General features: G+C 70.0%; 52 protein-coding genes (1 of these 52 running past the window's edge). 34 read left to right on the top strand and 18 right to left on the bottom strand.

The window, feature by feature from the left end; translation table 11 throughout:
• Positions 1–41 precede the first annotated feature (41 nt).
• Positions 42–440 carry a metalloregulator ArsR/SmtB family transcription factor gene (locus AB0L71_RS11535; RefSeq protein WP_365240918.1) on the bottom strand — a complete coding sequence of 133 codons (399 nt, stop codon included), beginning with the start codon at positions 438–440 and terminating at the stop codon, positions 42–44.
• 290 nt (positions 441–730) lie between these two features.
• Between AB0L71_RS11535 and AB0L71_RS11530 the strand changes: the two genes are divergently transcribed.
• The 21 genes from AB0L71_RS11530 to AB0L71_RS11430 all read left to right on the top strand — a co-directional run bounded on the left by AB0L71_RS11530 (position 731) and on the right by AB0L71_RS11430 (position 22,771).
• Complete coding sequence (locus AB0L71_RS11530; protein WP_365240915.1) at positions 731–1,861, top strand: acyl-CoA dehydrogenase family protein; 1,131 nt, start codon at positions 731–733, stop codon at positions 1,859–1,861.
• Positions 1,862–1,937: 76 nt separating this feature from the next.
• Positions 1,938–3,182 carry an acyl-CoA dehydrogenase family protein gene (locus tag AB0L71_RS11525; protein WP_365240912.1) on the top strand — a complete coding sequence of 415 codons (1,245 nt, stop codon included), beginning with the start codon at positions 1,938–1,940 and terminating at the stop codon, positions 3,180–3,182.
• Positions 3,183–3,247: 65 nt separating this feature from the next.
• Positions 3,248–4,759: a fatty acid--CoA ligase family protein gene (locus AB0L71_RS11520; RefSeq protein ID WP_365240909.1), complete on the top strand. Its 1,512-nt coding sequence runs from the start codon at positions 3,248–3,250 to the stop codon at positions 4,757–4,759.
• Positions 4,760–4,859: 100 nt separating this feature from the next.
• Positions 4,860–5,630: an SDR family NAD(P)-dependent oxidoreductase gene (locus tag AB0L71_RS11515; protein ID WP_365240907.1), complete on the top strand. Its 771-nt coding sequence runs from the start codon at positions 4,860–4,862 to the stop codon at positions 5,628–5,630.
• A gap of 70 nt (positions 5,631–5,700) precedes the next feature.
• Positions 5,701–6,930: a CoA transferase gene (locus tag AB0L71_RS11510; RefSeq protein WP_365240904.1), complete on the top strand. Its 1,230-nt coding sequence runs from the start codon at positions 5,701–5,703 to the stop codon at positions 6,928–6,930.
• Positions 6,927–7,763 (top strand): NAD(P)-dependent oxidoreductase, encoded by an 837-nt coding sequence (locus AB0L71_RS11505; RefSeq protein WP_365240901.1) that lies wholly within the window; start codon positions 6,927–6,929, stop codon positions 7,761–7,763. Before AB0L71_RS11510 ends, AB0L71_RS11505 begins: the two co-directional genes overlap by 4 nt.
• Before the next feature lie 5 nt (positions 7,764–7,768).
• Entirely contained in the window at positions 7,769–8,620 is an 852-nt protein-coding gene (locus AB0L71_RS11500; protein ID WP_365240899.1) for an NAD(P)-dependent oxidoreductase, read from the top strand.
• Between the two features lie 10 nt (positions 8,621–8,630).
• Positions 8,631–10,094, top strand: a complete 1,464-nt coding sequence (locus tag AB0L71_RS11495; RefSeq protein WP_365240896.1) for an aldehyde dehydrogenase family protein — start codon at positions 8,631–8,633, stop codon at positions 10,092–10,094.
• Between the two features lie 101 nt (positions 10,095–10,195).
• Positions 10,196–10,393 carry a ferredoxin gene (locus tag AB0L71_RS11490; RefSeq protein WP_365240893.1) on the top strand — a complete coding sequence of 66 codons (198 nt, stop codon included), beginning with the start codon at positions 10,196–10,198 and terminating at the stop codon, positions 10,391–10,393.
• A gap of 36 nt (positions 10,394–10,429) precedes the next feature.
• Entirely contained in the window at positions 10,430–11,806 is a 1,377-nt protein-coding gene (locus AB0L71_RS11485) for a cytochrome P450 (protein WP_365240891.1), read from the top strand.
• A 69-nt stretch (positions 11,807–11,875) separates the two neighbouring features.
• Entirely contained in the window at positions 11,876–12,202 is a 327-nt protein-coding gene (gene fdxA / locus AB0L71_RS11480) for a ferredoxin (RefSeq protein WP_365240889.1), read from the top strand.
• On the top strand, positions 12,202–13,887 hold the full coding sequence (locus AB0L71_RS11475) for an OB-fold domain-containing protein (RefSeq protein WP_365240886.1): 1,686 nt from the start codon (positions 12,202–12,204) through the stop codon (positions 13,885–13,887). The genes fdxA and AB0L71_RS11475 overlap by 1 nt, the downstream gene beginning before the upstream one ends.
• 17 nt (positions 13,888–13,904) lie before the next feature.
• Positions 13,905–15,356 (top strand): NAD-dependent succinate-semialdehyde dehydrogenase, encoded by a 1,452-nt coding sequence (locus AB0L71_RS11470; RefSeq protein ID WP_365240883.1) that lies wholly within the window; start codon positions 13,905–13,907, stop codon positions 15,354–15,356.
• Between the two features lie 67 nt (positions 15,357–15,423).
• A complete protein-coding gene (locus AB0L71_RS11465) occupies positions 15,424–15,726 on the top strand; it encodes a hypothetical protein (protein WP_365240880.1) in 303 nt (100 codons plus the stop codon).
• Between the two features lie 41 nt (positions 15,727–15,767).
• Positions 15,768–16,328 carry a DoxX family protein gene (locus AB0L71_RS11460; protein ID WP_365240877.1) on the top strand — a complete coding sequence of 187 codons (561 nt, stop codon included), beginning with the start codon at positions 15,768–15,770 and terminating at the stop codon, positions 16,326–16,328.
• A complete protein-coding gene (locus AB0L71_RS11455) occupies positions 16,325–17,578 on the top strand; it encodes an FAD-dependent oxidoreductase (RefSeq protein WP_365240875.1) in 1,254 nt (417 codons plus the stop codon). The genes AB0L71_RS11460 and AB0L71_RS11455 overlap by 4 nt, the downstream gene beginning before the upstream one ends.
• The gene (locus AB0L71_RS11450; RefSeq protein WP_365240873.1) at positions 17,575–19,467 is read left to right on the top strand and encodes a 2-oxoacid:acceptor oxidoreductase subunit alpha; all 1,893 of its coding nucleotides are present in this window, start codon (positions 17,575–17,577) and stop codon (positions 19,465–19,467) included. Before AB0L71_RS11455 ends, AB0L71_RS11450 begins: the two co-directional genes overlap by 4 nt.
• Complete coding sequence (locus tag AB0L71_RS11445; protein ID WP_365240870.1) at positions 19,460–20,548, top strand: 2-oxoacid:ferredoxin oxidoreductase subunit beta; 1,089 nt, start codon at positions 19,460–19,462, stop codon at positions 20,546–20,548. The genes AB0L71_RS11450 and AB0L71_RS11445 overlap by 8 nt, the downstream gene beginning before the upstream one ends.
• 108 nt (positions 20,549–20,656) lie before the next feature.
• Positions 20,657–21,418, top strand: coding sequence for a glucose 1-dehydrogenase (locus AB0L71_RS11440; protein ID WP_365240867.1), 762 nt, complete (start codon positions 20,657–20,659; stop codon positions 21,416–21,418).
• 203 nt (positions 21,419–21,621) lie between these two features.
• Positions 21,622–22,077, top strand: a complete 456-nt coding sequence (locus AB0L71_RS11435) for a lamin tail domain-containing protein (RefSeq protein ID WP_365240865.1) — start codon at positions 21,622–21,624, stop codon at positions 22,075–22,077.
• Between the two features lie 265 nt (positions 22,078–22,342).
• On the top strand, positions 22,343–22,771 hold the full coding sequence (locus tag AB0L71_RS11430) for a VOC family protein (protein WP_365240863.1): 429 nt from the start codon (positions 22,343–22,345) through the stop codon (positions 22,769–22,771).
• 67 nt (positions 22,772–22,838) lie between these two features.
• Here the strand turns inward: AB0L71_RS11430 and AB0L71_RS11425 are convergent, their stop codons facing one another.
• Positions 22,839–23,876: an NAD-dependent epimerase/dehydratase family protein gene (locus AB0L71_RS11425; RefSeq protein WP_365240861.1), complete on the bottom strand. Its 1,038-nt coding sequence runs from the start codon at positions 23,874–23,876 to the stop codon at positions 22,839–22,841.
• A gap of 543 nt (positions 23,877–24,419) precedes the next feature.
• Here AB0L71_RS11425 and AB0L71_RS11420 point away from each other — a divergent pair.
• Complete coding sequence (locus AB0L71_RS11420; RefSeq protein ID WP_365240981.1) at positions 24,420–26,030, top strand: ubiquinol-cytochrome c reductase cytochrome b subunit; 1,611 nt, start codon at positions 24,420–24,422, stop codon at positions 26,028–26,030.
• 86 nt (positions 26,031–26,116) lie between these two features.
• Here the strand turns inward: AB0L71_RS11420 and AB0L71_RS11415 are convergent, their stop codons facing one another.
• The gene (locus AB0L71_RS11415) at positions 26,117–26,506 is read right to left on the bottom strand and encodes a cytochrome c oxidase subunit 4 (RefSeq protein WP_365240856.1); all 390 of its coding nucleotides are present in this window, start codon (positions 26,504–26,506) and stop codon (positions 26,117–26,119) included.
• The gene (ctaD, locus tag AB0L71_RS11410; RefSeq protein ID WP_365240854.1) at positions 26,503–28,224 is read right to left on the bottom strand and encodes a cytochrome c oxidase subunit I; all 1,722 of its coding nucleotides are present in this window, start codon (positions 28,222–28,224) and stop codon (positions 26,503–26,505) included. The genes AB0L71_RS11415 and ctaD (AB0L71_RS11410) overlap by 4 nt, the downstream gene beginning before the upstream one ends.
• Before the next feature lie 330 nt (positions 28,225–28,554).
• Between ctaD (AB0L71_RS11410) and AB0L71_RS11405 the strand changes: the two genes are divergently transcribed.
• Positions 28,555–29,799 carry an MFS transporter gene (locus tag AB0L71_RS11405; protein ID WP_365240851.1) on the top strand — a complete coding sequence of 415 codons (1,245 nt, stop codon included), beginning with the start codon at positions 28,555–28,557 and terminating at the stop codon, positions 29,797–29,799.
• A gap of 309 nt (positions 29,800–30,108) precedes the next feature.
• On the opposite strand, the gene AB0L71_RS11400 is transcribed toward AB0L71_RS11405, so the two are convergent.
• Complete coding sequence (locus AB0L71_RS11400) at positions 30,109–30,576, bottom strand: transglycosylase SLT domain-containing protein (protein ID WP_365240849.1); 468 nt, start codon at positions 30,574–30,576, stop codon at positions 30,109–30,111.
• A 685-nt stretch (positions 30,577–31,261) separates the two neighbouring features.
• Entirely contained in the window at positions 31,262–32,896 is a 1,635-nt protein-coding gene (gene abc-f, locus AB0L71_RS11395) for a ribosomal protection-like ABC-F family protein (RefSeq protein WP_365240846.1), read from the bottom strand.
• A 1,053-nt stretch (positions 32,897–33,949) separates the two neighbouring features.
• Here abc-f and AB0L71_RS11390 point away from each other — a divergent pair.
• A complete protein-coding gene (locus tag AB0L71_RS11390; protein WP_365240844.1) occupies positions 33,950–34,123 on the top strand; it encodes a hypothetical protein in 174 nt (57 codons plus the stop codon).
• Positions 34,124–34,319: 196 nt separating this feature from the next.
• Here AB0L71_RS11390 and AB0L71_RS11385 read toward each other — a convergent pair whose 3' ends face one another.
• Positions 34,320–34,844, bottom strand: a complete 525-nt coding sequence (locus AB0L71_RS11385; RefSeq protein WP_365240842.1) for a hypothetical protein — start codon at positions 34,842–34,844, stop codon at positions 34,320–34,322.
• 210 nt (positions 34,845–35,054) lie between these two features.
• Between AB0L71_RS11385 and AB0L71_RS11380 the strand changes: the two genes are divergently transcribed.
• From AB0L71_RS11380 to AB0L71_RS11370, 3 genes are all read left to right on the top strand, one after another.
• The gene (locus AB0L71_RS11380) at positions 35,055–35,699 is read left to right on the top strand and encodes a TetR/AcrR family transcriptional regulator (protein WP_365240840.1); all 645 of its coding nucleotides are present in this window, start codon (positions 35,055–35,057) and stop codon (positions 35,697–35,699) included.
• Entirely contained in the window at positions 35,696–37,381 is a 1,686-nt protein-coding gene (locus AB0L71_RS11375; RefSeq protein ID WP_365240837.1) for an acyl-CoA dehydrogenase family protein, read from the top strand. The genes AB0L71_RS11380 and AB0L71_RS11375 overlap by 4 nt, the downstream gene beginning before the upstream one ends.
• 448 nt (positions 37,382–37,829) lie before the next feature.
• The gene (locus tag AB0L71_RS11370) at positions 37,830–38,681 is read left to right on the top strand and encodes a hypothetical protein (protein ID WP_365240835.1); all 852 of its coding nucleotides are present in this window, start codon (positions 37,830–37,832) and stop codon (positions 38,679–38,681) included.
• Between the two features lie 160 nt (positions 38,682–38,841).
• Here the strand turns inward: AB0L71_RS11370 and AB0L71_RS11365 are convergent, their stop codons facing one another.
• Positions 38,842–39,348, bottom strand: a complete 507-nt coding sequence (locus AB0L71_RS11365; protein WP_365240832.1) for a pyridoxamine 5'-phosphate oxidase family protein — start codon at positions 39,346–39,348, stop codon at positions 38,842–38,844.
• Positions 39,349–39,589: 241 nt separating this feature from the next.
• Here AB0L71_RS11365 and AB0L71_RS11360 point away from each other — a divergent pair, with 241 nt between their 5' ends.
• Together AB0L71_RS11360 and AB0L71_RS11355 are read left to right on the top strand one after the other, a co-directional pair.
• Positions 39,590–40,069 (top strand): hypothetical protein, encoded by a 480-nt coding sequence (locus tag AB0L71_RS11360; protein ID WP_365240829.1) that lies wholly within the window; start codon positions 39,590–39,592, stop codon positions 40,067–40,069.
• Positions 40,066–40,710: a vitamin K epoxide reductase family protein gene (locus tag AB0L71_RS11355; RefSeq protein ID WP_365240827.1), complete on the top strand. Its 645-nt coding sequence runs from the start codon at positions 40,066–40,068 to the stop codon at positions 40,708–40,710. The genes AB0L71_RS11360 and AB0L71_RS11355 overlap by 4 nt, the downstream gene beginning before the upstream one ends.
• Here the strand turns inward: AB0L71_RS11355 and AB0L71_RS11350 are convergent.
• Entirely contained in the window at positions 40,655–41,968 is a 1,314-nt protein-coding gene (locus AB0L71_RS11350; RefSeq protein WP_365240825.1) for a globin domain-containing protein, read from the bottom strand. The genes AB0L71_RS11355 and AB0L71_RS11350 overlap by 56 nt on opposite strands.
• A gap of 242 nt (positions 41,969–42,210) precedes the next feature.
• Here AB0L71_RS11350 and AB0L71_RS11345 point away from each other — a divergent pair, with 242 nt between their 5' ends.
• Positions 42,211–42,957, top strand: a complete 747-nt coding sequence (locus tag AB0L71_RS11345) for a response regulator transcription factor (RefSeq protein ID WP_365240978.1) — start codon at positions 42,211–42,213, stop codon at positions 42,955–42,957.
• A gap of 24 nt (positions 42,958–42,981) precedes the next feature.
• Here AB0L71_RS11345 and AB0L71_RS11340 read toward each other — a convergent pair whose 3' ends face one another.
• Positions 42,982–44,685 (bottom strand): GAF domain-containing sensor histidine kinase, encoded by a 1,704-nt coding sequence (locus AB0L71_RS11340; protein ID WP_365240975.1) that lies wholly within the window; start codon positions 44,683–44,685, stop codon positions 42,982–42,984.
• A 611-nt stretch (positions 44,686–45,296) separates the two neighbouring features.
• On the opposite strand from AB0L71_RS11340, the gene ctaD (AB0L71_RS11335) reads away from it, so the two are divergent.
• Positions 45,297–46,943 carry a cytochrome c oxidase subunit I gene (gene ctaD, locus AB0L71_RS11335; RefSeq protein WP_365240972.1) on the top strand — a complete coding sequence of 549 codons (1,647 nt, stop codon included), beginning with the start codon at positions 45,297–45,299 and terminating at the stop codon, positions 46,941–46,943.
• A gap of 50 nt (positions 46,944–46,993) precedes the next feature.
• Positions 46,994–47,353, top strand: a complete 360-nt coding sequence (locus tag AB0L71_RS11330; protein ID WP_365240822.1) for a hypothetical protein — start codon at positions 46,994–46,996, stop codon at positions 47,351–47,353.
• A gap of 87 nt (positions 47,354–47,440) precedes the next feature.
• On the opposite strand, the gene AB0L71_RS11325 is transcribed toward AB0L71_RS11330, so the two are convergent.
• The 3 genes from AB0L71_RS11325 to AB0L71_RS11315 all read right to left on the bottom strand — a co-directional run bounded on the left by AB0L71_RS11325 (position 47,441) and on the right by AB0L71_RS11315 (position 49,876).
• Positions 47,441–48,061, bottom strand: a complete 621-nt coding sequence (locus tag AB0L71_RS11325; protein ID WP_365240820.1) for an L-threonylcarbamoyladenylate synthase — start codon at positions 48,059–48,061, stop codon at positions 47,441–47,443.
• A 146-nt stretch (positions 48,062–48,207) separates the two neighbouring features.
• Positions 48,208–48,663 (bottom strand): VOC family protein, encoded by a 456-nt coding sequence (locus AB0L71_RS11320; RefSeq protein ID WP_365240817.1) that lies wholly within the window; start codon positions 48,661–48,663, stop codon positions 48,208–48,210.
• Between the two features lie 166 nt (positions 48,664–48,829).
• Positions 48,830–49,876, bottom strand: a complete 1,047-nt coding sequence (locus AB0L71_RS11315; RefSeq protein WP_365240814.1) for an AI-2E family transporter — start codon at positions 49,874–49,876, stop codon at positions 48,830–48,832.
• 407 nt (positions 49,877–50,283) lie between these two features.
• On the opposite strand from AB0L71_RS11315, the gene AB0L71_RS11310 reads away from it, so the two are divergent.
• Complete coding sequence (locus AB0L71_RS11310) at positions 50,284–51,888, top strand: N,N-dimethylformamidase beta subunit family domain-containing protein (protein ID WP_365240970.1); 1,605 nt, start codon at positions 50,284–50,286, stop codon at positions 51,886–51,888.
• 33 nt (positions 51,889–51,921) lie between these two features.
• Here AB0L71_RS11310 and AB0L71_RS11305 read toward each other — a convergent pair whose 3' ends face one another.
• Entirely contained in the window at positions 51,922–53,298 is a 1,377-nt protein-coding gene (locus tag AB0L71_RS11305; RefSeq protein WP_365240811.1) for an ATP-binding protein, read from the bottom strand.
• Position 53,299: 1 nt separating this feature from the next.
• Positions 53,300–53,977 carry a response regulator transcription factor gene (locus AB0L71_RS11300; RefSeq protein ID WP_365240809.1) on the bottom strand — a complete coding sequence of 226 codons (678 nt, stop codon included), beginning with the start codon at positions 53,975–53,977 and terminating at the stop codon, positions 53,300–53,302.
• A gap of 198 nt (positions 53,978–54,175) precedes the next feature.
• Between AB0L71_RS11300 and AB0L71_RS11295 the strand changes: the two genes are divergently transcribed.
• On the top strand, positions 54,176–54,370 hold the full coding sequence (locus AB0L71_RS11295) for a hypothetical protein (RefSeq protein ID WP_365240807.1): 195 nt from the start codon (positions 54,176–54,178) through the stop codon (positions 54,368–54,370).
• 109 nt (positions 54,371–54,479) lie between these two features.
• On the opposite strand, the gene AB0L71_RS11290 is transcribed toward AB0L71_RS11295, so the two are convergent.
• The 3 genes in view from AB0L71_RS11290 to AB0L71_RS11280 are tightly spaced (at most 7 nt apart) and all read right to left on the bottom strand, a layout consistent with a single transcriptional unit that may run on beyond the window.
• Positions 54,480–55,100, bottom strand: coding sequence for a 4'-phosphopantetheinyl transferase superfamily protein (locus tag AB0L71_RS11290; protein WP_365240805.1), 621 nt, complete (start codon positions 55,098–55,100; stop codon positions 54,480–54,482).
• Positions 55,097–55,780 (bottom strand): BPL-N domain-containing protein, encoded by a 684-nt coding sequence (locus tag AB0L71_RS11285; RefSeq protein ID WP_365240803.1) that lies wholly within the window; start codon positions 55,778–55,780, stop codon positions 55,097–55,099. The genes AB0L71_RS11290 and AB0L71_RS11285 overlap by 4 nt, the downstream gene beginning before the upstream one ends.
• 7 nt (positions 55,781–55,787) lie before the next feature.
• Positions 55,788–56,244: the 3' end of a Pls/PosA family non-ribosomal peptide synthetase gene (locus AB0L71_RS11280; protein ID WP_365240801.1), read on the bottom strand. It continues 3,587 nt past the right edge of the window; 457 of the gene's 4,044 nt are visible here — the last part of the coding sequence; its start codon lies off the right edge, out of view — the gene reads right to left on this strand; it ends in the stop codon at positions 55,788–55,790.

The following is a 56,244-nucleotide window of genomic DNA, read 5'->3' as shown; positions in this document are numbered from 1 at the left end:
TCTGGATCGGGACGGTCGGAGTCACGGCAGCGTACCGTCCGCTACCAGGTCATCAGCATGGCGCCGGTGTCCGTCTCGCCCGAGGCGACGGCCCGCGACTGCGCCGCCGGGACCTCTCTGACCACGGACGGGCCGCTCTCGTCGGCGACACGGGGGCCCGGGGTGAGGTTCCACAGGACATCGGCCATCTCGTGCAGCACGTCGCGGCGCAGCACGTAGTAGTACTTGCGGCCGCGCTTGCGCGTCTCGATCAGGCCGGCCTGGGCCAGGAGCTTGGTGTGATAGGAGATGGTCGGCTTCGAGACCGGCACCGTCTCCTCCAACAGGCTGCAGGCGTACTCGCCCTCCTCGGCGGCCAGTTCCTGGACGATCTTCCACCGCATCGGGTCGGACAGTGCTTTGAAGACCTCTGTGGGGTCGACAGCTTCGTGCGTCGTCACGTTTCTCCGCCCATCCTCGTCGTCCGCGTTCGACGATTGTGCATCGATGATATCGAGAGCTGCTCCGTGTGCCCCCTCCACAGGGGATCTCGTCACCGGCTCGGCCGGAATCCCGTGCAAGCCACCCCAGCGGACGTGACCTGCGCGTATCGGAAGCCTGTCGACGCTGGTCGGGAGAGCCTGCGTCGACACGCTTCGATGATTCCTTTCAATGATAGTTCGATACATTGACAAGTGTCCGACGCCGGTGTTCAGTGGGGACATCCCAGGCCGACGTGAGGAGACGTCCCGTGGAGCTCGCGCTGTCGCCGGACCAGAGGCTGTTCCAGGCATCCGCCCGAGGACACCTGGAGAAGGAGTACTCCCTCGACCGTGTCCGTGACATGCGGGACGGCGAGGCCCGCTGGAGCAAGGGATGGTGGCGCAAGGGGGCCGAACTCGGCTGGGCCGCCGCCCTCGTCCCGGAGGAACTGGGCGGCGGCAGCGTCTCCGGTGAGGGGGTGCGCGACCTGAGCCTGCTCGCCGAGGAACTCGCCGCCGGCGTCGCCCCCGGGCCCCTGCTCCCGGTCAACGTCGTCCTCGCCGGGCTGGTCGCCGCCGCCGGACAGGGTCCCGACCACTCGGCGGTCATCGAGGAACTGGCCTCGGGGCAGACCGTGGCCACCTGGGCCGTCTACGAGCCCGGCGCCGCATGGGCACCGCTCGCTCCCACCGTCACCGCGACACCCGTCGAGGGCGGCTACCTGGTCGACGGTGTCAAGGACCGGGTGCAGGAAGCCGACCAGGCCGAACTCCTGCTGGTCACCGTCGCCTTGCCCGACGGGACCGGCCAACTGCTGGTGCCCGCCTCGGCGCCGGGGGTGTCCGTCGAGCCCCAGTGGTCCCTCGACCTGTCCCGGTCCTACGGCCGGGTCGGTTTCGAACAGGTCCGGATCGGTGCCGATGCGGTCGTCGGCACCCCGGGAGCCTGCGACGACGTGGTGGAACGACAGCTGCAGATCGCGGTCGTCGTCCAGTGCGCGGAACTCTGCGCCGTACTGGACCGCGCCTTCGAACTCACCACCCAGTGGGCCTTCGACCGCTTCTCGTTCGGCCGCCCCCTCGCCTCGTACCAGGCACTCAAGCACCGGTTCGCCGACATGCGGACGTGGCTCGAGGCGTGTCACGCCACGACGCAGGCGGCAGCGGCGGCCGTTCAGGAAGAGTCCTCTGAGGCCCCGCGGCTGATCAGCGTGGCGAAGTCCTTCGTGGGCGACCGGGCGCTGGTGATCCTTCAGGACTGCGTGCAGCTGCACGGAGGCATCGGGGTGACCTGGGAGCACGACCTGCACCTCTTCCTGCGGCGCGCCACCCTCCAGCAGGCCCACTACGGAACCCCGCGGGACCACCGCGTGCGCCTCGCCCAACTCGCCTCCGGCTGAGCTCCGCAGACCCCGCCGGCCCACCACTCCCGCAGACGCCGCCGATCCCCGCCGAGCCGCGAAGGACTGATCCGCGATGACCGAGAAGCCGACCGAGAGCGTCGAGGCCTTCCGCGCGAGGGCCCGCGCCTGGCTCGCCGACACCATGCCCCTGCGTGACGACGCACGGCCGCCGGGGTTCACCGAGGACGACACCGCCGAATGGGAACGCGCCCGGGAACTGCAGAAACTGCTGTACGCCGGGGGGTTCGCCGGCATCCGGTTCCCCACCGAGTACGGCGGCCTCGGTCTGAGCCAGGCGCACCAGAAGGCGTTCGACGAGGAGAGCGCCGCCTACGAGCTGCCGCTCCTGCTCAACCTCCCCTCCTTCGCGATCTGCGCGGCCACCCTGCTCGACACCGGCTCCGAGGAGCAGAAGCGCGAGCGCGTCGGAGCCGCGATCCGCGGCGAGGAGATCATGTGCCAGCTCCTGTCCGAGCCCAGCGGCGGCTCCGATCTGGCCGGCCTGATCACCCGCGCGGAGAGGTCGGGCGACGACTGGATCCTCAACGGCGCCAAGACCTGGAGCACATCGGCGTACGCGGCGGACTGGGGCCTGTGCCTCGCCCGCACCGACTGGGACGTGCCCAAGCACCAGGGCCTGACCATGTTCCTCGTCCCGCTCAAGGGCACCGAGGGGCTGACGGTGAACCGCATCCGCATGGTCAACGGCTCACGGGAGTTCTGCGAGGAGTTCTTCGACGACGTCAGGCTGCCGGCCTCCTCCGTGGTGGGCGCCGTGAACGACGGCTGGACCGTGGCGTCACGCCAGCTGTTCCACGAACGCAACGCCATGGGCGGAGCCTCGCCCTACGTCAGCGGTCGGGGAACCATGCGCGTCACACCGCACCCCACGCCGTTGGACATCGCGCTCTCCCGGGACCGCGCCGATGACCCCCTGGTGCAGGAACTCCTCGGCGAGTACCTCGCATTGCGGACCGTGCACGAGCAGACCGTCGGCCGGGTCTCCCGTGCCATCGGCACCGGAGCGCTGCCCCCCGCGTCCTCCTCCCTGCTGCGCCTGCTGTACGCGGAGGTACAGCACCTCGGCGCCGACAACGCGCTGCGCATCGCCGGCGCGTCCATCGGCGTCGGCAGCGGTCCGCAGCCGGGCATCGACGGACGGGCCGGCGTCGGCTTCCTGATGCGTCAGGGCGCGAGCCTCGGTGGCGGCAGCACCGAGATCGCCCGGAATGTGATCAGCGAGCGGGTGCTCGGCATGCCGCGCGAGGCCGCCGCCGACCGCGACATCCCCTTCCGGCAGGTCAAGCGCGGAAACTGACCCCCGCAGCCCGCCTCCGCGACGCGTCACCCGACCCTCATGACGACACTTGTGCTGGAGAAGCGATGAACCTCGCGATGGTCCTCGACATGGCGGTCGCCGGCATGCCGGACCGCGTCCTCATCGGCGACCGCGAGAGCGGTCTGACCGCCGCCGCGCTGCGCATCCGGGCGCTCGCCGGAGCGGAGCGCATCCGCGCCACCGGAGCACGTCGGCTCATCTACCTCGCCCCCAACGGTCCCGCCTTCCCGGCCGCCCTGTTCGCCGCCACCTACGCCGACGTGCCGTTCCTGCCGCTCAACTACCGCCTCGGTGAGGACCAGTTGCTTGAGGTGATGGACCGTCAGGACATGCCGCTCGTCGTCACCGACACCCCCGAAAGGCTCGGACCGACGCCCACCGCCGGCGTCCTCGGCATCGACGAGTTCCTCGAACTTCCGGCCGCCGCTGGGCAGTCGGACGCCGCGGAGTCCGTGGACCCGGATTCCCCGGCCGTTCTGCTGATGACGAGCGGCACCACGGCGGCACCCAAGAGCGCCGTACTGCGTCACCGCAACCTCACCGCCTACCTGTTCGGCTCGGTCGAGTTCGGCTCGGTGCCCGACACGGACGCGACCCTCGTCAGCGTCCCGCCGTACCACATCGCCGCCGTGGCCAACGCGCTGTCCAACCTCTACAGCGGACGCCGGGTCGCCTACCTCGACGCCTTCACCCCGGGCGGCTGGCTGGACCTGGTGGAGCGCCAGCAGGTCACCCACGCCATGGTGGTCCCGACCATGCTGGCCCGGATCGTCGCCGAGCTGCGAGCCCGCGGTACCGACGGGCCCGCCTGCCTCACGTCCCTCTCCTACGGAGGCGCGAAGATCGCCCCCGAGGTCATCGAGGAGGCACTGAGGCTGTTCCCGGGCACCGGCTTCGTCAACGCCTACGGGCTTACCGAGACCGCTTCGTCGATCAGTGTGCTCGGCCCCGACGATCACCGGGAGGCACTGGACAGCGAGGACCCGCTGGTCCGGGCGCGGCTCGGCTCGGTGGGCCGGGCCCTGCCCTCGGTGGAGATCGAGGTACGCGACGAGGAGGGCCGGGTGTGTCCGCCGGGCGCCGTGGGAGACATCGTCGTCAGGGGCCCCCAGGTGGCGGGGGAGTACCTGGAGGCCGGCAGCGTGCTGAGGGCGGACGGCTGGTTCCCCACCCGGGACCGCGGCTATCTCGACGAGGAGGGCTACCTCTTCGTCCGCGGCCGGGCCGACGACACGATCATCCGGGGCGGCGAGAACATCGCGCCTGCCGAGATCGAGGACGTCCTCAACGGTCACCCCGCGGTCCGGGAGAGCGTGGTGGCCGGCGTGCCCGACACCGAGTGGGGCCAGCGCATCGGCGCTTTCGTCCTGCTGCACCCGGGCGCCCGGGTCGAGGCCGGTGAACTGCGGGCCTGGGTGCGGGAGCGGCTGCGCGGCTCCAAGACCCCCGACCACGTCGTGTTCGTGGAGGAGTTCCCCGCCACGGCGACCGGCAAGATCCTCCGCCGCGACCTCGTCTCCCTGATCCACCGGGACGAGACGGTCCCGGCCCCATGACCAACAGCTCCTACGGCTCCAAGGTTCGACAGGTTCACCCGGCACAGCTCTACGGATCCCGGCCGACTGGCGCGCTCATTCGACGGAGAAGGAGGACGACATGAATCTCGACGGTGTCGCGGCGGTGGTGGTCGGAGGTGCCGGCGGCTTCGGGGAAGCGACCGTGCGCCGCCTGGTCGGCGCCGGGGCGTCGGTGCTGATCGCCGACCTGGCCGATGACAGGGGGAAGGCCCTCGAATCCGACCTGGGAACCGCTCGCGTGCGCTACCTGACCACCGACGTCACCCGTGAGGACTCGGTGGCGGCGGCGGTCGCGGCGGCACGCGAACTCGGCACCCTGCGCGTCGCGGTGGTCGTCCACGGCGGACCCGCCGCCGCGCGCCGGATCGTCAATCGCAAGGGCGAGTTCTATCCGCTGGAGACCTTCCGGCGCACCACCGACATCTTCCTCGGCGGCACCTACAACGTCCTCGCCCAGACGGCCGCCGCGATGAGCGCCAACGAACCGCTGGACTCCGGACAGCGCGGTGTGGTGATCGTGACGGCCTCCATCGCCGGCTTCGAGGCCCAGGTGGGACAGACCGACTACGCGGCCGCCAAGGGGGGCGTGATCAGCCTGACCCTCGCCGCGGCCCGGGACCTGGCCCCCACCGGAGTACGGGTGATGGGCATCGCCCCCGGCACCTTCCTCACCCCGGCGTTCCGGATGACCGAGGAGGAGGCACAGGCCCGCTTCGGCGACCACGTCCCCAACCCCCGGCGGATGGGCCGGCCCGAGGAGTACGCCCGGCTGGCCCAGCACATCGCCGAGAACGACTACCTGAACGGCGAAGTCATCCGCATCGACGGCGCGCTCCGCTTCAACGTCTGATCCGCGGCGGGGCGTTCTCCGGTCCGCCCCTCCGATCCCCGCAGTGTCCAGGAAGGTGAGGTCTCCTCCAGTGAACAGACCCATGGAGGGCGTCCGCGTCCTCGAAGTCGCCCAGTTCACCTATGTGCCGTCCGCCGGTGCCGTCCTTGCGGACTGGGGCGCCGACGTGATCAAGATCGAGCACGCGGAGAAGGGCGACGCGCAGCGCGGCATCGTCAAGGTGTACAGCCAGAACGTCGGTGAGCCGGACGCGACCTTCTCCCCGATGATGGACGGCCCCAACCGCGGCAAGCGCAGTGTCGGACTGGCCCTGGAGAAGCCGGAGTCGGTGCGGGTCCTGCACGAACTGATCCGCACCAGCGACGTCTTCCTCACCAACTTCCTGCCGAGCGCCCGGGCCAAGCTGGGCATCGACGTCGACGATGTCCGAGCCGTGAACCCGGACATCGTCTACGCCCTCGGGACGGGTTTCGCGCACAGCGGTCCGGAGGCCGACAAGGGCGGCTACGACAGCACCGCCTTCTGGGCCCGCGGCGGCAGCGCCGACGCCTGCACACCGCCCGGCGCGCGGTTCCTCACCAACCAGCCCGTCGGCGCGTACGGCGACAACATCGGCGGCATGACCATCGCCGGCGGTATCGCCGCGGCCCTCTTCGCCCGGATGCGGACCGGCGTCGCCCCCACCGTGGACGTCTCCCTGACCGGCGTGGGCGCGTGGGCCACCCAGATGAACGTGAACCTGGCGCTGATGCACGGCGGCCCGCTGCCCAAGTTCGATCCGGTGACCGCCCGCGCCAGCAATCCGCTGACCGGCATCTACCGGACCGCCGACGACCGCTGGCTCTCCCTGTCGATGCTGCAACCAGGCCGCTACTGGCCCGAGTTCTGTGAGCGGATCGGCCGGCCCGAGCTGGCCGAGGACGAGCGCTTCGACTCCGCGCAGAAACTGCTCGACCACGCCGCCGAGGCCGCCGAGATCGTCTCCGCTGCCCTCGCCGCCCGCACCAAGGACGAGTGGGTCGACGCCTTCGACGGCATGGAGGGCCAGTGGGCGGTGGTCCAGAACACCTACGAACTGGGGCACGACAGGTCGCTGCGGGCCATCGGGCAGATCACCGACGTCGTGGACGCCGAGGGCCGCACGCGTCAACTCGTCGGCAGCCCGGTGCAGTTCGACCGGGAACCGGCGCAGCTCACCCGCGGACCGCTCTTCGCCGAGCACACCGACGAAGTCCTGCGGGAACTCGGCATGGGCGACGAGGAACTGCTGCAGCTGAAGATCGCGGGGGCGGTGACATGAGCGGGGCGGACACTATGCGTGTCGGCTTCATCGGCCTCGGCAGCCAGGGCGCCCCGATGGCCCGGCGGATCGTCGAGGCGGGATTCCCCACCACGCTCTGGGCACGGCGGCCCGAGACGACCGCCCCCTTCGGCGACACCCCGGCCGCCCTCGCGAGTTCCCCTGCCGAGCTGGGCGCGGTCACCGACGTGGCCTGTGTCTGCGTCGTGGACGACAAGGGCGTCGAGGAGGTCGTCGCCGGAACCGGAGGACTGCTGGAGGGCATGCGGGCCGGCGGCGTCGTCGTCGTGCACAGCACCGTCCACCCCGAGACCTGCCGCCGACTGGCCGAACAGGCCTCCGCCGGCGGGATCGCCCTCCTCGACGCCCCGGTCAGCGGGGGAGGGCCGGCCGCCGAGGAGAAGCGGCTGCTGGTGATGGCCGGCGGCGACCAGGTGGCGTTCGAGCGGGTCCGGCCGGTCTTCGAGACGTACGGCAGCCCCGTGGTGCACCTGGGTCCGGTCGGTTCCGGTCAGCGGGCCAAGCTCCTCAACAACCTGGTGCTCGCCGCGAACATGGGGGTCGCCGACAGCGCCTACGCACTCGCCCGCGGCCTCGGCGTCGATCCCGCGCAGCTCGCCCTGGTCCTGGCGCACGGCTCCGGCACCAGCTTCGCTGCGGGCTTGCTGGGGCGGGCGGGCTGTGCGGTGGCGCCCCTCGCCGAGCACACCGGACAGCTCCTGCGCAAGGACGCCCGTCTGGTGGCCGACCTGGCCGCCACCGCCGGCCTGAAGCCCGGCACCGTACTGGCCGCCGCCGACGCGGCGCTGACCGCCATGGGACACCCGAGGTGAGCGCCGTGGCGGCGGCACCCGGCCGGGCCCGCCTGGGATTCGTCGGAGCCGGCCGGATGGGGCGGCCCATGGTGCGGCGGCTGCTGGCGGCCGGCCATCCGGTGACGGTCCTGGAACGGACCCCCGGCGCCTGCCGCGACCTCGCCGCGCAGGGTGCCGCCGTCACCGCCGACGTGCCGGGCACGGCCGACGCGGACATCGTCCTCGTCTGCGTCCGCACGGACGCCCAGGTACGGGACGTCTGCCTCGACGAAGGGCTGACCGACGCCCTGCGGCCCGGCACGGTCCTGATCGTGCACACCACCTGCGACCCCCGCACCGTGGACGCGCTGGGGGAACGGGTCCGGGCGCGCGGGGCGGACGTGGTCGACGCCGGCGTCAGCGGTGGTCCGCACGACATCGCGGCGGGCCGGCTCACCCTCTACGTGGGGGGTGCCGACGACATGGTGGCGCGGGTGAAGCCCGTGTTGCAGGCCTACGGCGACCCGGTGCTGCACCTGGGACCGAGCGGCACCGGCCAGCGCGTCAAGCTCCTGAACAACGCGGTGTTCGCCGCACACCTCGGCATCCTCGCCCACACCGTCGCCCTCGCGACCGAACTCGGCATCCCCGAACCCGACGTACTGAGGGGCCTGACCCACGGCAGCGGCTCCAGCCGCGCGCTCGACTCGGTCGCCGCGCTCGGCTCCGTCGGCCGGTTCGCCGCGTCGGTCGGAGAGTTCCTCGGCAAGGACCTCGCCGTGGTCCGGGACGTCACCTCGCGCCTCGGCCTGGAACTCGGCCCCCTCACCTCGGCCCACGACATCCTCGCCGAGCTGCTCGCCCCCGCATCCGGCGTCACCCACCCCGATGAATGAGAGCCGCATCATGGACCGACTCACCCGGCACATGCTGATCGGCGGCGCACTCGTCCCCGCCGCCGACGGCCGCACCTTCGCCAACGTCAACCCGGCCACGGAGGAGGTGATCGGAGCCTCCCCCGACGCGGGCCCCGCGGATGTGGAGCGCGCCGTCGCCGCCGCCCGGCACGCCTTCGACACCACCACCTGGTCGACCGACACCGACCTGCGCCGCCGCTGCCTCGTCCAGCTCCGCGACGCCCTGCGCGCGAACGTGGAACCGCTGCGGGCGCTGCTCGTGGCCGAGAGCGGCATCCCGGTCGGCACCACCGCCGGTGTCCCGCTCGAAGAACCGATCGGCTACCTCGACCACTACATCGGGCTGCTGGACGCGTACGCGTTCGAACACGTCCTGCCCACCAAGACCATCGCGGGCCGGCCCACCGACCGGGTCGTGCGGCGCGAGGCGGCCGGTGTGGTCGCCGCCATCACCCCCTGGAACCACCCCTTCTACCTGAACATCTGCAAGGTGGGGGCGGCGCTCGCGGCCGGCTGCACCGTCGTCCTGAAGCCGGCCCCCGACACCCCGTGGACGGCGCTGGCCATCGGCGCGATCGCGGCGGAACACACCGACCTTCCGGCCGGTGTCCTCAACGTGGTCACCACCAGCGACAACGCGGTCGCCCAGATCCTGGCCACGCACCCCGACGTCGACGCCGTCACCCTCACCGGATCGACCGCCACCGGCCGCAAGGTGATGGCGGCGGCGGCCGACACCGTCAAGCGGGTCACCCTGGAACTGGGCGGCAAGTCCGCCGCCGTCTTCCTGGACGACTTCGACCTCCAGCAGGCCGTCCCCGCGCTCGCCGCCGGGATGTGCTTCCACGCCGGCCAGGGATGTGCCGCGCTGTCCCGCCTGGTGGTCCCCAGGGCCCGCCTCGGCGAGGCCGTCGAACTGGCCAGGGCCGGCCTCCAGCACGTCGCCTGGGGCGACCCCACCGAGCCGGGCAACATCATGGGCCCGGTCGTCAACGCCGCCCAGCGCGAGCGCGTCCTCGGCTACTACGAACTCGCCGCGAAGGACGGCCGGGTCGTCGTCGGAGGCCGCCCCACCGACCGGTTCGAGCGCGGCTACTACGTCGAACCCACCCTGATCACCGACGTCGACCAGTCCTCGCGCCTCGTCCAGGAGGAGATCTTCGGGCCCGCCCTGGTGATCCAGGCCTACGAGACCGAGGCCGACGCCCTGCGCATCGCCGACGGCACCCCCTACGGACTCTCCGGCGCCGTCTTCAGCGCCGACACCGACCGGGCCATGGCCCTCGCACGACGGTTCCGCAGCGGCACCGTAGGGGTCAACGGCGGCAGCTGGTTCGACGTCGAGTCCCCCTTCGGCGGCTACAAGCAGAGCGGCCTCGGACGGGAATGGGGCACCGAGGGCCTGGAGGACTTCCTGGAGACCAAGACCATCGCCTTCCCCGCCGCCGGCTGAGCCGGCACACCCCAGCGCCAGACGCCCCGCCCGCCACCCCGGTTCACCGCCGCACCACGGAACTCGCGGTAACGCCCGTCCGACCAACCAGGAGACACAGCATGAAGGTCTGCGTCGACCCCGGCCTCTGCCAGGGACACACCCTGTGTGCGATGACCGCCCCGGAACTGTTCGGCCTCGGCGACGAGGACGGACACGCCTACGTCCTCACCGAGGCCGGGGAGGTGCCGCCCGAGCTGGAGGACAAGGCCCGTGAAGCGGCCAGGTCCTGCCCCGAGCAGGCGATCGTCCTGTCCTGACCCCTCGTCCAACGAACCCGAGACCGGAGGAATGCCATGTCGCACCAGGACGAGACGGCGCCGGACGACGCGGCACGCAGATGTCCCGCGATCAGTCTGGACCGGCACGCCACCAGCTACCGCGTCGACTTCGAACAGCTCACGGACGATCTCCACGCGCGGTGCCCGATGGCGTGGAACGACACCCACGGCGGCTACTGGTTCGCCAGCGGCAACAAGGAACTGTTCGACATCGCCCGACGCGCCGACCTGCTCTCCAACGACCACGATGTGGCCGGGGTCCGGCGCGGCTACCGGGGGATCACCATCCCGTCCCCCGAGGGCAGTTACACCTCCCAGGGCGGCTTCCTGGAGATGGACCCGCCGGACCAGCGCTACTACCGGCAGGCCCTGAACCCCTACCTCTCCCCGGCCGCGGTGGCGCGCTGGAAGCCGCTGATCGAGGAACTGACCCGGGCCTGCCTCGACGAGGTGATCCAGACGGGCCGTATCGACTTCGTCGACCAGCTCGCCAACGTCGTCCCGGCCGTCTTCACCCTCGCCATGCTCGGCCTGCCGCTCAAGGACTGGGACGTCTACTGCGAACCCGTCCACGCGAGCGTCTACACACCGATGGACTCGCCGGACTACCCCAGGGTCAAGGACCTCCAACTGCGCATGGGCATGCGGATGATGGAGAGCATCCAGGAGATCCGCCGGGTGCCCCGTCCGGGGCTGATCCACGAACTCGTCACCGTCACCATCGGGGGCCGGCGCCCCGACGACATGGAGATACTCGGCGTCGTCAGCCTCCTCATCGGCGGCGGCTTCGACACCACCACCGCGTTGACCGCCCACTCCCTGGAATGGCTCGGCCAGAACCCCGAGGAGCGTGACCGGCTGCGCCGCGACAGCAAGACGCTGCTGGACAGTGCCACCGAGGAGTTCCTGCGCTACTTCACCCCGGCGCAGGGCGACGGGCGCACGGTCTCGCAGGACTGCGAGGTCAACGGCACCCGGTTCAAGGAGGGCGACCGCCTCTGGCTCTCCTGGGCGATGGCCAACCGCGACGAGAAGATCTTCCCCGAGCCCCACCAGGTCCGCCTCGACCGCACCGGAAACCGGCACAGCGCCTTCGGCCTCGGCATCCACCGCTGCATCGGGTCGAACGTGGCACGGGCCACCTTCAAGACGATGCTCACCGCCGTGCTGGAACGCATGCCCGACTACATCTGCCAGGCGGAGGGCGCGGTCCACTACGACACCACCGGCATCATCAACGGGATGAAGAAGCTGCCGGCGACCTTCACCCCGGGCGAACGCCTGGGCGCCGGGCTCGACGAGACGATCGAGCGGCTCCAGCGGGTCTGCGACGAGCAGCGCCTGGCCGAGCCGGTGACCGTGCGCAGGGAGACGGCCCGGCTCGACGTCTGAACCCGGCCACGCGCCTCGGTGCGTCGGCGCCTCGTACCAGTCTGTCCCAACGAACCCTTGGAGTCCCTCGTGCCCTACGTGGTGGCCGAGTCCTGCGTGGACGTCCTCGACCGGGCGTGCGTCGACGAATGCCCGGTCGACTGCATCTACCCGGGCGAACGGATGGCCTACATCCAGCCCGACGAGTGTGTCGACTGCGGTGCCTGCGAGCCGGTGTGTCCCGTCGAGGCGATCTTCTACGTGGACGACCTGCCCGAGAAGTGGGCCGCCTTCACCGGTATCAACGCCGCGTTCTTCGCGTCGACCGGCGCACCGGGCGGAGCCTCGGAGATCGAGCCGGGCAGCATGCCCGACCCGGAGGCGGTCCGTCTGCTGCCCGCGCGAAAGGCCCGCTGATGGCGACGGCACGCAGGCCCCTCCCGCTGGTCACCCCGTGGAACGAGTTCTACTGGACGGCGGGTGGCGAAGGGCGGCTGCGCGTACAGCGGTGCGCGTCCTGCTCCGGACTTGTCCATCCGCCGAAACCCGTGTGCCCGGACTGCCGGACCGCGACGCTGAGTCCGTGCGCCCTGTCGGGGTCCGGCACGCTCTTCGGCTTTACCGTCAGTCACCGGTTCGGGCTGCCCGGTCTTCCGTCGCCCGTGATCATCGCCCAGGTCGCCCTGGACGAGGACCCCCGGGTCAGACTGACCACCCGGCTGGTCGACTGCACCGAGGAGCAACTCCGCCTCGGCATGCGGATGGAGGTGACCTTCGAGCAGGTGGAGGACGTCTGGCTGCCGCTGTTCCGCCCGGCCGCCGACCAGCCTGCCGCGCCGGCGCCGCTCCCGGAGGACGTACTGCCGGCCGAGGAGGCCCGCGCCCTGGTGCGACGGCTCTCCCCGCAACTCAAGCCAGGAACAAGGAAGTTCGAGGACGACGCGGTCATCTCCGGCGTGGGAAGCTCGGCGATCGGGCGCCGACTGCTGCGCGACCCGCTGTCCCTGACCATTGACGCGTGCCGAGAAGCGGTCGCCGACGCCGGCCTGACCATGGACGACATCGACGGGCTGGCCACCTACCCCGGCTCATCCATGGAAGGCGGCTTCGGCGAAGGCGGCATCACCGCCCTGGAGGCCGCCCTGCGGATCCGCCCGGCCTGGTTCAACGGCGGCGGCGAGACCTTCGGCCCCGGCGGCTCGGTGATCGCCGCGATGCTGGCGGTCGCCTCCGGAGCGGCCCGCCATGTGCTCTGCTTCCGTACGGTCTGGCAGTCCACCCACGACACCCTGCTCCGCGAGGGCCGCCTGGCCGTCGGCTCCGGCGGACGCGTCAGCGGCGACATGGGCTGGGGCATGCCGTTCGGCGCCTCCTCCGCCGCGCACCTCCTGGCCCAGACCGCACAGCGCTACTTCCACCGCTACGGCGCCACCCGGGAGACCCTGGGCTGGATCGCCCTCAACCAGCGGGCCAACGCCGCCCTCAACCCCGACGCCGTGTACCGCGACCCCCTCACCATGGACGACTACCTGGGGGCCCGGCCCATCACCACCCCCTTCGGTCTCTACGACTGCGACGTCCCCTGCGACGCCTCCGTCGCCGTCGTCGTCTCGGCCGCGGACACCGCGGGCGACCTGCGGGTACCGCCCGTCCGGGTGGAGGCGACGGGCACCCGGATGGTCGAGCGGCTGGAGTGGGACCAGAGCACCTCCACCCATGAACCACAGGTCATGGGGCCCGCCGCCCACCTGTGGACGCGTACGACACTGCGGCCCTCCGACGTGGACGTGGCCGAACTGTACGACGGGTTCACCATGAACTGCCTGTCCTGGATCGAGGCGCTCGGCTTCTGCGGCCTCGGAGAGGCCAAGGATTTCCTGGACGGCGGCAAGAACATCGCCCGGGACGGCGTCCTGCCGCTCAACACCCACGGAGGCCAGCTCTCGCACGGCCGTACCCACGGCATGGGGCTGCTCCACGAGGCGGTCGTACAACTGCGCGGCGACGCGGGCGAGCGGCAGGTCGCGGGGGCCAGGGTCGCCGTCGTCAGCAGCGGCGGACTCACTCCCAGCGGCGCGATGCTGCTGAGGGCCGACTCGTGACACCGACCGGAGGACGCGTGCGCGACGGAGACACCCTGTACATCGACGGCCACTGGCAACCCGCGGATGACGGCGGCCGGTTCGACGTCACCGACCCGGCCTCCGGCGCGATCATCGGGACCGCGGCCGACGCCGGGGCCGCCGAGACCGACCGCGCCATTGCCGCCGCGCGGGAGGCGTTCGCGTCCTGGAGCCGGGAAAGCGCCTACCGCCGCGCGGAGGTCCTGTGGCGGGCCCATACGCTGATGACCCAACGCAGCGAGGAACTCGCCGCGTTGATGACCCGGGAGCAGGGCAAACCGCTCAAGGCCGCCCGCAACGAGGTGGGGTACGCGGCCGAATTCCTGGCGTGGTTCGCCGAGGAGCCCAAACGCGTCTACGGATCCTCCATCCCCTCGGCCCGCCCCGGCCAGCGTTTCACCGTGCTGCGCCGGCCCGTCGGCGTGGTCGCGGGAATCACCCCGTGGAACTACCCCATCTCCATGATCACCCGCAAGGTCGCGCCCGCGGTGGCCGCCGGCTGCTCGATCGTGCTCAAGTCGGCTGAACAGACCCCGCTCTGCGCGGTCGCCGTGTTCGAGATCCTGGCCGAGGCGGGCCTCCCGCCCGGTGTCGCCAACCTCGTCACCACCAGCCGTCCGGGCACCGTCGGCGAACGCCTCCTCGACGCCCCCGAGGTGCGCAAGCTGACCTTCACCGGCTCCACCGACGTGGGCAGGCAGCTCGCCGCCCGAGCGGCGGCGACCATGAAGCGGGTCTCCATGGAACTCGGCGGCCACGCACCCCTGTTGGTCTTCGATGACGCCGATCCCGTCCACGCGGCCAAGGGCACGGCCCTGGTGAAGTTCCTCAACGCGGGCCAGGCCTGCATCAGCCCCAACCGGATCTTCGTCCAGCGAACGGTCCTGGACGCCTTCACCGAGGCGCTGCTGGAACGGGTGGGCGGGCTGGTGACCGGTCCGGGGGACCGGCCCGGCGTGTCCGTCGGCCCGCTGGTCGACGACGCCGCGCTCAAGAAGGTCACCGACCAGGTGGAGGACGCGGTGGCCAAGGGTGCGCGGCTGCTGATCGGCGGCAGCCGCCTCGACGGGGACTGTCTCGGCGCGGGCCGCTTCTTCGCGCCGACCGTCCTGGCCGACGTCGACGAGTCGATGCGCATCTACCGGGAGGAGACGTTCGGCCCGGTCGCGGCGATCATCCCGTTCGACGACGAGGACGAAGCCGTGCGGCGGGCCAACGACACCGAGTACGGACTCGCTTCCTACCTCTACACCAACGACCTGGGACGCGCCGTACGTGTCAGCGAGGCGCTGCGGTTCGGCATCGTCGGCGTCAACGACATCAACCCCACCGCGGCAGCCGCCCCGTTCGGCGGTGTGGGCCTCAGCGGCCTCGGCCGCGAAGGGGGCGCGCAAGGACTCGACGAATATCTCGACACCACACTCGTCGGCCTGGTCGTACCCACCTGACCATCCGCCGCGCGGACGGCAACCGACTGGCCGGCACGGACCACCACACGAGGCGAAGGAACACAGCATGAAGCTCACAGTGGGACAGACGCTGGAGAGCGCCGTCGACTCGACGGCCCTCGTCGTCGTCCGATGCCCCGACGTCGAGATCACGGTGACCTGCGGAGGCCACCCGATGGCGCCGCGCGGTACGACGGGGGAGACGCTCTCACCCCTCACCACCGGCACCGGCACCCTCCTCGGCAAGCGGTACACAGCCGGCGGAGTCGACGTCGAACTCCTCTGCGTCGGCGCCGGCGGGCACCCCGTCGCCGTCGACGGCACCGAGGTCGCCATCAAGTCCGCCAAGCCCCTTCCCGCCTCGGACTGAGTCCGCCCGCGAACCACGAGCACGAACGAGAGGAACGACCGGTGTCCGGAGACAGGCCGCCCGCGCGCGGCACGGACCTGGCGCGGCTGCTGCTGCGCACCGCCATCGGCGGCACGATGATCGTCCACGGCCTGCGGCACGGCCGGACCCTCGACGGGACCGCGGGCTGGTTCCGGTCCATCGGCTTCCGCGAGCCCCGGCTGCAGGCCGGGCTCAGCGCGGCCGTGGAGATCGGCGGCGGAGCCGCGCTCGTCGCGGGCGCGGCCACCCCCCTCGCCGCATCCTCGGTCGTGGGGACGATGGCCGTCGCCGCCCGGGCCGTCCACCAGCCCAACGGCTTCTTCGTGAACGCCGAGGGATACGAGTACGTGGCGAATCTGGCCGTCGCGTCCGTCGCCCTGGCGGCGCTCGGGCCCGGACGATGGAGCGTCGACGCGGCGCTCGGCCTCGGCAGCCGGGACGGTGGCCGCCGGGCCGCCGCCGTCGCTGCCGGGTTGGGGCTCGCGGGCGCGGCACTCCAACTCGCCGTGTACTGGCGGCGTCCCGCGCCGGCACCCGGAGCCGACGGCTCCGGTGACGCGACCACGGGGGACGCACGATGACCACGCCTGCGCAGCACGTCGTGATCGTCGGGGCGGGACTCGCCGGCCTGCGCACACTGGAGCAGCTGCGCTCCAGCGGATTCCAGGGGCGCGTCACTCTGATCGGCGACGAGCCCCATCCGCCCTACGACCGTCCACCCCTGTCCAAACAGATCCTGCACGGCACCTGGGAACCGCACCGGGCGGTGCTGCGTGACCGGCGAGCACTGGACGAGCTGGGCGTCACGGTCCGACTGGGCGCCAGAGCCGTCGCGCTGCACGGAACGAGCGTTCTTCTGGAGGACGGCGACACCGTCGCCGGGGACGCACTGGTCCTCGCGACCGGCGCGGTCGCCCGCCGTCTGCCGGGCCAGCCCGCCGGGGCGGTGACGTTCCGCGGCCTCGAGGACGCCCTGGCGCTGCGACGTGCCTTCGACTCCGCGCGCTCCCTGGTCGTCGTGGGAGCCGGTTTCATCGGAGCGGAAGTGGCGTGGGCCGCGCGGCGACGCGACATCGCCGTGACCGTCGTGGAGTCGCAGCAGGTGCCATGCGCACGCGTTCTCGGCACCGAGGTCGGCGGGCTCGCCGGACGGCTGTTCACCGAGGCGGGCGTCGACCTGCGCTGCGGAGCGGTGGTACGTGAGCTCAAGGACGGGCACACGGTCGAACTCGCCGACGGGACGGTGCTGTCAGGTGACATCGTCCTCGTCAGCGTGGGCGCCGTGCCCGACCTGGCCTGGCTGAACGGTGCGCTGCCGCTGGCCCAGGGGGGAGTGGCCTGCGACGACGGCGGCAGGGTCGACGGCGTACCCGGAGTCTGGGCCGTCGGCGATGCCGCCGCGTGGTGGGATCCGGTCCGCGCCGAACACCGGCGCCGCGAGCACTGGACCTCGGCGGTCGACCAGGCGTCGGCGGTGGCCTGCGACCTTCTGGGAACGCCGCGGCCTGTCGCCACGCCGCCGTACGTGTGGTCCGACCAGTTCGGCCTGAAGGTGCAGGTGCTCGGGGACACCGACACGGCCGACGAGGTCGTCGAACTGCACGGAGCGGGGCTCGGCGGAACGACCGTCAAGGGCACGGTGGCCGGCTACTTCACCGAGGGCGCGCTGAGCGCGGTGGTCTCGTTCGGCGCCCCGGCCCTGGCCATGCGCTACCGGCCGCTCATCGCCTCCCGCGCCGCACGCGACGCCGTGCTCGCGCAGGCGGGCAGGCCCGTCCCCACGGCCACACGGAGAAGCGATCAGGAAGCGATGGAGGGCCCCTCCGCATGATCGGCCACACGGAACCGCCGAAGCGGGAAGCCATCTCCAAGGGCGTCAGACGTCTGGACCGGGTGATCATCCGTTTCGCGGGTGACTCGGGTGACGGGATGCAGCTCACGGGTGACCGGTTCACCTCCCAGACGGCGTCGTTCGGCAACGATCTGTCGACCCTGCCGGACTTCCCGGCCGAGATCCGCGCCCCCGCCGGCACCCTGCCCGGTGTCTCCTCCTTTCAGCTGCACTTCGCCGACCACGACATCCTCACCCCGGGCGACGCCCCGAACGTCCTGGTCGCGATGAACCCGGCCGCGCTGAAGGCGAACATGGGCGATCTGCCGCGCGGTGCGGAAATCATCGTCAACACGGACGAGTTCACCCAGCGGGCGCTGGCGAAGGTGGGGTACGAGAAGTCCCCGCTGGACGACGGTTCGCTGGACGCGTACCACCTGCATCCGGTGCCGCTGACCAGCCTCACGGTGGAGGCGCTGAAGGACTTCGACCTCAGCCGCAAGGAGGCCGAGCGCAGCAGGAACATGTTCGCGCTGGGGCTGCTGTCGTGGCTGTATCACCGGCCCACCGAGGGAACCGAGCGGTTCCTGGCCGCGAAGTTCGCGAAGAAGCCGGACATCGCGGCGGCGAACATCGCCGCGTTCCGGGCCGGCTGGAACTTCGGCGAGACCACCGAGGACTTCGCGGTCTCCTACGAGGTGAGCCCGGCAGCACAGGCGTTCCCGCCGGGCAGCTACCGCAACATCTCCGGCAACCAGGCCCTGTCGTACGGTCTGATCACCGCCGCCCACCAAGCCGGGCTCCCGCTCTTCTTGGGCTCGTACCCGATCACGCCGGCCTCCGACATCCTGCACCAGCTGTCGAAACACAAGAACTTCGGGGTTCGTACCTTCCAGGCGGAGGACGAGATCGCCGGCATCGGCGCGGCCCTCGGTGCGGCCTTCGGCGGTTCCCTCGCCGTCACCACCACCAGCGGGCCCGGGGTGGCGCTGAAGTCGGAGACCATCGGTCTCGCCGTGTCACTGGAACTGCCGCTCCTGATCGTGGACATCCAGCGCGGCGGCCCGTCGACCGGCCTGCCCACCAAGACCGAGCAGGCCGACCTGCTCCAGGCGATGTACGGCCGCAACGGCGAGGCGCCGGTCCCGGTGATCGCGCCGAACACCCCCGCCGACTGCTTCGACGCCGCCGTCGAGGCCGCCAGGATCGCACTCACCTACCGCACCCCGGTCTTCCTCCTCTCCGACGGCTACCTGGCCAACGGCTCCGAACCCTGGCGCATCCCGGCACCCGACGAACTCCCCGATCTGCACGTGGAGTTCACGACGAGACCGAACCACACCCTGGACGACGGCAGCGAGGTCTTCCGGCCCTACAAGCGGGACCCCCGCACGCTTGCCCGTCCCTGGGCGATCCCCGGTACCCCGGGTCTCGAACACCGCATCGGCGGCATCGAGAAACAGGACGGCACCGGCAACATCTCCTACGACCCCGCCAACCACGACCTGATGGTCCGCACCCGCCAGGCCAAGGTGGACGGCATCGAGGTGCCGGAACTGGAGGCCGACGACCCCGACCACGCCCGGGTCCTGGTGCTGGGCTGGGGCTCGACGTACGGGCCGATCACCGCGGCGGTACGACGGCTGCGCACGGCCGGGCTGCCGATCGCCCAGGCCCACCTGCGCCACCTCAACCCCTTCCCGCCCAACCTCGGCGAGGTGCTGCGCGCCTACGAGCGGGTCGTCATCCCGGAGATGAACCTCGGTCAGCTCGCCACCCTGGTCCGTGCCCGCTTCCTGGTCGACGCGCACTCCTTCAACCAGGTCAACGGCATGCCGTTCAAGGCCGAACAGCTCGCCGCCGCCCTCAGGGAGGCCATCGATGCCTGACACCCCCACCCCGGCCGGGAACGCACCACGCGGCAACGAACTCCTCCAGCTGGTACCCAAGGCGCAAGGCCTCCAGACGATCAAGGAGTTCAAGTCCGACCAGGAAGTGCGCTGGTGCCCCGGCTGCGGCGACTACGCCATCCTCGCCGCGGTCCAGGGCTTCCTCCCCGAACTCGGCCTCGCCCGCGAGAACATCGTCTTCATCTCCGGCATCGGCTGCTCCTCCCGCTTCCCGTATTACGTGGACACCTACGGGATGCACTCGATCCACGGCCGCGCCCCCGCCATCGCCACCGGCCTGGCCGTCTCCCGTCCCGACCTCTCGGTGTGGGTGGTCACCGGTGACGGCGACGCACTCTCCATCGGCGGCAACCACCTGATCCACGCCCTGCGCCGCAACGTCAACCTGAAGATCCTGCTCTTCAACAACCGGATCTACGGCCTGACCAAGGGCCAGTACTCGCCGACCTCCGAGACCGGCAAGATCACCAAATCGACGCCGATGGGGTCCCTGGACACCCCCTTCAACCCGCTCTCCCTCGCCCTGGGCGCGGAGGCGAGCTTCGTGGCCCGGACCATCGACTCCGACCGCCGCCACCTCACCGAGGTGCTGCGGGCCGCCGCCGCGCACCCCGGCACCGCGCTGGTGGAGATCTACCAGAACTGCAACATCTTCAACGACGGCGCCTTCGACGTCCTCAAGGACAGACGGCGGGCGGAAGAAGCCCTCGTAAGGCTGGAGCACGGAAAGCCGATCCGGTTCGGATGCGGCCTTTCGCGAGGCGTTGTACGGAACGCCGCGACCGGAGATCTGGACGTGGTCGCGGTGACACCGGAGAACGAGGACGACGTCCTCGTGCACGACGTCCACGCGGCCTCCCCGGTCACCGCCTTCGCCCTGTCCCGCCTCGCGGATTCCGAGACCCTGCAGCACACGCCGGTCGGCGTTTTCCGCTCCGTCCGGCGTCCCGTATACGACCTGGAGATGGCCGGACAGCTCGACACCGCCGTCCGCACCCGGGGCCCCGGCGACCTCTCCGCCCTCCTCGCGGGCGGCGACACCTGGACCGCGGCGGGATGAGCCGCCCGTGGCCGTCCGTGCGGGGCCGATGACGAAGGCCCTCCTCGCGCGCGGCTGCATCAGAGGGACTGCCTCACCACAGGAAGACCGACTGGACAGGAGCACCACATGACCACCGACTTCGAGGAACGTACCGTCATCGTCACCGGCGCCGGCTCCGGCATCGGTCGTGCCACCGCCGTGGCCTTCGCGGCGCGTGGCGCGCGGGTCGTCGTCGCGGACCTCAACAAGGAGGGCGCGGACCAGACAGCGCTGACCATCACGGAAGGCGGCGGCACAGCGCTCGCCGTCGTGGGCGACCTGGTCGAGCAGAGCGTTGTCGATCAGGTCGTGCACGCCGCCGTGCGGACCTTCGGCACGATCGACGTCCTGGTGAACAACGCCGGGATCATGGACCGCATGTCGGCCTTGGGTGAGGTGAGCGACGAGGAGTGGGACCGGGTCATACGAGTCAACCTCACCGCACCTTTCCTGCTCACCCGCGCGGTGCTGCCGCACATGCTCGCGGCAGGCCGGGGGGTCATCGTCAACACCGCCTCCGAAGCGGGGTTTCGGGGGAGTGCGGCCGGTCCCGCCTACACGGCGTCGAAGCATGGCGTGGTCGGCCTCACCAAGTCGCTGGCGGTGATGTACCGCAAGAGCGGGATCCGGGCCAACGCCATCGCACCCGGAGGCACCGCGACGGGCATCGTCGTGGACGCCGATCCGGATGCTCACGGGCCCGCGACGCTCGGGCCGCACTTCGTCAACCTGGGCCGGCTGGCCCAGCCCGAGGAACAGGCCGCGGCCATCCTGTTCCTGGCCTCCGACGCGGCAAGCAACATCAACGGGGTGATCCTGCCGGTCGATGACGGCTGGGCGGCCGTGTGACAGGTCCGTCCCGTGGTGCGTGGGCCTGTGCTCTGTGCGTCAGCACGGTTGCCGTCGCCGCATGCCCAGAGGTTCCGTTGCGCTGCTCTCCGCACCGGCAGGTGACTATTCGACAAAAGCCGATGTATAGCCGTTCTTTGGTCGTATTATATGCGTCTGCCAGGCCGCCAGGGGGGTGCCTGGCCTGATCCTGGGACGTATACATGCGCTCTTCCCGCCCACTTGCCGCTGCTGTCGTTGCCACGGCATTCGCCGGGGCGGTCCTGCTGCCTGCCCAGGCGCAGGCTGCTTCCGGCTCGGTTCACCTTTACAAGATCTACTACGACTCACCGGGCAAGGACACCGGCTCCAACGCCAGCCTCAACGGCGAGTACGTGCAGATCAAGAACACCACGTCGAAAGGTGTATCCCTGAAGGGCTGGGTACTGTCCGACGCGTCGAACCACAAGTACACGTTCGGCACCTACACACTCGGCAAGGGCAAGACCGTCACCATACGCACCGGCACAGGCAAGAACACGGCGACGACCCTGTACCAGAACCGTGGAGCCTACGTCTGGAACAACGACAAGGACACGGCAACACTGAAGAAGTCGAACGGAACCAAGGCCGACAGCTGCTCGTACAACTCGACAAAGGTCGACTACAAGATGTGCTGAGCGCGTCGGATGACGACGCCCGCCTCCCGACCGGGGCGGGCGTTCGTACTTCAGGGCCCCGGTACCGGCTGATCCGTCGGCGGCCCTACCACCATCAGGAGTTGGCCGGTCTTCACCCCGATTCCCGGACATGGGTTGTGCGGCTGACGGCATCCTTCCCTCTCGTCCAGGGCGGGAACGGGAAGTGCGCCGGGGAGTGGGCGGGGCGTACACCCGTCGTAGGTTGGGCCTCGTTGGGAAAAGAGTCCCCTGCTATGGTGCGCCGATGGCAGCGATCAAGAAGTTCCAAGTCACCTTTGACTGCGCAGAACCTGAGCGCCTCGCTCGCTTCTGGTGCGAGGTGTTGGGGTACGAGGTACCGCAACCGCCGGAGGGGTTTGCCACGTGGGACGACTACAAGCGCTCGCAGCCGGCTGAGGAGCGGGATTCGTGGTTCGCCTGCAGCGATCCCTCCGGTGTGGGCCCGCGACTGTACTTCCAGCGCGTTCCCGAGGGGAAGGCTGCCAAGAACCGGGTGCATCTTGATGTGCGGGTCGGTACCGGACTCGTGGGCGAAGAGCGCCTCGCCGCACTCGAGGCCGAATGTGCCCGACTGGTGCCGCTCGGTGCTGTACACGTGCGAACGCTGTATGACGGCAATGATTCGTGCATCCCGATGCTGGACATCGAGGGCAACGAGTTCTGTATCGACTGAGCATGCTCCGACGGGGAGCTGACCAGAGTCCACCAGGTCCGCCCCGGCGCCGGGGCGGTCCGGCCGGTCATCCCCAGCGCCTGCCGACCAGGGGCGGGGTCTCCAGGCCCGCGCCCCGGCGCACACCGCTCAGGAACGACGCCAGGGCCTCCAGCCCCGTCCTCGCCGGTTGCCAGTCCAGCAGGTCACGCGCCCGGGAGGAGTCGAGAAGGGGAAGCCGCAGCACCGCGTCGAAGAGATGCGGAGAAGCCGGAACCGCGTGGGCGCGCCACGCCGCGGCCAGAGCCGACCGCACCAGCGCCCTCGGTACCCGTACCACCCTGACATCCAGCAGCTCGCCGAGCTCCGCCGCACCGATGACCGGTTCCGCCGCCAGATTGAACGGTCCGCGCACGTCACCGACCACAGCCGCCCGGTAGGCCTGCGCCGCGTCGTCGGTGTGCAGGGCCTGGAAGCGCAGCCCCGCCAGATCGGGCACGAAGGGCAGCAGGTCCGGGCGCAGCAGAACGCCGGGCACGTAGCGGCCCGCGAAGATCCGGCGCTGCTCGCTGGCGGCCTGCTCCTTGAACAGGAAACCGGGCCGCATTCTGACCACCCGGACCCATGGGTGCCGAGGCTCGAAGGCGTCCAGCACCCGCTCCAGGTAGGACTTCTCCCGGCAGTAGGCGGCATCCGGCCAGCCGTGCGTGGGCCACTCCTCGGTCACGCCCGGCTCGACCTTCGGCCCGGGGGAGTAGGCCCCCACCGAGGAGGCGTGCACCAGGGCCGGTACGCCCGCCCTCGCCACGGCCTCGAAGACGCGGATCGACCCGAGGACGTTGTTCCGCCAGGTGAGCACAGGGGCATGGGTGGGCTGGAAACGCCACGCGAGGTGCACGACGGTGTCCGCGCCGTCCAGGTACTGGTCCAGGACGGCCGGGCTGTCGCGCCGGGAGAGGTCCACCGTGGCCCACTCCACCCCCGGGACCGACATCTTCGGAAGGCGGCGGGCGAGACCGACGACGGCCGCCACGTCCGGGTCCTGTGACAGGGCCTCGATCACACTGGTGCCCACGTTGCCGGTCGCCCCCGTCACCACGACGCGCAAGCCCGCGTGTGTGCTCATCGTCATTCCGCCCCTTCCGACGTTGGCCTGCCACCATCCGCAGCGGGATCTCTGGGCGAACAGGATGGTGAGCAGCGGCAGCGGGTCCGCCGCACCTCCGTGGACGCCGGAGACCGAGACGGTGCCACCGACGCGGTGTGCGTCGTCCAGCCACCCTCTTCGTCCGTATGGGCCGACTCATCCAGCACACCAGTGACTCGGCCATCTCGCCTCTCGGGGGAAGACGTCCGAACGCGGCGGCGGGAACGTCACAGAGGGAGGCCGGCAAGCGCACTCACTCCCTGCGCCGCGGACAGCGCCGCACGTCCGGTCCGTCCGCAGAGCAGCGCTGCGCGGGGTCGGACGTCTCCGAAGGCCGTACGTGACGCGTCGGAGGCGATCGTGTGAGGGCCGTGCCCCTGTTCTGCGTAATGCGGCGGAACGTGCCGGTCGGACCGCATAGTGCACAGTGCCGCGGTGTGTGCCGCGGGCGCGCTTCTCGGTGTGACACCCGCAAGCCGACGAGGGAGTTGACCGGTGCTTCTGTTCCCCGGACGCAGACGCATGCTCAAGGAGAAGGCGCGTCAGGCCGCCGAGGCGGGCTACGGGGCGGTCGACCGCCGCGCTCCTCTTTCGGAGGCCGCCCAGGGCCTGATGCGCAAGGCGTTCCCGGACCACTGGTCGTTCTTCCTGGGCGAACTCGCTCTGTACAGTCTGATCGTCCTGGTGGTGACGGGCACCTTTCTGACGCTGTTCTTCGACCCCAGCATGAAACCCGGTCCCTACCTGGGTTCCTACAGTCCCCTGCACGGCCTGACGGTCTCCCAGGCGTACGCCACGACGCTGCACATCAGCTTCGATGTGCGAGGCGGACTGCTGATCCGGCAGATGCATCACTGGGCCGCTCTGATCTTCGTCGCGGCCCTGGGGTTGCACATGCTCCGCGTCTTCTTCACCGGAGCGTTCCGCCGGCCCCGGGAGGGCAACTGGATGGTGGGCGTGACGCTTTTCCTGCTGGCCCTGCTGGAAGGCTTCTGCGGCTACTCCCTGCCCGACGACCTGCTGTCCGGAACCGGCATGCGCACCGCGAACACCATCGTGAACTCACTTCCGGTCGTCGGCACGTACCTGAGCCAATTTCTGTGGGGCGGCGAGTTTCCCGGCCACTCCATTCTCCCGCGCCTCTACATCGTCCACGTCCTTTTCGTCCCCGGACTTCTCATCGCCCTGGTGGTCGTCCACCTGGCGATGGTCGTCTATCTGAAACACACACAGTGGTCGGCACCCGGGAGGACCAACCGCAATGCGGTGGGACATCCGATGTTCCCGCACTTCACCGCGAAGTCGGCAGGACTGAGCCTGATGGTCGCGGGTGTCACCGCCTGGCTCGGTGCCACCGCCCAGATCAATCCGGTCTGGAGCTACGGCCCCTACCGGGCGGACCAGGTCTCCACCGACTCGCAGCCGGACTGGTACGTCGGATTTCTGGAGGGCGCGCTGCGTCTGATGCCCCCATGGGAGAACGACGTGGGGGGACACACGCTCATGTGGAACGTGCTCGTCCCGGCGGTACTGCTGCCGGGACTGCTCTTTATGGTCCTCTACCTGTATCCCTTCTTCGAGAGATGGATCACCGGCGACGACAGCGAACATCACCTGTGCGACAGGCCTCGGGACCGCCCCACGCGCACGGGCCTGGGAGTGGCGGCGGTCGTCTTCTACGCGGTACTGCTGATCGCGGGCGGCAACGACGTCACGGCGTTTCTCTTCCACGTCTCCCTCGAAACACTGACCTGGATTCTCAGAATCGCCGTGTTCCTCGGCCCGGTGATTGCCTTTCTGGTCACGAAACGCGTGTGCCTCGCCTTGCAGGCACATGAGCGTCAGGTCGTGGCGAAGGGAGAGGAGACGGGGCAGGTGGAGCAGAACGTCTATGGCGCGATCAGCGGCGGCCACCGGCCGCTCGACAGCACCCGTCGCTACAAGGCGCTGGTGAGGGATGTTCCACGGCCGCTGGCTGTGCCCGGCGGGAAGGTGCCGCTCCGGGCACGGGTCCGTTCCCGGCTGAGCACTTGGTACTACCGCGACCGGGTCGAGATGCCGGTGACGGAAGAACAGCGTGCGCAGATCACCGAAAGGCTGAGAGACCCGGTGGGTGAGTTGGAGGATCGGTGAGGGATGCGGCCGTCCTGCTCATGCGGGAGCAGTTCGTCCCAGTGGAGTGGCCCGATACAGGGCCCGTCCCGCTCCTCCGGTATGACTCACTCGTTCCGCCCGGCGAACTGGAACGTCATGCCGAAGACCCCACCAAGGGTGATGCCGAGGCCGATGAGGAACAGGAAGACCACATAGACGATGCCGAGGGCCATCAACGCCATGCCCACGGCGATCATCACCGGATAGGCGCTGTGCGGAGGGAAGAAGTCCACGATGCCGGAACGCTCCTGGATCTCGGAGTCCGGGCGGTCCTCCGGTCTCGTGCCCCTTCTGCGGTAGTTCGCCCAGCAGAAGAAGCTGATCAGCGCGGACATGAGGAAGGAAACCGTGAGGGCGGCGGAGCCGGCCGGTTCGCGCGCGAACCAGATGTAGGCCGCGTCGGTGAGCAGGAAGAACAGGGCCACGCCCGCGAAGAGCCGTGCTTCCGACTTCATTCGCTCCGCCCCCCGAGCGTGTCCGGGGTCGGTGTACTTCCCCCGGGTTCCGGTGTCCCCGGCCCCAGCGCCTCGGGGTGATGCAGATCGAAAGCAGGTGAGTCGGAACGGATGCGCGGCAGAGCATCGAAATTGTGCCGCGGCGGAGGACAGCTCGTAGCCCATTCCAGCGAACGGCCGAAGCCCCAGGGGTCGTTCACCGTCACTGGGGGAGCGTACCTGGCGGTCTTCCAGACGTTGTAGAGGAAGGGCAGCGTGGAGAGGCCGAGCAGAAAGGCCCCGATTGACGAGACGCTGTTGAGTACGGTGAAGCCGTCGGCCGCGAGGTAGTCCGCGTATCGGCGCGGCATCCCCATTTCGCCGAGCCAGTGCTGGACCAGGAAGGTGGTCTGGAACCCGATGAACAGCGTCCAGAAGTGAATTCTCCCGAGACGCTCATCAAGCATCTTTCCGGTCATCTTGGGCCACCAGAAGTAGAAGCCACCGAACATCGCGAAGACGATCGTGCCGAACAGGACGTAGTGCAGGTGAGCAACCACGAAATAGCTGTCGGTCACATGGAAGTCCAGAGGCGGCGATGCGACGAGGACACCGCTCAAGCCACCCAGGAGGAAGGTGACGAGAAATCCGATGGCCCAGAGCATCGGGGTCTCGAACGAGAGGCTCCCGTTCCACATCGTGCCGATCCAGTTGAAGAACTTCACACCGGTCGGTACCGCGATCAGGAACGACATGAGTGAGAAGAAGGGCAGCAGCACCGCACCGGTGGCGAACATGTGGTGAGCCCAGACGCTGGCCGAGAGCATGGTGATGGCGATGGTGGCCCCCACCATTCCGACATAGCCGAAAACGGGTTTGCGACTGAACACGGGGAGGATTTCGGTCACCACGCCGAAGAACGGCAAAGCGACGATGTAGACCTCCGGGTGGCCGAAGAACCAGAAGAGGTGTTGCCAGAGGAGTGCTCCTCCGTTGGCGGGGTCGTAGACGTGCGCACCCAGCTTGCGGTCCGCCATCAGCGCCAGCAGCGCCGCCGTCAGGACCGGGAACGCCAGCAACGCCAGGATCGAGGTGAAGAGGATGTTCCAGGTGAAGATCGGCATGCGGAACATCGTCATTCCCGGGGCACGCAGGCAGAGGATCGTGGCGACGAAGTTCACCGAACCCAGGGTGGTGCTGATGCCGCTCAGGACCAGTCCCATGGCCCAGAGATCAGCGCCTGCGCCGGGGGTGTGGATGGCACTGTTCAGCGGGGCGTAGGCGAACCAGCCGAAGGAGGCGGCACCACCGGGAACGACGAGACCGCTGACGACGATCAGGCCCCCGAAAAGGAACAACCAGTAGGTCAGGGCGTTGAGCCGCGGGAACGCCACGTCGGGGGCGCCGATCTGGAGCGGCATGATGGCATTCGCGAACCCGGCGAAGGTGGGCGTGGCGAAGAGCAGCATCATCACGGTGCCGTGCACGGTGAACAACTGGTTGTACCGCTCCGGATCCAGGATCTGCAGTCCTGGCCGTGCCAGCTCGGCGCGCATGATCATCGCCAGCGCGCCTGCGAACAGGAAGAAGCCGAAGGCGGTGACGAGGTACAGGTTGCCGATCGTCTTGTGATCGGTGGTTGTCACGATCTCCCGGATCCGGCAGCCCATGCGTACACGGGGGTTGTCGGCCGCATCCCTCTCCGGCGGTGTCCGCCGCAGGTGTTCCAGCTGTGACATGGCGCCTCCGTCGTTCCGGGCGGCGACAAGTGACGGGGCTCGTCACCGCGCATCCTGGGTAGCCCCTTTCCGACAGCCGGAAACCTTTCTGTGAGCTGATCAGCCTCCACGGGGCCCGGGTGCGCGTCCATGTACCAGTGGGGTACGGCGGCTCCGCGGATCGACCGATGACCGCGAACGCTCGCTCTTGGGCCGCCCGTGCCGCCCGGCCGCTCGCCTGTGAGGTGGCCGTGCCGGAGTCCCCGCAGGTCCGGGCGTGTACGTTGGTGCGCATTCGCCCGGGGCACCCTGCGCTCTTCGCTACCTCACCTTTGGAACGAGCTCGTCTTGATGGACCTGGCCACACGGCGCCGCCGCACCGCACTGTTCCTCTTCTTCCTCATGCCGGGTCTGTCGATCTCCTCGTGGGTGACACGGACGCCTGACATCAGGGATCAACTGGGAGCCTCGACCGCGCAGATGGGGGTCGTGCTGTTCGGCCTGTCCATCGGTTCCATGCTCGGCATCCTCGGTTCCGGCGCACTGGTCGCGAGGTTCGGGACGAGACCGGTCATGGCTGCCGGAACGGTGCTTGTCATCCTCGGCACGGCGGCCATCGCCGGCGGATCACTGGCGCCTTCGGCGCCTGCCGTCATGGCCGGGCTGTTCCTCTTCGGTGCCGGGATGGGGGGCAGTGAGGTTGCGGTCAACATCGAGGGCGCCGAGGTCGAGCGGATCACCGGCCGGCCGGTCCTGCCCACCCTGCACGGCTTCTTCAGCCTCGGGACGGTCGTAGGAGCGTTGCTCGGCATTCTCTGCACCGCCGTCGGATTCCCGGTGCACTGGCACCTGGGAGTCATCGCCGTGGTCACAGCCGTCATGTTCGTCCGTGCCCTGCGGGCCATCCCTCACGGAGTCGGCAGAACCCGTGATGACGAGCAGGCCAGGGACGGTGGTGAGCCGGAAAGCACTGCGGTCTGGAGGGACCGGCGCCTACTGCTGATCGGCGGGATCGTGCTGACCATGGCTCTGGCAGAGGGTGCTGCCAACGACTGGCTGCCCCTGCTCATGGTCGATGGACACGACATGGACCCCGCCCTCGGATCGGCCGTGTACGCGGGCTTCGCCGCAGCCATGGCCGTCGGACGTTTCGGTGGCGGCTTCTTCATCGATCGCTTCGGCCGTGTCCCCGTGGTCCGCGCCAGCGCGATCTCCGCTGCGCTCGGACTCTCCGTCGTCATCTTCGCCGATTCCCCGCTCCTCGCGGGGGCCGCTGTGCTCCTGTGGGGGCTGGGAGCCTCGCTCGGATTCCCCCTGGCCCTGTCCGCGGCCGGGGACTCCGGGCCGAATTCCGCGGCGCGGGTGAGCCTGGTGGCGATGATCGGCTATGTGGCGTTCCTCGTGGGGCCACCGGGTCTGGGTTTCCTCGGCGACCACTACGGACTGCGCGCGGCGATGACCGTGGTTCTCGTCTGTGTCGCAGTGGCGGTCTTCCTCGCCCCGGCCGCCGACACCCAGCGTGCGACGCTCAGGCGTTCCCTCCCGGATCAGCAGCGGGCTTCGATGGACGAATCCTGCGGGACTCCGCGTCACTGACCTGCTGAGGGGAGCTCCGGGGCGCCGACAGCGCCCCAGGGGAGCGATGTGTTTCCGCGGCAGGGGCATGGATGCCTCATGGGAGCACGTGGCATGGGGGAGTCGAGCTCCCCAAGCCCCTGACCTGCGGATTTATGGGGTGCGCAGGAGAGTGGTCTCCTGCGCTGCATGGTTCGCGTTCTGCGATGGTCACGCTTGGTCGGCCAGTGGAAGGGCCGACCGTCCGTGGCGTGCGGCGCATCCCGGTGGTCCATGCGGCCCGACCGGGGAACGGTCCGGTCGAGCGACCGGGACGGGCGGATCGGTCTGTCAGTAGGCGGAGTTGACGTTGTCGATCGAACCGTAACGGTCGGCGGCGTAGTTGGCGGCGGCGGTGATGTTGGCGACGGGGTCGTAGATGTTCGTCGAGGTGCCGCTCACGTGGTACGCGTTGAAGGTCGGGTCGATGACCTGCATCAGGCCCTTCGACGGGATGCCCTTGGCGGCGTTGGAGTCCCAGTTGTTGATGGCGTGGGGGTTGCCGCCCGACTCGCGCATCAGGTTGCGGTGGATGCCGTCGTAGCTACCGGGAATGCCCTTCGCGTGCATGACCTCCAGCGCCTGGGTGATCCAGGCGTGGACGCTCCCGCTGGCCTGGGCCGGAGTGGCTGCCGAGGCGGCCGGAGCGCCTGTGATGGTGCCGGCCATGATCGCGGCGCCGGCCGCGGCCACGCCCAGGGAGATCGTCTTGGTCTTGGTCATGCGGGCGAACTTCTTGGGCATTGCGGTGATCTGCATGTGGTAATTCCTCTTCACTCGGGGGGTGATGCCAAGAATTGTTAAGCGAAGAGAAATTCAGGTCAACACCCGCCTCTTACTATTGAGCTTAGTGTTGAGCGTATGAAAGCAATGGAATGCGGCGGGAACGGTGCGCCCATCAGCACCGCCCTCACTACTATTGGATTTCATAGTGACGGCCATCACGTGGCCTTCCCCACATGGAAAGCGCCCTAAAGTGGGACAAAGGTGAGGTAGGTCATGTGGCCTGCGCCATAAAAGGAAGTGTCTTTCTGGCGCAGCGTAATTCTCTCTGTGCGTGACGTGGCTATGAATGGGCGGGGTGGGTTGCCGGACCGAATCGGCAGGGAGCGCGGGCCGTTCGGGTGTCGTATGGGCCGGAGGTCTGGCCACCACCGGGCTTTTATGTCCTCGGTCCCGGGACGGGAGCCCGACTCGGGTGGTCCTGAGGAACATCGCGGGAACCGCTCTGCTTTGCTCCGGCGGACCACCGTCCGGGCCGACGGAGCCGCCCGCCGCGAAGGGGCGGCTCCCGGTACGCGGCCGATTGGTGACCGTGGCAGGGGCCGCGCTGGAACGCCGGCGGCCGCCCCCCATGGGGGCGGCCGGTGACACCGCCCTGCCGACAGGCAGGCGCGGTGGATGCGGTCCTTCTGCGGGCCCCGTCGGACGGCAGCGGCTCAGCTCACGCGGCGGGGGCTCCGGTCTCCGTCAGCTTGCCCTCGGCCAGCCGCAGCCATCGATCGACACCGATCCGGGCGAGGAAGCGGGTGTCGTGGCTGATTACCACGAACGCTCCCCTGTAGGAGCCCAGTGCGCTCTCCAGCTGAGCCGCACTGACCAGATCGAGGTTGTTCGTCGGCTCGTCCAGAAGGAGGAGCTGGGGTGCCGGTTCGGCACACAGGACGCAGGCCAGGGTGGCGCGCAGCCGTTCGCCGCCGGACAGCACACCGACGGGCAGATGGGCGGCGGCACCCCGGAAGAGGAAGCGTGCGAGCAGGTTCATCCGCTCGGCCTGCGGCCTGTGCGGGGCGAAAGCGGCGAAGTTCTCGGCCACCGTGCGGTCGAGGTCCAGCAGGTCCAGCCGTTGCGACAGGTAGGCGATCCGGCCGTCGGCCCGCTTGATCTGCCCGCTGTCCGGGGCCAGGTCGCCGTTCAGCAGACGCAGCAATGTGGTCTTCCCGGCGCCGTTGGGGCCGGTCAGGGCGATCCGTTCGGGGCCGCGAACCGTCAGGTCGATGCCTGATCCGGCGAAGAGTGCCCGTTCGCCGTGGCGGATCTGCATCTCCTCGCCGAGGAAGAGGGTGCGGCCGGCGGGGACCTCGGTGTCCGGTAGATCCAGCGTGATCAGCTGTTCGTCACGCAGGGCTCGGCCCGCTTCGTCGAGCCGAGCCTGGGCCTCGCTGACCCGCGAGGCGTGCATCTGACCCGACCGTCCCGCTGATTCCTGGGCGCCTCTCTTCATGTTCCCGGCGAAGATGCGCGGCAGGCCCGCGTCCTTGAGATTGCGAGCGGCGTTGGAGGCGCGGCGTTCGGCGCGCTCGCGAGCCTGCTGCATCTCGCGCTTCTGGCGTTTCAACTCCTGCTCGGCGTTGCGGACGTTCTTCTCCGCGGCGTCCCGCTCGGCCCGCACGGCCGCCTCGTATGCGGTGAAGTCGCCTCCGTAGAAACGAAGTTCCCCGCGGTCGAGTTCCGCGATCCGGTCCATGCGGTCGAGGAGTTCCCGGTCGTGGCTGACGACCAGCAGGCACCCGTTCCACTCCTCCAGGACGGCGTAGAGCTTCTGGCGGGCATCGATGTCGAGGTTGTTGGTCGGTTCGTCGAGCAGCAGTACGTCGGGCCGCTTCAGCAGCTGTGCCGCGAGACCGAGCGAGACGATCTGGCCCCCGCTGAGGGTGCTCAGGCTCCGGTCGAGGCTCAGGCCGGACAGGCCGAGCCGGTCCAGTTGCGTGTGCGTGCGTTCCTCGATGTCCCAGTCGTCACCGATGATCGCGAAGTGCTCCTCGCTCACGTCCCCGGACTCGACGGCATCCAGGGACCGGATCACCGCGGCGACACCCAGGACCTCGCCGATCGTGAGGTTTCCGGTCAGTGGAAGGCTCTGCGGAAGGTGGGCGAGCACGCCGGTCACGGACACCGATCCCGTGGTGGGTCGCAGTTCGCCGGCGATGAGCTTCAACAGAGTGCTCTTGCCGGAGCCGTTGGGCGCGACCAGGGCCGTGCGGCCGCTGCCCACCGTGAAGGACAGGCCCTCGAAGACAGGGGTGTCGTCGGGCCAGGAAAAGGACAGGTTCGAGCAGACGATGGAAGCGTCGGACATGGAGGAGTCCTCGTAAGGGAATGCCGGGCAGGCAGAGACTTCTGCTCCGGGTGCATGGCTGAAAGGGGACGGCGAAGCAGCCACTGCGGCGGTGCTCCGTGGCACCGGCCGGTGGCCGATCAGAACCGGGTATCACCCGGAGATGTCGTCGTCACCCACCATGACTGGTCTCCTCGTTATGCGGCGAGAGTCCCCACCACGATAGCGCAGTCAACAAAAGTTCGTCGGCGGTGCGGGGAGGGGTGCCTTCTGCTTCCCGGATCGCTGCTGATCGCGTGCACCGCGGGTCCGGGGGCCGGCGGTGGTTCCAGCCTCCGTCGCCAGTGGCCTCGGGGCCGGTGTGCCAGGGGCGGACGCGCGTCACATCCGGCCGTGTGGGCACGGCGCCGGGCCGCTCCGACACAGGGTGTGTTTTCGGCAGCAGCGACAGCGGAGATCTGCGGCCTGGGCGAACACCGGCAACGGCGACGACGAGGAGTGACTCGCCGTCCTGGTGTTCCTCATCGCTCTCGTCAACGTCTTGAACCGAGTGAACGCCATCGTTCAGCAGCCGGTATGCAGAGATCGGCCCGCTCAGGGAGATTGACGTGGCGAACTGGGCACGCTGGCCCTGTGCCTGATGGGGCGTCACATCGAAATGCGGAGCCGGATCGGCCGCACCTTGTCATCCCGTTCAGGGGTGCCGGGACGTCCGGAACGATCACCCTTCGCCCCGTCGGCCCGTGATCGGTGTCGCGTCGCACACCCGGGTCCGGCCGGTCGAGGGCGTCCAGATGAAGATCGATTGGGGGTGGACGTCGTCGAGGGAGGCGTGCAATCCGGCATCCCGCGACAGCGTTGGCCGGGAGCTGTCACCCGAATCGGTCACCGTTGCCGAGTTATCTGCCGGTGAGCCGTATTTCCCCCATACGGCCCGTAGTTGTTGCCGCGGCGAGCGGATGGGGGTGGTTTTGTAAGTGCGCCGGGCGATCGTCGCAGGCGCCGAGGAGGCGCATCCCCCGCCGGAAGAGCGGGGTCGGCCCCTCACCGACTACACGAGAGTTTGGAGAGTTCATGTCATACCGTCAGGGTCAGCGTGTCGAGTACCGCGACCAGCAGAACCAGAAGCAGCAGGGTGAGATCCGGCAGACCGAGGGCAGTGGCGCCTCGACTCGCTACGCCATCCGCAACGAGCGGACCATGCGGGAAGACCAGGTCAGCGAGAACCAGATCGAGCGGGAGCTGTAACCGGCGCCCCTGCTGACGCGACCGCCGCTGCACCTGACTGGGGTGCGGCGGTGGTCGTTCTCGCGTCGGGCCCCAGGGGCGCGATGCGCACATGCGATGGCCGGTGGCCGCTTGGCGCGGACGAGAGTCGCGATGCGCGCGGGCTCGCGCCACGGGCAGTTGGTCGAGAAGTGCGCCTCGGCCAGGCCGGATTCGATCACGCGCCGAAGCCGTCATCCGGAGCGTCGGTTGCCGGAGGCGTGCACTCGTGGCCGTCGCTGTTGATCCAGTGGCCGACCTTCGCCAGGAGGGGCATCGATTCGGCCTCGGCCTGGAAGGTGAAGGTGACGTCTGTCGTCTCGACCCGCAGTGCGAGCTGGCCGGGTGGTCGGTGGAGTGTCACGGGACTCGGGTGGCATCCGCCTGCGATGAGCTCCGCCGTGACCTGGGTGTGGGTGAGGGTACCGGCGAACGTGGCGAGTGTCGTCGTTCCCGGGACGGGAAGGCTGATGGCGTCTCGCCAGGTCTGCACGCTGATCGCCGTGATGCGACGGAAGCGACAGACGCAGAACTCGGCGTCTCCGTGGGAGAACAGATGGGGCCAACGCCGCCGCTTGCTCACTCGACCGATATCCCACGGCGGCTCGAGCGGCGCCGCGATCTCTTTGATGGTGGCGCCGCAGTGCAGCGGGCCGATGGCTGCGGTGGCGCCGAACTGGGTCAGGGCGCGAAGGGCGGTCACGTGCGGGAGGGTGCCACCTGACCTGCTCGGATGGCCACCGATTTTCGGCGCGGCCCGGTGAGCGTCGGCGTGGGAGCCGACCGGTCAACTCGTGGTGCACCAGCGTCGCTTCCAGGTGGAAAGGGCGGTCGGAAGGGTCTTGACTGCGCGGTGGATTCACCGCTGGGGGAAGGGTGGTGTGAAAGTCTGAACGGTGGTTCACTTGTTTGCATGGCCTACCGGAAAACGCCCGCGGTGCACCATCGACTGGCCTCGACCCGGGAGCGCCTGGTCCGGCAGGCCACCTCCGTGGTCGCCGAGGCGGGCTGGGCCAATGCCTCCGTCACAGCGGTCGCCGCCGCGGCCGGGATCTCGGTCGGCTCGGTCTACCAGCATTTCCCCTCCAAGGGGGCGCTGGCCGTGGAGGTCTTCCGCCGTGCGGCCGGGCGGGAGGTCGAGGTGCTCTGCGGGGTGCTCCGCGATGGCGGTGGGGACCCGGTCGAGAGACTCGCGCGCGGAGTCGAGGCCTTCGCCCGCCGTGCCCTGGAATCCCGCGGCCTGGCCCACGCCCTGCTCGCGGCACCGGCCGAACCGGCCCTCGGGCAGGAGCGGTTGTCGTTCCGGCGCCGGTACCGAGAAGCGTTCGTCGAGGTGATCCGTGAGGGCATCGGCGCCGGTCTGCTCCCCGCGCAGGACGCCGAGGTCACCGCCGCGGCGCTGACCGGCGCCATCGGGGAGGTGCTGGTGGAGCCGCTGTCCGATCCCGTCGAGGGCGCCGTCGCCGATCAGCTGATCGGTGAACTGGTGGCGATGTCCCTGCGCTGCGCGGGTGCCACGCCACCGAGCCACTCCTACGACCCCAAGGACTCCGCATGACTGCCATCGCCGACGCGACCGCACACACCGCACCGCGCAGCAATCCTGACTCGCGCACGCATGAGGTGACCAACCAGACCCCGCCGCTGGTCGGCCACGACGTCGCCGACGACGCCGTACTGCTGGAGGGCCTGCGGCGCGAGGGTGCCGAGTGGTACGCCGACGACCTGCACCGCCTCGGCCGGCTGACCGGCTCGGAGCAGGTCCAGCGCTGGGCGGAGGAGGCCAACCGCAACGAGCCGGAGTTGCGGACCCACGACCGCTACGGGCATCGGATCGACGAGGTGGACTTCCACCCCTCGTACCACGCGTTGATGGACGTGGCCATCCGCGAGGGACTCGGCGGCACGCCGTGGGCCGAGGACAGGCCGGGCGTACATGTGGCGCGTGCGGCGGGCTTCATGGTGTGGAGCACGGCCGAGCAGGGCCACTGCTGCCCCGTGTCCATGACCTACGCGGTCGTTCCCGCACTGCGCTCCGCGCCCGAACTGGCAGCGGTGTACGAGCCGTTGCTGACCAGTCGGGTGTACGACCCCGGTCTGCGCGCGCCTACGGGCAAGCGTGGCCTGCTCGCAGGCATGGGCATGACAGAGAAGCAGGGCGGTACCGATGTCCGGACCAACACCACCGTCGCCGCCGAGCAGCCCGACGGCACCTGGCGGCTGCGCGGCCACAAGTGGTTCACCAGCGCCCCCATGAACGACCTGTTCCTGGTCCTGGCCCAGGCCCCGGGCGGACTGTCCTGCTTCCTGGTGCCCAGGGTGCTGCCGGGCGGCAGCCGGAACACCTTCCGCATCCAGCGGCTCAAGGACAAGCTCGGCAACCGCAGCAACGCCAGCAGTGAGCCCGAGTTCGACGACACCGTCGCCTGGCTGGTCGGCCCCGAGGGGCACGGGGTGCGGACCATCATCGACATGGTCACGATGACCCGCCTCGACTGCGTCCTGGGTTCCGCGAGCGGCATCCGTGCCGGGCTCACCCAGGCCGCCCACCACGTCCGGCACCGCTCCGTGTTCGGTGCCAAGCTGATCGACCAGCCGCTCATGCGCAATGTGATCGCGGACCTGAGCCTCGAATCCGAGGCGGCGACCACCCTGGCCCTCCGGATCGCGGGAGCGGCCGACCGGGCCCGGCGCGGCGACGCACAGGAGCGGGCGTTCCTGCGGCTGGCCACGGCCGTCGGCAAGTACTGGGTCTGCAAGCGGCAGCCCGCGGCGGTTGCCGAGGCACTGGAATGTCTCGGAGGCAATGGCTACGACGAAGCCTCCGGCATGCCCCGGCTCTACCGTGAGGCCCCGCTGAACGGCATCTGGGAGGGCTCCGGCAATGTCAACGCGCTCGATGTGCTGCGTGCCCTGACCCGTGAACCCGAGTCCCTGGACGCCTTCTGCGCCGAGATCGAGGCCGCTGCCGGGGCGGACTCCCGGCTGGACGATGCCTGGCGGGAGCTGCGCGAAGAGTTCATGCTCACCGACGACGCGGCCCTGCGCTCCCGCCGTCTGGTCGAGCGGATGGCGCTGGTGCTCCAGGGGTCACTGCTGGTCCGTCACGCTCCGGCTCCGGTGGCGGATGCCTTCTGCAGGTCGCGGCTCGCGGGTGACCGTGGGCTGGCCTTCGGCACGCTCTCCGCGGGCGCGGACCTGTCGGGCATCATCGCGCGGCTCCCGGGAGCAGTCGGTTGAACCCCCTCCGGGCGGCCGGGCCCTGCGGCGGTCATGGTGCGCAGGGCGCCGGCCCTTCGGCTTGCTCATCGACGGCACAGTGCTGTGTTCGGCCGTGAGGCCCGCGACCGGGGCCCGCTGGGTGGCTGCCGGGCCGGTGATGCCTGTCCGAGGTGTCCCGCAGCCTGGTGATTCCTGCTCCGGCCGGGGGCGTGAGCGCGGCGCTGCCTCCGGTGAGCGCGTGCCGGGAAGCCGCCCGGACGGGTGACTGGCGCATCAACTCGGCTGTGAGAACAGGGATTCGACCAGCCTCGATTTCTACCCGTATGGCGTACGGGTGCTCGGCGTTTCGCTAGGAGTCTTGGCGTCAGCCTTTTGGTATGCCCGATATGACAGCAATGGGGGGAATAAGTACGTTCGGTCACGAGTCGACTACTCAAGTCGACCATCCTGAGACAGGAGAAGTGACATGGTTACACGTTCCGCCATGGTGACCGCAGCTGTCGCGGCCGCCGTGGCTCTGGCCGCCACGGGCATCACCTTCACCTCGGCCGTCGGCACCGGCTCCACCGAGGAAGCCCCGGTCGTCCAACGCGCCGCACCCCCGGCCGCGCCTCCGTCCGTACCTTCGGCCGCGCCTCCGGCCGCGGCTCCCGAAAAGGCTCCCGAAAAGGCTCCCGAAAAGGCCCCCGAGAAGGCTCCCGAAAAGGCGTCCGACGCCGGTAAGGCCGACCAGGGCAGCGAGGGCGGCCAGGGCAGCGAGGGCCGGGGCAACGACAACGGCAGTGGCGACGACGGTGGCAGGGGCGGTAACGAGGGCCGGGGCAACGACAACGGCCGTGGCAACGACGAGGGTCGCGGCAACGACAACGGCCGGGGCAACGACGAGGGTCGCGGCAACGACGAGGGCCGGGGCAACGACGAAGGTCGCGGCAACGACGAGGGCCGGGGCAACGACGAGGGTCGCGGCAACGACGAGGGCCGAGGCAACGGTGGTCGCGGCCGGGGCTACGGCGAGGGCAGGATCCAGATCAACGAGCGGACGTACTCCGCCTCCCCCGGCGGCTGCATCACGGTGGCCAGCGGACTCGGTTCCACGAGCTTCAGCGTCTTCAATGACAGCTGGCGCACCGTCGAGGTCTTCCGTGGTGCCACCTGCGACAACGGCGGTCCCGTCGCGGTGGTCGGGCCCCACGGCTCCACCTCGGGCATCGTCTCGAAGCCGGTCCGAGGAGGGATCTTCGTCCCGCACGGAGTGGGCGGAAGCTTCCGCGTGGTCGCCCACCACTACGGTTACGGCAGTTACGGATACGACTACTGACGGAATCGTCTGCGCGGTACCACGAAGAACCCCGGCCCGACGGAGTCTGCTCACGTCGGGCCCCTTGCTTCCGCCTCCCCGCACGGCGGGCACCGGTGGTGTCCGGTTTCTCCGAGCCGGTGAGAACTCCCGTGACGCCGAGTCCTCGCGGGATGCGCCGTCAGGGCGTCAGCATGATGCCGGTGACCAGATGCGGGCGGATCTGGACCGCGCAGTTCATCACCCGGTCCGACCACGGCCTGATCAGCTGCTGGTAGCACATCAGGTCATCCGGATCGGTCACCGGGCGACAGTATCCCGTCGCGACGACACTCCAGCCCAGATGCGTCAGAGGATCGATGTCGTCGGCCTGATAGGCGACCACGACCCCCTGGTCGCCATGGCTCCGGGCCTGGACGAACAGGTCCGAGTCCTGGTGGGTGCGGATGACGATCCGACCGCGGTCCAGCAGATGGTTCACCGGCCGGATCGCCGGCAGGGCGCGCTGGGTGAAGACGACCCGGCCGAGCGACGTCTCGCCGAGCAGCCTCAGGGACTGGTCCTCCGTCAACTCGACCGTGCGACGGGGTGCGACGGCTGCCGGGTCGGCTTCCCGGGCCGTCCCCCAGGGCGCGAGCGGCGCCGACGGCAGGGACGGCCGGGACAACGGATGACCTGCCTGGCTCATGGGGCTGCCTCGTCTCCTGAACGGTGAGTCTGTCGCACGAGTAGACCCCGCACCGCCGTCCCCGCGCCAGGGTCGAACGGCCCAGGGCCGAACGGCCCTAGCCACGCCGGACCCGCGATGGGTTCACTGCGGTGGACCGCATGCCGCGGGCCGGCCCAACGGCGGCTCCGGGGGTCGGCCCTCGGCATGTGGAGCGTTCGGTCGGAGCGGGTGGTGCGGATGCGCACAGGAGGGGGACGCGGTGATTGCCGTCGTCGGACACGGAGACCTCGGTGCCAGGACTCTGGAGCTGGTGGAGGCCGAACTGAGAGCCCGGCTGGACGGCCTGGCCGAGTCGGTGGCCGCTCTCGTACGGGTCGGGGCGGGGTTGCCGCTGGTGTTCGGGCGCGTCGCCCGGGAAGCCGGACGGAAGCTGACCGTACTGCTGCCGGCTCAGGGCGCGGTGCCCGCGCTGCTGCCCGAAGGCGACCGGCGGGCCGCGGGAGAACTGCTGGTACTGGCCCAGCAGGTCCGGCTGCTGGCCTTCGATCCGGCCGACCGTGACGCGTGTGTCAGTGCCGACGAACGCCTGGTGGAGGAGGCCCGAACCGTCCTCGCCGTGTGGGACGGCTCACCGTCGAACGGCCAGGACGCCACCGCGCACCTCGTCGCCTATGCCCGGGCGCGCGGGATCCCGGTGGAAGTCGTCTGGCCGCACGGCTCGGTCCGGGGGTGGGCATGAGCACCTCGGTGCGTGAACGGGAGCGAGTGACCGACGAACCCGGGGCCGACGACCGGCAGGGCATCGGCGCGCGCCCCGGATTCGCATGGCTGCTGGTGATCACCGCGGCCCTGGGACTTCTGTGCTCCTTCGTGATCACTGTCGACAAGTTCGAACTGCTCGCCGACCCCGACTTCGTCCCCATCTGCTCGTTGAGCCCCGTCGTGTCCTGCACCAATGTGATGCGCAGTGAACAGGCCTCGGTGTTCGGCTTCCCCAACCCGCTCATCGGGCTGGCCGCCTTCGGGCTGGTCCTGGGCATCGGCGCCGGCCTGCTCGCAGGCGCGCGCTACCGGCGCTGGTACTGGCTGGGGCTGAACCTGGGCGCTCTGTTCGGCGTCGGCTTCTGCATGTGGCTGATGACGCAGGCGCTGTACGAGATCGGCGCGCTCTGCCTGTGGTGCGTGCTCGTGTGGGTGGTCACCATCCTCCTGTTCTGGCACACCACCCTGCACAATCTGCGCCACGGCATCCTGCCCGCACCACGTGCCGTCCACGCGGCGGTACAGGAGTTCCCGCTCGTGGTGCCGGTGACGTGGTGCCTGATCATCGCGATGCTGATAGCAGTCCGGTTCTGGTCGTACTGGCAGACGTTTCTGTGACCCCGACGACGCCCGCGGTGTCGTGATGGATGTTCGTGGCCGGGACCCCGGCGGCGGCCAGCCGGGCGAGGACGGAGCGCGCCGTGTCTGCCGAGGACGCTTCGGGCGCCAGGGCCAGAAGGACATGGTGCTGGTCTGCGGTCCCGGGGCGCCGCGCCAGTACTTCCTCCACGGCCCGCAGCCCCGGATCGGCGGAAGGGCCGGCCGTGAGGACGGTCAGCCAGGGGCGTCCGCGGTGCAACGCTGCCAGATACGCCGCGTCGTACACGGCCTCTCCCACCCCTTCGTCCAGAAGAAGACGCACCCGGTGCGCACGGGACCGTTCGGAGTCGATCTCCTGGAGCAGCGCCTTCATCGCGGCCCATCCGGTACCGGAGGCGATCAGCAACAGGTCGGGACTGGGTGTGTGACCGGGCAGGACGAGCGCACCGCGTGGGGCGCTCAGGCGCACCGTGCCGCCCGCCCGCGTGCCGTGTACCAAAGCGTCACTGACTCCGCCGGCACCGCGTGCCCGTACATGGAACTCCAGCTCGCCGTCCGGGCGGGGTGCGCGAGCCAGGTAGTAGGGGCGCCAGGCCTGCTCCAGCAGCGGCGACTCCAGGGACGCGTACTGACCGGCCCGGAAGGCATAGGGCTGATGGGGGCGGACCCTCAGCACCGCGAGGTCCGGCGTACGCAGCTCGTGCGCGGTCACCGTCGCCTCCCAGCTCGGCGGTTCGGCGATCGCCTCGTCCGCGCCCCTGACCATTGCCGAGACGGCCAGCCGCAGCATCCGCAGCCAGGCCTCCTCCAGCGCCCCCGTCCACCGGACGCCCGCACGCATCCGCAGCGCTTCGACCAGCGCCACCTCGAACGCCTCGAAGTGGGCGGGGCGCACTCCGAGCTTGCGGTGGTCCCGGCCCAACTGGGCGAAGGTGCCGGTCAGCTCGTCCGGCTGGTGCAGATGGCCGATCAGGTAGCGGAAGATGTGGACCAGATGCGCCTGCTGGAACGCCATCGACGCGGGGAACAACGACCGCAGATACGGATGCCTCTCGAACAGCCCCCGGTACAGCTCGGCGATCAGTTCCTCCAGGGGGCTCACCAGCGCCAGGGACTCGCTGACCAGGTGCTGGTCGGCCGCTCCGTCGTACGCCCGCGGAAGTGCGGGGGGCGAGGCCATTGGATCCGTGTCGGACACGGACAGGATCCGCCGCCGCAGCCGCATGGCGTCGTGCCGTGCCAGCAGTGCGTGGTAGTCCTCGCTCGGGGTGTTCATGGACCGGTGACTCCTTGGGACGGCGCGGTGGGGGGCCGGGACACCAAGACGCCCCGGCTGGCCGGACTGTCTCGGCGGGCGTCAGTATGGCACCGAGCCCGGCCCGCAGACCGGCCCTGGTCACAGGGCCTTTCGGCCCTGTTCAGAAGCCGTTCGGCATGCAGTTCGACCCCGGTGAACCGGCCCGCGGACGAGCGCACATACTGGTGCGAGCCCCCTTCCCCGAACCGATCGAGCATGGTGTGAACGACTTCGCCGAGTCCCCGCCGAGCACGGCCCCGTCAGGGACCGCAGCCCCCGTACGCGTCTTCATCCTCGACGACCACGAGGTCGTCCGGCGCGGTGTACGTGATCTGCTGGAGGCCGAGGACGGCATCGAGGTCGTCGGCGAGGCGTCCAACGCCCGTGAGGCGCTGGCCCGGGTACCGGCCAGCAGGCCGCAGGTCGCCGTGCTGGACGTGCGCCTCGGAGACGACTCCCGGGGCGATCACGCCGGCATCGAGGTCTGCCGTGAGCTACGGGCCCTGATGCCGGAACTGGCCTGCCTGATGCTGACCTCGTTCGACGACGACGAGGCACTGTTCGACGCCATCATGGCGGGCGCCGCCGGTTACGTGCTGAAGCAGATCAACGGGGCCGATCTGATCGCCGCCGTCCGCACGGTCGCCTCCGGCACCTCGATGCTCGATCCGCGGACGACCTCCCGGGTCATGGCGCGGCTGCGGGGCCCCGAGCGGACTCCCGCCGAGGAACCCGAGGCATCGGAGCTGGACCAGCTCACCGCCAGGGAGCGGCAGATCCTGGACCTGATCGGCGAGGGCCTCACCAACCGGGAGATCGCCGAACGCCTCTTCCTGGCCGAGAAGACCGTCAAGAACCGCATCTCCACGATCCTCGCCAAACTCGGTGTCGGCCGCCGGATCCAGGCCGCGATGCTCGTCGGCAAGATCAAGGACCGTCAGGGACAGTCCCCGGTGCGGCGAGTCTGACGGGCACCGGCCCGTAGGCCGACGTCAGTCGTGGAGCGGCGCGCGCCAGGTGATCCGGGTGCCGCCGTCCTCGGGCCGTTCGATGGCGAAGGTACCGCCGCACAGCTGCGCCCGCTTGCGCATATTGACCAGGCCTGCGCCGCGCCGTTCCGGACGCCCGCCGTCGCCGGCCGGCGTCTCCGCTCCGGAGGTGCCCGCCACATCGGCGGGAATGCCGATGCCGTTGTCCGTGACGGTCAGGGTCACCGCGTCGTCGGCCGACAGCACGATGGCGATACGGCTCGCACGGGCGTGGCGGGACGCGTTGGACACCGCCTCGGCGGCGACCGCCAGCACATGCTCGGCGAGTTCGTCCGGAACCGTGGTGTCCACCGGCCCGTCGATCTGCACCGTGGGCCGGAAGCCCAGCGCCTGTGCGGCCGTACGAGCGGTCTCCGCCATCCGGTGCCGCAGCCCGCTCCGGCCCGTCCCGTCCGCGGTGCGCAGGTCGAAAATGGTGGACCGGATGATCCGGATCGTGGTGTCCAGATCATCGACCGCCCGGCTGACGCGCTCGGCGGCTTCCGGACGGTCCGCAATGGTCCGGGTGGTGCTCTGGAGCGTCATCCCGGTCGCGAACAGCCGCTGGATCGCCAGATCGTGCAGGTCGCGGGCGATCCGGTCCCGGTCGTGCAGCACCGCGAGCTCCTCGGACTCGGCCCGCCTGCGGGCGAGTTCCAGCGCGATGGCGGCCTGGTCGGCGAAGCCGGAGACGAGCGCGATCTCGGTGTCGTCGAACGGCGGGCGGTCGACCGGCCGGCCCAGGCGCAGTGCGCCCAGCGCCCCGGTGTCGATCTGCAACGGCACGGCCACCACCGGACCCAGTCCGTCCTCGGCGCCGTCGCCGAACGGATGGGCGCGCGGATCGGTTCGTACATCGGCGCTGTGCACGGGCGTTCCGGTACGGGCGGCGAGGCCGGCCAGCGACGCCTGCGCCGGAACGGACAGCCCTCTCACCCGGTCGGAGTCCCGGCCGTGGGCGACGGTGACCGTCAGGCGCTCCCCGGTCGCCGACTCCGCCGGGGCCCCGGAAAGGGACGAGGTACGCGGCGGTGGCGTGGGCAGCAGAATCACCGCCCGGTCGGCCCCCGCCACCTCCATCGCCCGTTCGGCGATCAGATGCAGGACCGTGTCCGCGTCCGTACCCGACAACAGGGAGCGGGTGATCTCGCCCAGCGCTTCCAGCCGCTGTTCCCGACGACGGCTCTCCTCGTACATCCTGGCGTTGTCGATGGCGACACCGGCGGCGATCGACAGGGTGGTGAGCACCGCCTCGTCGTCCGCGTCGAAGCTCACCCCGCCCCTCTTCTCGGTGAGGTACAGGTTGCCGAACACCTCCTCGCGCACGCGTACCGGTACACCGAGGAAGGTGCGCATCGGAGGGTGATGCGGCGGAAAGCCGAAGCTGCGCGGATGACTGCTCAGATCGGTGAGCCGCAGCGGCTCCGGATGCCGGATCAGCTCGCCGAGGATCCCCCGGCCGCACGGCGACTGCCCGATCTGCGCCGCGATCTGGTCCGACATGCCCACCGGCAGGAACTCCTGGAGCTTCTGCCCGTCCCCGACGATGCCGAGTGCACCGTACTCCGCGTCGGTCAGCGTCACCGCCGCCTCCACGATGCCGCGCAGCACCTCGGGCAGTTCCAGGCCCCGCCCCAGGCTCATCACGGCATCCAGCAGGCTCTGCATCCGGTCCGGCCGGCTGGGCTGTGGCCAGGCCGCCGACACGGGGCAGGAGGAACCGGGGGAGCGGACCTCGGGGGAGCCGTGCTCGGGGGTCGCTGTGTTCGCCATCGGGGTGCCGTTCTCCGATCCGTGTGCCGGGCATCTGCTCACCGGATCACCACAGGGCTGGAACCGGTCCACGGACGGTCAGCTTACGGCAGCGCGATCGTCGCGGGTCGGGCGGTGCGCACATCCCGGGCCGCCGCGACCGGGGCCGGTCGGCCGGTGGACGCGTCCGGCCGTAGGGCCGATCGGCCCCGTGGAAGGTGCCCGTGGGTCCCTGGAGGGCGCCGCTGCGGGCGATCAGCATGGTGCGGTCGGGAAGGTCCGGTCCCCTCGTGATCCCCGGACCTTCCCGACCGCCCCCAGGACCGACACCCCGTGCGGCCGGGGGCGTTCGGAGAAACGCAAGAGCTGGAGGACACGGTCCGGTGGACGCAACGGAATCCCAGGGCAATCAGGCCGCCCCCGTACAAGGGCCGAAGCCCCCCGTTCCCGGGGCCGACCCCGTCGACGCGCCGGGCGGCCCGACCGGTCGCCGTCCCGCTGGGACGGGCACGACGGAACCCGGCGCCGTGCGGCCCGGCACCGAGCTGCCGGGCCGTTCGTCACGCGGCCGGATCATCGTGTCGTGGCTCACGACGACCGACCACAAGCAGATCGGCACGCTCTATCTCGTCACCGCGTTCGTCTTCTTCCTGATCGGCGGGGTGATGGCGCTGGTGATGCGCGCCGAACTCGCCCGTCCCGGGACGCAGATCATCTCCAACGAGCAGTTCAACCAGGCATTCACCATGCACGGCTCGGTCATGCTGCTGTTGTTCGCCATGCCACTGTTCACCGGTTTCGCCAACTGGCTCATGCCGCTCCAGATAGGCGCGCCCGATGTGGCCTTTCCGCGACTGAACATGCTCGCGTACTGGCTGTTCCTCTTCGGTTCGCTGATAGCCGCGGGTGGATTCCTCACCCCGCAGGGTGCCGCGGACTTCGGATGGTTCGCCTATGCCCCGTTGTCCGACGCCACCCATTCCCCGGGGATCGGCGCCGATATGTGGATCATGGGTGTGGCGCTGTCCGGATTCGGTTCCATTCTCGGCGCGGTCAACTTCATCACGACCATCATCTGTATGCGGGCTCCGGGAATGACCATGTTCCGGATGTCGATCTTCACCTGGAACGTGCTGCTGACCGCCGTACTCATCCTGCTGGTCTTCCCGGTCCTCGCCGCGGCCCTCTTCGCACTGGAGATGGACCGGAAATTCGGCTCCCACATATTCGACGCCGCCAACGGCGGCGCACTCCTGTGGCAGCACCTGTTCTGGTTCTTCGGGCATCCCGAGGTCTATGTGCTGGCCCTGCCGTTCTTCGGAATCGTCTCCGAGATCGTCCCGGTCTTCTCCCGGAAGCCGATGTTCGGCTATATCGGACTCGTGGCCGCGACGATCGCCATTGCCGGGTTGTCCGTCACCGTCTGGGCGCACCACATGTATGTGACCGGAGGTGTGCTGCTGCCCTTCTTCTCCTTCATGACCTTCCTGATCGCCGTACCGACCGGGGTGAAGTTCTTCAACTGGATCGGCACCATGTGGAAGGGATCGCTCTCCTTCGAGACACCGATGCTGTGGGCCACCGGATTTCTCGTCACCTTCGTCTTCGGCGGACTGACCGGCGTCATTCTCGCCTCACCGCCCCTGGACTTCCATGTCTCCGACTCGTACTTCGTGGTCGCTCATTTCCACTACACACTCTTCGGTACGGTCGTCTACGCGATGTTCGCCGGATTCCACTTCTGGTGGCCCAAGTTCACCGGCAAGATGCTCGACGAACGCCTGGGGAAGATCACCTTCTGGGTGCTGACGATCGGATTCCATCTCACGTTCCTCGTGCAGCACTGGCTCGGTGCGCAGGGAATGCCCAGGCGCTACGCGGACTATCTCGCCGCCGACGGCTTCACCGCCCTCAACACCCTCTCCACCATCGGCTCGTTCCTGCTCGGGCTGTCGTTCCTCCCGTTCTTCTACAACATCTGGAAGACCGCCCAGTACGGCAAGAAGACGACCGTCGACGACCCCTGGGGCTATGGCCGGTCCCTGGAGTGGGCCACCTCCTGTCCTCCGCCGCGGCACAACTTCACCGCCCTGCCCCGTATCCGCAGCGAGTCCCCGGCCTTCGACCTGCACCATCCGGAGATCGCCGCACTCGACCCCGCCGCACCGCACTGACCCCCGTCCCCACCCCGGGCAAGCCCCGCCACCGAAGAGAGTGCTGACCGATGACCCCTGGTGTTCTGGCGCTCGGCGCCACCGTGCTCTGCGCATCGGGCCACGTCTGGTATCTGCCCGCCTGTATCGACCTGCGTGCGGGGCAGGACCGCCCGCGCTCCCGTCGGCTGGCCGCGGCCGCCGTACTGACCGGGTGGGGGGCCGCGGCCCTGGCCATGTTCGCCGCGCTCACCCCGGCCGGTCTGTACGCGGCCGTACCGCTGGGGGCCGCGGGTACGGCGGCCACACTCTCCCTGGCCGTCCGGGCGAGGCTGTGCCGGGGCGGGGAGCAGCGTGAGGCGGAAGCCCGCTGGGCGGCGCTCTTCCCGGCCCGGGCCACGGCCCCGGGCCGGCGTGCCAAGGAGGAGTGAGGGGCCGTCGGCGGGAACGCCGCACAGTCCACTGCGGGCACGGAACGGGCGGCCCGCGGTGGACTCCGCGGGCGCCCGGCTGCGTGGCTACTCGAACGGTGTGGTGTCGCCGGATCCGCGGCGCGTGATGTCGGCCCCGCCTCCGGTGAAGTCGACGACGGTGGTCAGTTCGGTACCGCAGTCACCGGAGTCGACCACGGCGTCCACCTCGTGGTCGAGCCGTTCCTTGATCTCCCAGCCCTGGGTCAGCGGCTCGTCCTCGTCGGGCAGGAGCAGGGTGCTGGACAGCAGGGGCTCGCCGAGGTCGGCGAGCAGGGCCTGGGTGACGACATGGTCGGGAATCCGGACCCCGACGGTCTTCTTCTTCGGGTGGAGCATCTGACGCGGCACCTCCTTCGTGGCCGGGAGGATGAAGGTGTAGGGCCCGGGGGTCGCCGCCTTGATCGCACGGAACACGTCGTTGTCGATATGGACGAACTGGCCCAGCTGCGCGAAGTTCTGGCACATCAGGGTGAAGTGGTGGCGGTCGTCGAGGTGCCGGATCGACCGGATGCGGTTGATGCCGTCGCGGCTGCCCAGCTTGCATCCCAACGCGTAGCAGGAATCCGTCGGGTACGCGATGAGCGCGCCTGAGCGGATGCTGTCGGCCACGGTGTGGATGGTGCGGGTGTGAGGGTTCTCGGGGTGGACGTCGAAGTACTTCGCCATCCGCCGAGCTTAACCTCGCGGCTTCATGACGGTCCGCCGACGGAGTCGGCGGACCGTTTCGTGTTCTGCGGCTGAGGGCGGGCTGGGCGGGGCTGCGTGCCGCATCGGGCGTGCGCCGGTGGTGGCCGGCACCGGCGCAACGGCCCTCAGACGACGTCGAATTCGTTGCCCTCGGGGTCCTGCATGGCGGCGGCGTAGAGCCCCATGTCCGGATCGTCCTTGATCCGCAGCACGGTGGCACCAGCTTTGACCAGCCGTTCCACCGTAGCCTTGACCCGCTGTGTGCGGACGTCCAGTGGGACGTCACGGCCCCCACCGACCTTCAGGTCGAAGTGCCACCGGTTCTTGGCGACCTTCGGCTCCGGAACCTCCTGGAACCACACCCTCGGTCCACGTCCCGCGGGATCGATGATCGACTCCGGAATGTCCCCGGCACCGGCCGGCAATTCTGCCTCGGGCACCCCCGCCGCCTCCCAGTAAGCACGCCAGGTGGCGTGCCCGCCCGGCGGAGGCTCAGGCACGTAGCCCAGGGCCTCGGCCCAGAAAGTCACCATGCTCTGCGGATCGGAGCAGTCGATCGTCAGCTGCACTGTCATCTCCATGCCCGGAGCATCCCAGACAGGTCTGACAGACGATCCGCTTCCTCACAGGCAAGGCTCCGCAGTCCTCAGGGGCACTTCATGCCGAGGTGACCCCCTGTCGGACCGCCCGCTCCCTGAAAGTGCGAGGTCAAGGGGGATCGGCGTGCGGCGTCGGACGGTGGCTCCGTCAGTCCTTCGCAGGGTCGGACCCGCCTGTCCGGCGCAGGGCCTGAAGGACCGACCAGAGGACGGACACGAGCGGCACCGCCACCACGGCGCCGAGCACGCCGGCCGCGATGGCGCCTCCGATCACCGAGAGCGCGACCACCACAGGATGCAGACGGACCGCCCAGCTCATCACGAACGGGTGCAGGACGTGGCCCTCGATCTGACCGATGACCACGATCAGCGCGATGACGACAGCCGCGACGACCGGCCCCTTCGAGGCCAGAGCCACCACGGCGGCGATGGAGAGGGCGATCGGTGAGCCGATCAGGGGAACGAACGCGGCGACGAACTCCAGCAGCGCCAGCGGGAGAGCCAGCGGCACTCCGAGTGCCAGGAGGGCCAGGCCCACAAGGACGGCGTTGGTCGCGGCCACCAGGATGATGCCGTGCGTGTACCCGGTGAACGTCCGCCAGGCCGCACGGCCGCCGAGCCTCACACGGGTCCGGGCCCGCTGGGGGAGCTGGTCGCAGAACCACTCCCACTGCCGGTCTCCCGAGTGGATGAAGAAGACGGAACAGAACAACGCGAGAGCGAACACGGTCACGATCTCCACCAGTCGGTCCGCGCCGCTGAGCGCCTTGCTGAGAAGCGCGCCGCGATGGCTGGACAGATACTGGCCGATCCGGGACTGGAGGTCGTTGAGCACGTCCGGATTCAGCCGGAACGGGGCACCTTCGAGCCAGTGCCGGATCCTGCCCAGGCCGTGGCCGAACTCCTGCTGCAGCCCGGCGCGTTCCCCGGCCACCCTTTCGCCGATCAGGGTGAGAACGCCGAGGACGAGGACGATGCAGCCGAGCAGCGCCACGGCGACAGCGACCGGCCGGGGCATCACCCGGGCCAGACGGTCCGCCGACGGGCGCAGCACCGCCGTACCGACCAGACCGAGGAACACGGCCACCGCCACGTCGTGGAACCGCCCCAGAGTCGAGAAGAAGCCGTAGACAACGACTCCCACGACGAGAATGCGCCAGGCGTAGGCGGCAGCCGTCTGGAGCGTGTGGTTCACGCGCGGCTCGTATCGTCGGCCGGACTGCCCGGGGGGCGCATCCGGGTTCCGGGCCGCAGGGCTCCCCATACCGTGCAGCGCCCGTCGTGACGCCGTGCGGATGCGCTGCCGTCGTCCTCCGGACGGTGCACGCGGGTCCGTGTTGTCGGGCTGCGGAAGCGATGACCTGGGCATTCTCTGCTGGTACCAGCCGGGTCCGGGTCGTTGCGGGCACCTGCGGCGACATGCGCGGGAAGTCACCCTTCGGGCGGAGTCGTCGGCGGGCCGAAGGCCGGGAGGGGCCCGAGGGAAGCGGCCCCGGGACGGCCGGAGGTGCTTGTCCGGGGCACCCCGCCACGTGATGCCCGGGACGGCGGACCCACCCGGGTGCCCGCTCCGGTTCGTCCACGACTCCCCGCCGGGTGACGATGGGCCGTGACGGTGCCACGACGGAACACCTGGCGGACGGCATGGAGCAGGCAGAGGGGCAGGACGCCGGGTCGCCCGGTCGTCCACGGCGCAGGAGCTTCCTCGCCGTCACCGCGGCCGGGGCGATGGCGGCCGGCTGCCGCTCCCTCACGGCCAGGGCGCCCGGCACCGAGAGCACCCCGTCCAGCCCGACGGCGGACGGCGAGCGGACCCGCGCGGGCGACCCCGACTGGCGCATCCGTTCGCGCGGAACCCCCGAAGCAGTCCAGGGGTACACCGACAAGGTCAGCGTGGAGCCGGGCGAGCGGTTCGGCCTGTACGTCTCCACCACCGCGCCGGGTTTCCGCGTCTCGGCCTACCGGGTCGGCTGGTACGGCGGGCACCAGGCCCGCCTGGTGTGGCGTTCGGACCGCGTCGCCGGCTCGGTCCAGGCCCGGCCCCGGCTGCTGGGGGCGACCCGGACGGTGCGGGCCGACTGGAACCGCACGCTCGGCGTCCGTGCCGACGGCTGGCCGGAGGGCGCCTACCTGCTCCGGCTGGACGCGGACAACGGGCACCAGCGCTACGTCCCGCTGATCGTCCGGTCGACGTCCGGCGCGGGCCGGACGGTGCTCATGCACGCGGCGGCGACCTGGCAGGCATACAACGCATGGGGCGGTTACAGCCTCTACCACGGTGAGGACGGTGCGTACGCGACACGGTCGCTCGCGGTCAGCTTCGACCGGCCCTACGACGCCGACGGCGCCGAGAAGTTCATGGTCTACGAGAGGGCGGCGGTGGTGCTCGCGGAGCGGCTCGGAATCCCGCTCGCCTACACCACGGGCATGGACGTCCATCGCGAGCCCGGCGTGCTGCACGGCGCTGCCGCGGTGCTCGCGCTGGGACACGACGAGTACTGGACGCCGCAGCAGCGGGAACACGTCACCCGCGCACGCGACTCCGGTTCCAATCTGGCCTTCCTCGGCGCCAACACCTGTTTCCGCCGCATCAGGCTGGAGCGCGGACCGACCGGCGAGGCACGCACCGTGGTCTGCTACAAGTCCGACTACCGCAAGGACCCGTACTTCGCCGACCACCCGGACCTGCCGACCCACGACTTCCGGGATCCCCCCGGGGCCGACCCGGAGTCCTCCCTGACCGGCGTCCTCTACGAGGGTTATCCGGTCGACGCCCCGTACGCGGTCCATGCCGCTGATCACTGGGTCTTCGAAGGGACCGGGGTCCGGCGCGGAGACTCCTTCGACCATCTGGTCGGCGTGGAGTACGACCGGGTCACCCCGGAGAAGCCCACCCCGCCGCGGCTGGAGGTCATCGCGCACTCCCCGCTGGTCTGGAACGGCAAGGCCAGCCATGCCGACTCGGCGTACTACACCGTGCCGAGCGGATCGGGCGTCTTCGCCACCGGGACGATGCGCTGGGTGGAGGCCCTGATGGCGGGGACCCGGGACAACGGACGCAACCACGGGATGGACGCACGTACCGGACGGTTCGTCACCCGCTCCACGGAGAACCTGCTCCGCGCGTTCGCGGCGGGACCGGCCGGCAGGACCAAGCCGCAGCCCCGCGACAACGTGGCTGAGCTCTATCCGTCGTCGGCACACTGAACACGACGGACGCCCCGCACCCGACCCGGACGATCAGCGGTTTCGTGCCCGCAGCAGGATGACGAGCCGGGCTCCGGGCCGGTTGTCCTCGACGTGGACGGAGCCGTGGTGGGCCGTGACGATGTCACGAACGATGGCAAGTCCGAGACCGCTGCCGCCGGTGCCCCGGGAACGGGCGTCGTCCAGGCGGGTGAAGCGCCCGAAGACACGTTCCCGGTCGGCCTCGGGGATGCCGGGGCCGTCGTCGGCCACGATCAGCTGTGCGGTGCCGTCGAGCAGGCACAGGCTGACGTCGACCCGACTCCTGGCGTAGCGCAGGGCGTTGTCCAGCAGATTGCGTACGACCCGCGTGAGTGCGCCTTCGTCGCCCTCCACCCGGGCCGCACCGACGCCGCGCTGATCGATGCCGATCCGGGTGTGCCGGCGGGCCTCACGCACCTCGGCGAAGACGATCTCGTCGAGGTCGACGGGGCGGGTGCGCAGGCGGGGCCGGGCGTCGAGCCGCGCGAGTCGGAGCAGGTCGTCGACAAGCCCGGTGAGCCGCTCGGTCTCCCGGAGCAGGCCGGGCGCCAGGTTCTGCCAGTCCGTGGAGTCGGGGTGCTGGACGGCGACATCGAGGCGGGTGCGCAGTGTGCTGAGCGGGTTGCGCAGCTCATGGGCGGCGTCCGCGATGAACGTCCGCTGCCGCCGGGTCGCCGTGTCCAGCCGGGCCAGCAGATCGTTGAACGTCCTGGCCAGACGGCCGAGTGCGTCGTCGGCGGGTGGCACGTAGAGCCGGCGGCTCAGGTCGGACGCGGTGATCTCGGCGGTCTGCGCGCGCATCACGTCCACCGGGCGCAGCGCGCGGCCGGTGAGCAGCCATACGACCGCGGTGAGCAGTGCGACGACGACCGGCACGGCACTGGCCAGCCCGACGCCGAGCTGGGCGAGACCATGGTCGACGCTCTCGGTGGGCAGAGCCACGTACACCGTCATGTGCTCATGGGGGGCGGATACCGGCACACCGACGGCGCGCCAGGTCCCGCTCTCTCCCAGCGGAATGTCGTGGACCGTGTGGGGCCGCGGGGCGGCGGACCGGCTCGCCGGAAAGGCGAACACCCGTGGCCGCCCGCGCAGATTGGCCGAGCTGGCGCGTACATGCCCCGCGCTGTCGACGACCTGCACCGCGACGTCTCCGTGGTCGGTGACGGGCAGCTCGGGGGTGAGCTCGCCGCTGCTCACCTCCGAGGCCACGATCTGGGCGCGCTGCACGGCGGTCTGGTCGAGTCCGCTGATGAGGCTGGCATGCAGCCAGGTGACGAGCAGCACCGAGGCACCGGCCAGCCCGGCCGCTATGACCAGGGCCGCGGCGGCGGTCAGCCGAAGCCGGAGGGACCGGCGGGACCACCACGACCGGGGGCCGCTGCCCATCTCAGCCTGCCCCGCTGCGCAGCCGGTAGCCGGCACCGCGGACGGTCTCGATGGTCAGACGGTCGAAGGGGGCATCGATCTTGCGCCTGAGATAGCCGATGTACACCTCGACGATGTTGGTGTCGCCGTCGAAGTGCTCGTCCCACACATGGGTGAGGAGGTCCGTCTTGCTGAGGACCTCGTCGGGGTGCCGGAGCAGATACTCGAGCAGGGTGAACTCCCGTGCGGTCAGGTCGATGTCGTGGTTCCCGCGGCGGCATCGGCGGCGTGCGGGGTCCAGGGCGAGGTCGTCGGCCGTGAGCACGGCGGGCCGGGCGGGTGCCGCCCGGCGGAGCAGGGCCCTGAGGTGGGCGACGAGCACCACGTACGAGAACGGCTTGCTGAGGTAGTCGTCGGCGCCGAGGTCGAGCGCGTCCGCCTCGTCGTACTCGCCGTCCTTCGCCGTGAGCATCAGCACCGGGGTCCACACCTTTGCCGCCCGCAGCCGTTTCAGGACGTCGTACCCGGACAGGCCGGGCAGCATGATGTCCAGCAGGATGACGTCGTAGGGCTCGTTGAGGGCCCGCCACAGACCGTCGGGTCCTTCGTGCGCCACATCGGCCACGAAGCCCTCGGCGGCGAGTCCGTCGGCCATGGCCTCGGCGAGTTCGTGTTCGTCCTCGATGATCAGCGTGCGCATGGTGCCTCTTTCTCCACCCTAGTGCCGTGGCAGGCAATGTTCGCCCCGTCGCGACCCTTGCCTGTCACGGCACTGGCTTCGGACCGCAACGGCCGTTTGCTGAGAGGAGGCTGAGAATCCGGACGGTTCTCAGGCTCCTCTCAGCACCCCGATCACAGCCTGGAGGTATCGAGCGAGCAGAGCAGGAAGGTGAGCACGGTGAGGGACCTTCGAGAGAGCCGGGAGCGGCCCGAGGTCACCCAGGAGAGCAGGGGCGGCGTGGACCGCCGTCGGCATCAGAGCGGCCCTGCCCCGCAGGACCGCAGGCGGCCCGAGCGACGGCGCAGGACGAAGGCCGAAGCGCGGGAGCGCCTGGTGCGCAGGTCTCGCGTCGCCGAGCGGCCGTTCGGCTGAGCGGACCACGAGCAGCCGAAGGATCGAAGGCTGCTGACGAGCAGATGCGGCCGGCCCGTACGCGTCGGAGTACGGGCCGGCCGCATCTGTCTGTCAGAGGCCGGCTCCGTCAGGGGCTGACAGCGATCGCGGCGGCCCGCAGGCTGCCCACTTCTACCTCCGCGATGATCCAGCGCGGCGATGTCGTGGTCGGCGTGGCACCGGTGCCGACGTAGTCGGTGGACAGTCCCCGGCCCAGGCCCGTGCCGAGGCCCTTGAGATATGCCTCCTTGCGTACCCAGGTCCGGGCGAAGGCCGACGGCCGCTCGCTCTCGGGCAGGGCCACGAGCTCGTCACGCTCCCGGGGGTGCAGGTGCGGAAGGAGGCCGTCCACCACGCCGGGCGGAGGCACGCGTTCGATGTCGACACCGACGGGTGCGTCGGCCACCGCGACCAGTGCGAGATCGTCGCTGTACGCCAGGGAGAAGTACGCGGCACCGCCCACGACCGCGGGCCTACCGTGCGGGGCGCCGCACATCGGGCACGGCTCCCGGGTGAGTTCCACCCGCTGGGGTGCCACACCGAGCCGCGCGGCGAGCTGTTCGCGCAGCGCGGTATGGGCGGCGACGTACCGGTTGCGCTCCGTCACCCCGGCGAGCGCGCGGGCCCTGCGCCGTTCACCGGCGTCGAGAAGGGCCGGCGGGGGAGCGGGGTCGGCGCGCACGAGCCACAGCGCAAGCCGTGCGGTCATCCCCGCATCACCGCTTCCACCAGATCCAGGCCCAGGTCCCGGGTGTGGTGGACCGGCAGGCCGTAGTCGGTGAACCAGTTGTCCGTGGCCTCGGGATGCGGCCCGGTGACCCCTACGAGGCCGCTGCCGAACCGGGTCACGAGCGCTGCCGGAGTGCCGTTGTCGTAGGTCGCCAGGACCGTCGCGTCCGCGTTCTCGTCCAGCACGAAGAGGGGGCCGTCCTGAAAGAACACGGTGCGTGGCCGGCCCCGCCACGTCACCCGGACCACCGTGTTGCCGTCGTGGTCGACGGTGGCTCCCGGGGAGGAGATGTACCGGTCGGTGTCGCCGGGGAGCAGGCCGAAGCCCGGAGTGGCCCCGGCGAGATAGCCGCCGAGGCAGAAGCCCAGATAGCGCCCGCCGCCGTGGACGAAGTCGCGGATCGCCCGGCGCCGGCGACGCAGCCTCCAGTAGGCCGCGCGGAGCGTGCCCCCGCCGGGCTGGGCGTACAGCACGGCGCGGGACAGCGAGTCGGCCGACAGCGGGAGTGTCTCGTCCGGGCCGGTGAAGCGGACGTCCAGATCCCAGGGGCCGGAGTCGAGGAGCTCGGCGACCGCCTCGGGACATCCGGGCAGCGAGGCCGGTCCGCGGTAGACGAGCGCGAGGGGGCGGTGACCGGTTGCCGCCGAGGGGTGTGTCATGGCTGCCTCACTGCGGGGACATGGTCGGTTCGGCGGGCGTGCTCCGGTCGGCCGGTGCGGTCAGCCCCTCGGCGGGGAGCCCCTGCCAGCTCGTTCCCGGAGTAAGCCGCTCGCCCTTCATGACCAGGGACAGTGCTCCGAGCCGGACATCGGCGCCCACCGTCGTGTCGTACAGCACGATCGCCCGGGGGCCGATACTCGCGGCCGAGCCGACGGACACGGTGGACATCTTCATCACACGGTCCTCGAAGAGGTGGGACTGCAACGAGACCTGCATACCGATCGCGGCGTCGTCGCCCACCCCCACCAGGTCGAACTCGGTGAGGTACGTGGTTCCGATCCAGGTGCGTCGTCCGATGCGGGCACCGAACAGGCGGAGCACTGCCGGCAGGAACGGCGTCCCCACCAGGGCGCCCACGCCCGCAGGGATGGCAGCGGCCTCGAAGAGCCCGGTGACGAACTCC

The sequence above is a fragment of the Streptomyces sp. NPDC052052 genome, from assembly GCF_040680455.1.
Classification (GTDB): Bacteria; Actinomycetota; Actinomycetes; order Streptomycetales; family Streptomycetaceae; genus Streptomyces.
This window is presented reverse-complemented; position numbering and strand designations above follow the sequence as displayed.

What these genes read in the sequence shown, in the direction of transcription:
- AB0L71_RS11300 (WP_365240809.1), bottom strand. Translation starts at nt 53,977, where the DNA reads ATGCGCACGCTGATCATCGAGGACGAACACGAACTCGCCGAGGCCATG.
- AB0L71_RS11425 (WP_365240861.1), bottom strand. Translation starts at nt 23,876, where the DNA reads ATGAGCACACACGCGGGCTTGCGCGTCGTGGTGACGGGGGCGACCGGC.
- AB0L71_RS11305 (WP_365240811.1), bottom strand. Translation starts at nt 53,298, where the DNA reads ATGGGCAGCGGCCCCCGGTCGTGGTGGTCCCGCCGGTCCCTCCGGCTT.
- AB0L71_RS11440 (WP_365240867.1), top strand. Translation starts at nt 20,657, where the DNA reads ATGACCACCGACTTCGAGGAACGTACCGTCATCGTCACCGGCGCCGGC.
- AB0L71_RS11370 (WP_365240835.1), top strand. Translation starts at nt 37,830, where the DNA reads ATGGTTACACGTTCCGCCATGGTGACCGCAGCTGTCGCGGCCGCCGTG.
- AB0L71_RS11380 (WP_365240840.1), top strand. Translation starts at nt 35,055, where the DNA reads ATGGCCTACCGGAAAACGCCCGCGGTGCACCATCGACTGGCCTCGACC.
- AB0L71_RS11400 (WP_365240849.1), bottom strand. Translation starts at nt 30,576, where the DNA reads ATGCAGATCACCGCAATGCCCAAGAAGTTCGCCCGCATGACCAAGACC.
- AB0L71_RS11325 (WP_365240820.1), bottom strand. Translation starts at nt 48,061, where the DNA reads ATGGCGAAGTACTTCGACGTCCACCCCGAGAACCCTCACACCCGCACC.
- AB0L71_RS11450 (WP_365240873.1), top strand. Translation starts at nt 17,575, where the DNA reads ATGATCGGCCACACGGAACCGCCGAAGCGGGAAGCCATCTCCAAGGGC.
- AB0L71_RS11525 (WP_365240912.1), top strand. Translation starts at nt 1,938, where the DNA reads ATGACCGAGAAGCCGACCGAGAGCGTCGAGGCCTTCCGCGCGAGGGCC.
- AB0L71_RS11435 (WP_365240865.1), top strand. Translation starts at nt 21,622, where the DNA reads ATGCGCTCTTCCCGCCCACTTGCCGCTGCTGTCGTTGCCACGGCATTC.
- AB0L71_RS11405 (WP_365240851.1), top strand. Translation starts at nt 28,555, where the DNA reads ATGGACCTGGCCACACGGCGCCGCCGCACCGCACTGTTCCTCTTCTTC.
- abc-f (WP_365240846.1), bottom strand. Translation starts at nt 32,896, where the DNA reads ATGTCCGACGCTTCCATCGTCTGCTCGAACCTGTCCTTTTCCTGGCCC.
- AB0L71_RS11490 (WP_365240893.1), top strand. Translation starts at nt 10,196, where the DNA reads ATGAAGGTCTGCGTCGACCCCGGCCTCTGCCAGGGACACACCCTGTGT.
- AB0L71_RS11390 (WP_365240844.1), top strand. Translation starts at nt 33,950, where the DNA reads ATGTCATACCGTCAGGGTCAGCGTGTCGAGTACCGCGACCAGCAGAAC.
- AB0L71_RS11465 (WP_365240880.1), top strand. Translation starts at nt 15,424, where the DNA reads ATGAAGCTCACAGTGGGACAGACGCTGGAGAGCGCCGTCGACTCGACG.
- AB0L71_RS11350 (WP_365240825.1), bottom strand. Translation starts at nt 41,968, where the DNA reads ATGAACACCCCGAGCGAGGACTACCACGCACTGCTGGCACGGCACGAC.
- AB0L71_RS11515 (WP_365240907.1), top strand. Translation starts at nt 4,860, where the DNA reads ATGAATCTCGACGGTGTCGCGGCGGTGGTGGTCGGAGGTGCCGGCGGC.
- AB0L71_RS11285 (WP_365240803.1), bottom strand. Translation starts at nt 55,780, where the DNA reads ATGACACACCCCTCGGCGGCAACCGGTCACCGCCCCCTCGCGCTCGTC.
- AB0L71_RS11455 (WP_365240875.1), top strand. Translation starts at nt 16,325, where the DNA reads ATGACCACGCCTGCGCAGCACGTCGTGATCGTCGGGGCGGGACTCGCC.
- AB0L71_RS11420 (WP_365240981.1), top strand. Translation starts at nt 24,420, where the DNA reads ATGCTCAAGGAGAAGGCGCGTCAGGCCGCCGAGGCGGGCTACGGGGCG.
- AB0L71_RS11330 (WP_365240822.1), top strand. Translation starts at nt 46,994, where the DNA reads ATGACCCCTGGTGTTCTGGCGCTCGGCGCCACCGTGCTCTGCGCATCG.
- ctaD (WP_365240854.1), bottom strand. Translation starts at nt 28,224, where the DNA reads ATGTCACAGCTGGAACACCTGCGGCGGACACCGCCGGAGAGGGATGCG.
- AB0L71_RS11475 (WP_365240886.1), top strand. Translation starts at nt 12,202, where the DNA reads ATGGCGACGGCACGCAGGCCCCTCCCGCTGGTCACCCCGTGGAACGAG.
- AB0L71_RS11375 (WP_365240837.1), top strand. Translation starts at nt 35,696, where the DNA reads ATGACTGCCATCGCCGACGCGACCGCACACACCGCACCGCGCAGCAAT.
- AB0L71_RS11505 (WP_365240901.1), top strand. Translation starts at nt 6,927, where the DNA reads ATGAGCGGGGCGGACACTATGCGTGTCGGCTTCATCGGCCTCGGCAGC.
- AB0L71_RS11310 (WP_365240970.1), top strand. Translation starts at nt 50,284, where the DNA reads ATGGGCCGTGACGGTGCCACGACGGAACACCTGGCGGACGGCATGGAG.
- AB0L71_RS11290 (WP_365240805.1), bottom strand. Translation starts at nt 55,100, where the DNA reads ATGACCGCACGGCTTGCGCTGTGGCTCGTGCGCGCCGACCCCGCTCCC.
- AB0L71_RS11320 (WP_365240817.1), bottom strand. Translation starts at nt 48,663, where the DNA reads ATGGAGATGACAGTGCAGCTGACGATCGACTGCTCCGATCCGCAGAGC.
- AB0L71_RS11485 (WP_365240891.1), top strand. Translation starts at nt 10,430, where the DNA reads ATGTCGCACCAGGACGAGACGGCGCCGGACGACGCGGCACGCAGATGT.
- AB0L71_RS11340 (WP_365240975.1), bottom strand. Translation starts at nt 44,685, where the DNA reads ATGCAGAGCCTGCTGGATGCCGTGATGAGCCTGGGGCGGGGCCTGGAA.
- AB0L71_RS11365 (WP_365240832.1), bottom strand. Translation starts at nt 39,348, where the DNA reads ATGAGCCAGGCAGGTCATCCGTTGTCCCGGCCGTCCCTGCCGTCGGCG.
- AB0L71_RS11520 (WP_365240909.1), top strand. Translation starts at nt 3,248, where the DNA reads ATGAACCTCGCGATGGTCCTCGACATGGCGGTCGCCGGCATGCCGGAC.
- AB0L71_RS11495 (WP_365240896.1), top strand. Translation starts at nt 8,631, where the DNA reads ATGGACCGACTCACCCGGCACATGCTGATCGGCGGCGCACTCGTCCCC.
- AB0L71_RS11355 (WP_365240827.1), top strand. Translation starts at nt 40,066, where the DNA reads ATGAGCACCTCGGTGCGTGAACGGGAGCGAGTGACCGACGAACCCGGG.
- AB0L71_RS11445 (WP_365240870.1), top strand. Translation starts at nt 19,460, where the DNA reads ATGCCTGACACCCCCACCCCGGCCGGGAACGCACCACGCGGCAACGAA.
- AB0L71_RS11430 (WP_365240863.1), top strand. Translation starts at nt 22,343, where the DNA reads ATGGCAGCGATCAAGAAGTTCCAAGTCACCTTTGACTGCGCAGAACCT.
- AB0L71_RS11415 (WP_365240856.1), bottom strand. Translation starts at nt 26,506, where the DNA reads ATGAAGTCGGAAGCACGGCTCTTCGCGGGCGTGGCCCTGTTCTTCCTG.